The sequence below is a fragment of the Arthrobacter sp. 10N410 genome (assembly GCF_056394945.1).
Genome location: NZ_JBFTIP010000004.1, coordinates 227,280 through 281,625, shown reverse-complemented (window position 1 = coordinate 281,625; position 54,346 = coordinate 227,280). Strand labels below are relative to the sequence as shown.

At 68.3% G+C, this 54,346-nt stretch carries 60 protein-coding genes and 1 tRNA gene (2 of these 61 only partly in view); 44 read left to right on the top strand and 17 right to left on the bottom strand.

Annotated features, from left to right (window positions below; translation table 11 throughout):
- Together AC1DB8_RS12350 and AC1DB8_RS12345 are read left to right on the top strand one after the other, a co-directional pair.
- Positions 1-147, top strand: the final stretch of a protein-coding gene (locus AC1DB8_RS12350; protein ID WP_476893183.1) for a glycoside hydrolase family 13 protein. The gene continues 1,728 nt to the left of window position 1, outside the view; 147 of the gene's 1,875 nt are visible here — the last part of the coding sequence; its start codon lies beyond the left edge, outside the window; its stop codon occupies positions 145-147.
- Between the two features lie 49 nt (positions 148-196).
- Entirely contained in the window at positions 197-1,567 is a 1,371-nt protein-coding gene (locus AC1DB8_RS12345) for an FAD-binding oxidoreductase (RefSeq protein ID WP_476893182.1), read from the top strand.
- 106 nt (positions 1,568-1,673) lie between these two features.
- On the opposite strand, the gene AC1DB8_RS12340 is transcribed toward AC1DB8_RS12345, so the two are convergent.
- Together AC1DB8_RS12340 and AC1DB8_RS12335 are read right to left on the bottom strand one after the other, a co-directional pair.
- A complete protein-coding gene (locus AC1DB8_RS12340; protein WP_441418391.1) occupies positions 1,674-3,083 on the bottom strand; it encodes a DUF4032 domain-containing protein in 1,410 nt (469 codons plus the stop codon).
- A gap of 237 nt (positions 3,084-3,320) precedes the next feature.
- Entirely contained in the window at positions 3,321-4,403 is a 1,083-nt protein-coding gene (locus AC1DB8_RS12335) for an ABC transporter ATP-binding protein (RefSeq protein WP_476893181.1), read from the bottom strand.
- Positions 4,404-4,661: 258 nt separating this feature from the next.
- On the opposite strand from AC1DB8_RS12335, the gene AC1DB8_RS12330 reads away from it, so the two are divergent.
- The gene (locus tag AC1DB8_RS12330) at positions 4,662-5,072 is read left to right on the top strand and encodes a VOC family protein (RefSeq protein ID WP_476893180.1); all 411 of its coding nucleotides are present in this window, start codon (positions 4,662-4,664) and stop codon (positions 5,070-5,072) included.
- A gap of 25 nt (positions 5,073-5,097) precedes the next feature.
- Here AC1DB8_RS12330 and AC1DB8_RS12325 read toward each other — a convergent pair whose 3' ends face one another.
- The 3 genes from AC1DB8_RS12325 to AC1DB8_RS12315 form a co-directional block, all read right to left on the bottom strand.
- Complete coding sequence (locus tag AC1DB8_RS12325; RefSeq protein ID WP_476893179.1) at positions 5,098-5,502, bottom strand: hypothetical protein; 405 nt, start codon at positions 5,500-5,502, stop codon at positions 5,098-5,100.
- Between the two features lie 130 nt (positions 5,503-5,632).
- A complete protein-coding gene (gene otsB / locus AC1DB8_RS12320) occupies positions 5,633-6,445 on the bottom strand; it encodes a trehalose-phosphatase (RefSeq protein ID WP_476893178.1) in 813 nt (270 codons plus the stop codon).
- Positions 6,435-7,886 carry an alpha,alpha-trehalose-phosphate synthase (UDP-forming) gene (locus AC1DB8_RS12315; protein ID WP_476893196.1) on the bottom strand — a complete coding sequence of 484 codons (1,452 nt, stop codon included), beginning with the start codon at positions 7,884-7,886 and terminating at the stop codon, positions 6,435-6,437. The genes otsB and AC1DB8_RS12315 overlap by 11 nt, the downstream gene beginning before the upstream one ends.
- Positions 7,887-8,156: 270 nt before the next feature.
- Between AC1DB8_RS12315 and AC1DB8_RS12310 the strand changes: the two genes are divergently transcribed.
- Positions 8,157-9,047, top strand: coding sequence for a DsbA family protein (locus tag AC1DB8_RS12310; protein WP_441418196.1), 891 nt, complete (start codon positions 8,157-8,159; stop codon positions 9,045-9,047).
- A gap of 149 nt (positions 9,048-9,196) precedes the next feature.
- A tRNA-Thr gene (locus tag AC1DB8_RS12305) sits at positions 9,197-9,273 on the top strand.
- Between the two features lie 343 nt (positions 9,274-9,616).
- Here the strand turns inward: AC1DB8_RS12305 and AC1DB8_RS12300 are convergent.
- The 4 genes from AC1DB8_RS12300 to AC1DB8_RS12285 form a co-directional block, all read right to left on the bottom strand.
- The gene (locus tag AC1DB8_RS12300) at positions 9,617-10,159 is read right to left on the bottom strand and encodes a hypothetical protein (protein ID WP_476893177.1); all 543 of its coding nucleotides are present in this window, start codon (positions 10,157-10,159) and stop codon (positions 9,617-9,619) included.
- Positions 10,160-10,278: 119 nt separating this feature from the next.
- On the bottom strand, positions 10,279-13,131 hold the full coding sequence (locus tag AC1DB8_RS12295) for an FAD-binding and (Fe-S)-binding domain-containing protein (RefSeq protein WP_476893176.1): 2,853 nt from the start codon (positions 13,129-13,131) through the stop codon (positions 10,279-10,281).
- A gap of 16 nt (positions 13,132-13,147) precedes the next feature.
- Positions 13,148-13,900, bottom strand: a complete 753-nt coding sequence (locus AC1DB8_RS12290; RefSeq protein ID WP_476893175.1) for a FadR/GntR family transcriptional regulator — start codon at positions 13,898-13,900, stop codon at positions 13,148-13,150.
- Positions 13,901-13,972: 72 nt separating this feature from the next.
- Positions 13,973-15,718, bottom strand: coding sequence for an L-lactate permease (locus tag AC1DB8_RS12285; protein WP_476893174.1), 1,746 nt, complete (start codon positions 15,716-15,718; stop codon positions 13,973-13,975).
- A 188-nt stretch (positions 15,719-15,906) separates the two neighbouring features.
- Here AC1DB8_RS12285 and AC1DB8_RS12280 point away from each other — a divergent pair, with 188 nt between their 5' ends.
- The 5 genes from AC1DB8_RS12280 to AC1DB8_RS12260 all read left to right on the top strand — a co-directional run bounded on the left by AC1DB8_RS12280 (position 15,907) and on the right by AC1DB8_RS12260 (position 19,833).
- Positions 15,907-16,710, top strand: coding sequence for a (Fe-S)-binding protein (locus tag AC1DB8_RS12280; RefSeq protein WP_476893173.1), 804 nt, complete (start codon positions 15,907-15,909; stop codon positions 16,708-16,710).
- Positions 16,707-18,257 carry a LutB/LldF family L-lactate oxidation iron-sulfur protein gene (locus tag AC1DB8_RS12275; protein ID WP_476893172.1) on the top strand — a complete coding sequence of 517 codons (1,551 nt, stop codon included), beginning with the start codon at positions 16,707-16,709 and terminating at the stop codon, positions 18,255-18,257. The genes AC1DB8_RS12280 and AC1DB8_RS12275 overlap by 4 nt, the downstream gene beginning before the upstream one ends.
- Positions 18,254-18,889: a LutC/YkgG family protein gene (locus tag AC1DB8_RS12270; protein WP_476893171.1), complete on the top strand. Its 636-nt coding sequence runs from the start codon at positions 18,254-18,256 to the stop codon at positions 18,887-18,889. The genes AC1DB8_RS12275 and AC1DB8_RS12270 overlap by 4 nt, the downstream gene beginning before the upstream one ends.
- Before the next feature lie 40 nt (positions 18,890-18,929).
- Positions 18,930-19,220 carry a hypothetical protein gene (locus AC1DB8_RS12265; protein WP_476893170.1) on the top strand — a complete coding sequence of 97 codons (291 nt, stop codon included), beginning with the start codon at positions 18,930-18,932 and terminating at the stop codon, positions 19,218-19,220.
- Between the two features lie 112 nt (positions 19,221-19,332).
- Positions 19,333-19,833, top strand: coding sequence for a GyrI-like domain-containing protein (locus tag AC1DB8_RS12260; protein ID WP_476893169.1), 501 nt, complete (start codon positions 19,333-19,335; stop codon positions 19,831-19,833).
- Between the two features lie 19 nt (positions 19,834-19,852).
- Here the strand turns inward: AC1DB8_RS12260 and AC1DB8_RS12255 are convergent, their stop codons facing one another.
- Complete coding sequence (locus tag AC1DB8_RS12255) at positions 19,853-20,200, bottom strand: hypothetical protein (protein ID WP_476893195.1); 348 nt, start codon at positions 20,198-20,200, stop codon at positions 19,853-19,855.
- A 141-nt stretch (positions 20,201-20,341) separates the two neighbouring features.
- Here AC1DB8_RS12255 and AC1DB8_RS12250 point away from each other — a divergent pair, with 141 nt between their 5' ends.
- Entirely contained in the window at positions 20,342-20,644 is a 303-nt protein-coding gene (locus AC1DB8_RS12250; RefSeq protein ID WP_056741192.1) for a DUF4193 domain-containing protein, read from the top strand.
- Positions 20,645-20,913: 269 nt separating this feature from the next.
- Positions 20,914-21,474: an AMIN-like domain-containing (lipo)protein gene (locus AC1DB8_RS12245; RefSeq protein WP_476893168.1), complete on the top strand. Its 561-nt coding sequence runs from the start codon at positions 20,914-20,916 to the stop codon at positions 21,472-21,474.
- 41 nt (positions 21,475-21,515) lie between these two features.
- On the opposite strand, the gene AC1DB8_RS12240 is transcribed toward AC1DB8_RS12245, so the two are convergent.
- From AC1DB8_RS12240 to AC1DB8_RS12225, 4 genes are read right to left on the bottom strand one after another with little or no spacing between them, the layout of a single operon-like run.
- Positions 21,516-21,905: a flagellar assembly protein FliW gene (locus tag AC1DB8_RS12240; RefSeq protein ID WP_476893167.1), complete on the bottom strand. Its 390-nt coding sequence runs from the start codon at positions 21,903-21,905 to the stop codon at positions 21,516-21,518.
- Positions 21,902-22,825, bottom strand: a complete 924-nt coding sequence (gene flgL, locus AC1DB8_RS12235; RefSeq protein ID WP_476893166.1) for a flagellar hook-associated protein FlgL — start codon at positions 22,823-22,825, stop codon at positions 21,902-21,904. The genes AC1DB8_RS12240 and flgL overlap by 4 nt, the downstream gene beginning before the upstream one ends.
- Before the next feature lie 2 nt (positions 22,826-22,827).
- On the bottom strand, positions 22,828-24,258 hold the full coding sequence (flgK, locus tag AC1DB8_RS12230; RefSeq protein ID WP_476893165.1) for a flagellar hook-associated protein FlgK: 1,431 nt from the start codon (positions 24,256-24,258) through the stop codon (positions 22,828-22,830).
- 10 nt (positions 24,259-24,268) lie between these two features.
- A complete protein-coding gene (locus AC1DB8_RS12225; protein ID WP_441418211.1) occupies positions 24,269-24,754 on the bottom strand; it encodes a flagellar protein FlgN in 486 nt (161 codons plus the stop codon).
- Between the two features lie 295 nt (positions 24,755-25,049).
- Here AC1DB8_RS12225 and AC1DB8_RS12220 point away from each other — a divergent pair, with 295 nt between their 5' ends.
- The 29 genes from AC1DB8_RS12220 (at position 25,050) to AC1DB8_RS12080 (ending at position 49,702) form a co-directional block, all read left to right on the top strand.
- Entirely contained in the window at positions 25,050-25,934 is an 885-nt protein-coding gene (locus tag AC1DB8_RS12220; protein ID WP_476893164.1) for a flagellin N-terminal helical domain-containing protein, read from the top strand.
- A gap of 180 nt (positions 25,935-26,114) precedes the next feature.
- The gene (fliD, locus tag AC1DB8_RS12215) at positions 26,115-27,443 is read left to right on the top strand and encodes a flagellar filament capping protein FliD (RefSeq protein WP_476893163.1); all 1,329 of its coding nucleotides are present in this window, start codon (positions 26,115-26,117) and stop codon (positions 27,441-27,443) included.
- Entirely contained in the window at positions 27,443-27,952 is a 510-nt protein-coding gene (gene fliS, locus AC1DB8_RS12210; RefSeq protein ID WP_441418214.1) for a flagellar export chaperone FliS, read from the top strand. The genes fliD and fliS overlap by 1 nt, the downstream gene beginning before the upstream one ends.
- The gene (locus AC1DB8_RS12205; protein ID WP_441418215.1) at positions 27,945-28,346 is read left to right on the top strand and encodes a hypothetical protein; all 402 of its coding nucleotides are present in this window, start codon (positions 27,945-27,947) and stop codon (positions 28,344-28,346) included. Before fliS ends, AC1DB8_RS12205 begins: the two co-directional genes overlap by 8 nt.
- A 167-nt stretch (positions 28,347-28,513) precedes the next feature.
- Positions 28,514-28,855: a flagellar basal body rod protein FlgB gene (locus tag AC1DB8_RS12200; RefSeq protein WP_441418216.1), complete on the top strand. Its 342-nt coding sequence runs from the start codon at positions 28,514-28,516 to the stop codon at positions 28,853-28,855.
- A complete protein-coding gene (locus AC1DB8_RS12195; protein ID WP_441418217.1) occupies positions 28,855-29,247 on the top strand; it encodes a flagellar basal body rod protein FlgC in 393 nt (130 codons plus the stop codon). Before AC1DB8_RS12200 ends, AC1DB8_RS12195 begins: the two co-directional genes overlap by 1 nt.
- Positions 29,247-29,552, top strand: coding sequence for a flagellar hook-basal body complex protein FliE (gene fliE, locus AC1DB8_RS12190; protein ID WP_441418218.1), 306 nt, complete (start codon positions 29,247-29,249; stop codon positions 29,550-29,552). Before AC1DB8_RS12195 ends, fliE begins: the two co-directional genes overlap by 1 nt.
- Entirely contained in the window at positions 29,552-31,162 is a 1,611-nt protein-coding gene (fliF, locus tag AC1DB8_RS12185) for a flagellar basal-body MS-ring/collar protein FliF (RefSeq protein WP_441418219.1), read from the top strand. The genes fliE and fliF overlap by 1 nt, the downstream gene beginning before the upstream one ends.
- Positions 31,159-32,175 (top strand): flagellar motor switch protein FliG, encoded by a 1,017-nt coding sequence (gene fliG / locus AC1DB8_RS12180; RefSeq protein WP_441418220.1) that lies wholly within the window; start codon positions 31,159-31,161, stop codon positions 32,173-32,175. Before fliF ends, fliG begins: the two co-directional genes overlap by 4 nt.
- Positions 32,165-32,845, top strand: coding sequence for a FliH/SctL family protein (locus AC1DB8_RS12175; RefSeq protein ID WP_441418221.1), 681 nt, complete (start codon positions 32,165-32,167; stop codon positions 32,843-32,845). The genes fliG and AC1DB8_RS12175 overlap by 11 nt, the downstream gene beginning before the upstream one ends.
- Positions 32,842-34,170 carry a FliI/YscN family ATPase gene (locus AC1DB8_RS12170; protein ID WP_441418222.1) on the top strand — a complete coding sequence of 443 codons (1,329 nt, stop codon included), beginning with the start codon at positions 32,842-32,844 and terminating at the stop codon, positions 34,168-34,170. The genes AC1DB8_RS12175 and AC1DB8_RS12170 overlap by 4 nt, the downstream gene beginning before the upstream one ends.
- The gene (locus tag AC1DB8_RS12165) at positions 34,167-34,601 is read left to right on the top strand and encodes a flagellar FliJ family protein (RefSeq protein ID WP_441418223.1); all 435 of its coding nucleotides are present in this window, start codon (positions 34,167-34,169) and stop codon (positions 34,599-34,601) included. The genes AC1DB8_RS12170 and AC1DB8_RS12165 overlap by 4 nt, the downstream gene beginning before the upstream one ends.
- The gene (locus AC1DB8_RS12160; RefSeq protein WP_476893162.1) at positions 34,598-35,290 is read left to right on the top strand and encodes a C40 family peptidase; all 693 of its coding nucleotides are present in this window, start codon (positions 34,598-34,600) and stop codon (positions 35,288-35,290) included. Before AC1DB8_RS12165 ends, AC1DB8_RS12160 begins: the two co-directional genes overlap by 4 nt.
- A 5-nt stretch (positions 35,291-35,295) precedes the next feature.
- Positions 35,296-36,927, top strand: coding sequence for a flagellar hook-length control protein FliK (locus AC1DB8_RS12155; protein ID WP_476893161.1), 1,632 nt, complete (start codon positions 35,296-35,298; stop codon positions 36,925-36,927).
- Between the two features lie 18 nt (positions 36,928-36,945).
- Positions 36,946-37,380, top strand: coding sequence for a flagellar hook assembly protein FlgD (locus AC1DB8_RS12150; protein ID WP_441418226.1), 435 nt, complete (start codon positions 36,946-36,948; stop codon positions 37,378-37,380).
- A 30-nt stretch (positions 37,381-37,410) separates the two neighbouring features.
- On the top strand, positions 37,411-38,571 hold the full coding sequence (locus AC1DB8_RS12145; protein WP_476893160.1) for a flagellar hook protein FlgE: 1,161 nt from the start codon (positions 37,411-37,413) through the stop codon (positions 38,569-38,571).
- A gap of 414 nt (positions 38,572-38,985) precedes the next feature.
- A complete protein-coding gene (locus AC1DB8_RS12140) occupies positions 38,986-39,273 on the top strand; it encodes a flagellar FlbD family protein (RefSeq protein ID WP_441418228.1) in 288 nt (95 codons plus the stop codon).
- A gap of 3 nt (positions 39,274-39,276) precedes the next feature.
- Positions 39,277-40,098: a motility protein A gene (locus tag AC1DB8_RS12135; protein ID WP_441418229.1), complete on the top strand. Its 822-nt coding sequence runs from the start codon at positions 39,277-39,279 to the stop codon at positions 40,096-40,098.
- Positions 40,095-40,922 (top strand): OmpA/MotB family protein, encoded by an 828-nt coding sequence (locus AC1DB8_RS12130; protein ID WP_441418230.1) that lies wholly within the window; start codon positions 40,095-40,097, stop codon positions 40,920-40,922. Before AC1DB8_RS12135 ends, AC1DB8_RS12130 begins: the two co-directional genes overlap by 4 nt.
- An 87-nt stretch (positions 40,923-41,009) precedes the next feature.
- On the top strand, positions 41,010-41,906 hold the full coding sequence (locus AC1DB8_RS12125; protein WP_476893159.1) for a flagellar motor switch protein FliM: 897 nt from the start codon (positions 41,010-41,012) through the stop codon (positions 41,904-41,906).
- The gene (gene fliN, locus AC1DB8_RS12120; protein WP_441418232.1) at positions 41,903-42,631 is read left to right on the top strand and encodes a flagellar motor switch protein FliN; all 729 of its coding nucleotides are present in this window, start codon (positions 41,903-41,905) and stop codon (positions 42,629-42,631) included. The genes AC1DB8_RS12125 and fliN overlap by 4 nt, the downstream gene beginning before the upstream one ends.
- Complete coding sequence (gene fliO, locus AC1DB8_RS12115; RefSeq protein WP_476893158.1) at positions 42,632-43,231, top strand: flagellar biosynthetic protein FliO; 600 nt, start codon at positions 42,632-42,634, stop codon at positions 43,229-43,231.
- Positions 43,232-43,290: 59 nt separating this feature from the next.
- Positions 43,291-44,106: a flagellar type III secretion system pore protein FliP gene (fliP, locus tag AC1DB8_RS12110; RefSeq protein ID WP_476893194.1), complete on the top strand. Its 816-nt coding sequence runs from the start codon at positions 43,291-43,293 to the stop codon at positions 44,104-44,106.
- The gene (gene fliQ, locus AC1DB8_RS12105; protein ID WP_175321994.1) at positions 44,103-44,378 is read left to right on the top strand and encodes a flagellar biosynthesis protein FliQ; all 276 of its coding nucleotides are present in this window, start codon (positions 44,103-44,105) and stop codon (positions 44,376-44,378) included. Before fliP ends, fliQ begins: the two co-directional genes overlap by 4 nt.
- Position 44,379: 1 nt before the next feature.
- Positions 44,380-45,138, top strand: coding sequence for a flagellar biosynthetic protein FliR (locus AC1DB8_RS12100; RefSeq protein ID WP_476893157.1), 759 nt, complete (start codon positions 44,380-44,382; stop codon positions 45,136-45,138).
- Positions 45,138-46,220 carry an EscU/YscU/HrcU family type III secretion system export apparatus switch protein gene (locus tag AC1DB8_RS12095; protein ID WP_441418235.1) on the top strand — a complete coding sequence of 361 codons (1,083 nt, stop codon included), beginning with the start codon at positions 45,138-45,140 and terminating at the stop codon, positions 46,218-46,220. Before AC1DB8_RS12100 ends, AC1DB8_RS12095 begins: the two co-directional genes overlap by 1 nt.
- A gap of 49 nt (positions 46,221-46,269) precedes the next feature.
- Positions 46,270-48,318: a flagellar biosynthesis protein FlhA gene (locus AC1DB8_RS12090; RefSeq protein ID WP_441418236.1), complete on the top strand. Its 2,049-nt coding sequence runs from the start codon at positions 46,270-46,272 to the stop codon at positions 48,316-48,318.
- Positions 48,296-49,438 carry a hypothetical protein gene (locus AC1DB8_RS12085; RefSeq protein ID WP_476893156.1) on the top strand — a complete coding sequence of 381 codons (1,143 nt, stop codon included), beginning with the start codon at positions 48,296-48,298 and terminating at the stop codon, positions 49,436-49,438. Before AC1DB8_RS12090 ends, AC1DB8_RS12085 begins: the two co-directional genes overlap by 23 nt.
- Positions 49,439-49,447: 9 nt before the next feature.
- A complete protein-coding gene (locus AC1DB8_RS12080) occupies positions 49,448-49,702 on the top strand; it encodes a carbon storage regulator (protein ID WP_441418238.1) in 255 nt (84 codons plus the stop codon).
- Between the two features lie 6 nt (positions 49,703-49,708).
- Here AC1DB8_RS12080 and flgN read toward each other — a convergent pair whose 3' ends face one another.
- Complete coding sequence (flgN, locus tag AC1DB8_RS12075) at positions 49,709-50,245, bottom strand: flagellar export chaperone FlgN (protein WP_476893155.1); 537 nt, start codon at positions 50,243-50,245, stop codon at positions 49,709-49,711.
- A 204-nt stretch (positions 50,246-50,449) separates the two neighbouring features.
- Between flgN and AC1DB8_RS12070 the strand changes: the two genes are divergently transcribed.
- Together AC1DB8_RS12070 and AC1DB8_RS12065 are read left to right on the top strand one after the other, a co-directional pair.
- Entirely contained in the window at positions 50,450-51,268 is an 819-nt protein-coding gene (locus tag AC1DB8_RS12070) for a sigma-70 family RNA polymerase sigma factor (RefSeq protein ID WP_441418240.1), read from the top strand.
- Between the two features lie 133 nt (positions 51,269-51,401).
- Positions 51,402-51,884 (top strand): Dps family protein, encoded by a 483-nt coding sequence (locus AC1DB8_RS12065; RefSeq protein ID WP_441418241.1) that lies wholly within the window; start codon positions 51,402-51,404, stop codon positions 51,882-51,884.
- 124 nt (positions 51,885-52,008) lie between these two features.
- Here AC1DB8_RS12065 and AC1DB8_RS12060 read toward each other — a convergent pair whose 3' ends face one another.
- Positions 52,009-53,577 carry an MFS transporter gene (locus AC1DB8_RS12060; RefSeq protein WP_476893154.1) on the bottom strand — a complete coding sequence of 523 codons (1,569 nt, stop codon included), beginning with the start codon at positions 53,575-53,577 and terminating at the stop codon, positions 52,009-52,011.
- 68 nt (positions 53,578-53,645) lie between these two features.
- Here AC1DB8_RS12060 and AC1DB8_RS12055 point away from each other — a divergent pair, with 68 nt between their 5' ends.
- A complete protein-coding gene (locus AC1DB8_RS12055; RefSeq protein ID WP_441418243.1) occupies positions 53,646-54,185 on the top strand; it encodes a TetR/AcrR family transcriptional regulator in 540 nt (179 codons plus the stop codon).
- Positions 54,186-54,210: 25 nt separating this feature from the next.
- Here the strand turns inward: AC1DB8_RS12055 and AC1DB8_RS12050 are convergent, their stop codons facing one another.
- Positions 54,211-54,346: the 3' portion of an aldo/keto reductase gene (locus AC1DB8_RS12050; RefSeq protein ID WP_441418244.1), read on the bottom strand. It continues 710 nt past the right edge of the window; 136 of the gene's 846 nt are visible here — the last part of the coding sequence; its start codon lies off the right edge, out of view; its stop codon occupies positions 54,211-54,213.

Below are 54,346 nucleotides of genomic sequence, written 5' to 3'. Positions count from 1 at the left end.
GGGCAGCTCGCCGCGCTGGCGCAACCGCATGTCTTTGCTGCCGGCGACATCGTGGCGGAGCCGGGGGCCGCAGGCGCGCTCTTCCGCAGTGGCGGCCCAGCGGCCGCCCTCTGGGTGCTGCCGGGCGTGGTGCTGCCGGCACCCTAGACTGAAGGCCGAGACTGACGGCCGGATTCGACGGAGAACTGGAGAGCGCATGCGCGGCATTGTTGAGGAGTTGACGTCCGCCCTGGGCGGGGCGAAGGTCACCGTGGATGAGGCGGCCCTGGCGGCGTACGCCGTGGACCAGGCGCCTGTACTGGACTACCAGCTCCCGCAGGCCGTGGTCCTGGCCGAATCGGTGGCGGACGTCCAGGCCGCCGTCCGTGCCTGTGCCGCCCACCGGATTCCACTGGTGCCCCGCGGCGCGGGCACCGGGGTCTCCGGGGGCGCCCACGCCAGCGAAGGCTGCGTGGTCCTCAGCCTGGAACGGATGAACCGCATCCTGGACCTCAACCCGGACGACGAGACCGCCGTCGTCGAACCCGGCGTCATCAACGCCGCACTGAACGACGCCGCTGCGATGCACGGCCTGATGTACGCGCCGGACCCGGCCAGCTACCGGATCTCCACCATCGGTGGGAACGTCGCCACGAACGCCGGCGGCCTGCGCTGCGCGAAGTACGGGGTAACGCGGGACTCCGTGCTGGCGCTCGACGTCGTGCTGGCGGACGGCACGCTGATCCATACCGGGCACCAGACCTTCAAAGGTGTGGCCGGCTACGACCTCACGGGCTTGTTCGTGGGCTCCGAGGGCACCCTCGGGATCGTCGTCGGGATCACGGTGCGGCTGAAGTACCTGCCCCGGGAAGTCCACACCATCGCCGCGTTCTATCCCGACTTCCGCAGCGCCGCGGCGGGCGTCCTCGCGGTGGGCAAGGCGCGCGTGCAGCCGGCCATCATGGAACTGCTCGACGGCGGCTCGCTCGCCCAGCTCGACGACGCCCACGGCTCGGACCTGGCCTCGCGGGGCGCCTCGCTGCTGCTGATCCAGACCGACGGTTTCGGCGCCGCCGCGGAGGCCGCCGCGATCCGGCCGCTGCTGGCCGCCGGCGGAGCGGTGGTGACCATGGAAGCCAGTGCCGAGGCCGAACAGCTGGTGGAACTCCGCCGCAACAGCCGCGGCGTCGAGGTCGACGACGAATACCGGGTGGGCGAGGACGTCGCCGTGCCGCGGTCCCGGCTGGTGGACTACGTTGCGGAGCTGGAGGCGATGGCCGTGCGGCACCAGGTCAAGCTCAAGGTGGTGGCCCACGCCGGTGACGGCAACCTGCACCCCACCTTCTGGGTGGACCGGGCCGGCGATGCGGTGGACGCCGCGGCCATGGAACGGCTGGGAGCGGCCCTGGACAACTCGGTCACCGTGGCCCTCGCGATGGGCGGCACCATCACGGGGGAGCACGGCATCGGCCAGTACAAGCTGCGCTGGCTGGGCCTGGAGCAGACGGAACCGGTGCGCGAACTGCAGCGCCGGATCAAGGAGCTCTTCGACCCGGCCGGGATCCTTAACCCCGGCAAGGCGATTTAGACCGGCTGTGCCGGAACCGGTTCCACCCAACTAGCTCGCAATAGTTGTCGTTTTGAACTCTCAAAGCGACAACTAATGCGAGCTAGTTGGGCCGGGAAGCGGGTGTTCAGTCGTCGGAGTCCGGGTATTCGTCGATCGCCTCGTCGTCGCCGTACCGGGACTCCTCGGTTTCGACTTCCAGGATCTTGAGCAGTTCGGTGTCCGGGTTCAGCATGATCGCGGCCTCGTCCCGGCGGTGCCGGAGCTCGGAATCGATGTAGGACTGCACAGCCTCGGCCAGCGGAATGTGCCGGTTCTCCTTCTCGGACATGTACCAGCGGTGCTCCAGGATCTCGTGCACGGCCTCCGCCGGTTCGAGCTTCCCGGAGAGGTCGCGCGGGATCGAGCGGACGATCGGCTCGAAGATCTGGCTTACCCACAGGTGCGCGCTGTATTCCTCGTCCATGCCGGGGTTGTTGTCCGCCCGGAAGGAGTCCATGTCGTTCAGCAGCCGCCGGGCCTGGTTTTCCTGCGCATCGAGGCCGGTCAGGCGCAGCAGCCGGCGCTGATGGTGCCCGGCGTCCACCACCTTGGGCTGAAGCTGGATCGTGGAGCCGTTCTGCGTGGTCTTGATGGCGTATTCCTCGACGTCGAAGCCCAGTTCGTTGAGCCGGCGGATGCGTGCGGCCACCCGCCAGCGCTCACCGATTTCGAAGGATTCCTTTTCCGTCAGCTCGGTCCAGAGCCGCCGGTAGCTCTCCATGATGAGCTCGCTGGTGGCGACCGGATCGACCTTTTCCTCGATCAGGCCGCCGTCGAGCAGGTCCATCAGTTCTCCGGCGATGTTGACCCGGGCGATTTCCAGGTCGTACTCGCGCTGTCCGGTGGACAGGTCCGGGTACAGCTCGCCGGTTTCGGCGTCCACGAGGTAGGCCGCGAAGGCGCCGGCGTCGCGGCGGAAGAGCGTGTTGGAGAGCGAGACGTCGCCCCAGTAGAAGCCGATCAGGTGCAGCCGGACCAGCAGCAGGGCCTGGGCGTCGATCAGGCGGGTCAGGGTGTCTTTGCGCAGCATCTGCGAGAACAGCGCGCGGTACGGCATGGAGAACTTCAGGTGCCGGGTGACCAGCACGGGATTCAGCGGCCGGCCCTCCGGGGTGGTGCGGCCGGTGATGACAGCGACCGGCTCCACGCAGGGGACATCCAGCCGGGCGAGCTTGCGGAGCATGTGGTACTCGTGCCGGGCGATGTGCTCCGAGGTTTCCTTGATGGCGATCACCGAGCCGCCCAGGTGGGCAAACCGCACGATGTGCCGGGAGATGCCGCGGGGGAGGGCGGCGAGGTATTCCGCCGGCCAGTCCTCCAGGGCGATGTGCCAGGGCAGGTCCAGCAGTTCGGGCTCCGTGGCCGCGGCGGTGATGCTCAGCGAACTGGAGACGGCCTTGTCGTTGGCGCTGGCGGCCTCGTACCGGGGCAGCTTGCCGATCTGGCCGTAGTCAGTGGGTTCGTCGTGCCACTGGGCACCGTTGTCCTCGGTCATGCGGTTTTCCTCGGTCATAACGCAATTCTCCCGTACGAGGGCGGGCCTCGCCTAAAATCTGCCGGTTAACGGCCGACGGCGGCCCTCCCGGAGGAGGACCGCCGTCGGATGCTGACGTGGGCCCACGCCGGCAGGGATCCCTAACCGAAGCGAAGCGAGGTTAGGGGGCCGGTGGGTGGGCCCACGCCGGCAGGGATCCCTAACCGAAGCGAAGCGAGGTTAGGGGGCCGGTGGGGACTAGTCGCCCAGGCGCAGGCCGGTCTTGGTGTCGAACAGGTGCACGTGGCCCGACTGCGGGCGGACCCAGACGGTCTCGCCCTTCATCGGGGGACGGCGGCCGTCGACGCGGGCCACGATGTCGTGGTCCTTGCCGTCCAGCGTGGTGTGGCCGTAGACGTAGGCGTCGGCGCCGAGTTCTTCGACGACGTCGACCTCGACCTGGAGGCCCTCGCCCTGCGGCGCGGTCTCGAGGTCTTCCGGACGGGTGCCCAGCGTGACGGTGGAGCCGGAAACGTCCTCAAGGACATCGCGCGGGACCGGGTAGACGGTGCCCCCGAACTGCACGCCGCCGTCGACAACGGGGAGTTCGAGCAGGTTCATTGCGGGGGAGCCGATGAAGCCGGCGACAAAGACGTTCTTCGGCTTGTCGTAGAGGTTGCGCGGGGTGTCCACCTGCATCAGCAGGCCGTCCTTGAGCACAGCGACGCGGTCGCCCATGGTCATGGCCTCGACCTGGTCGTGGGTGACGTAGACGGTGGTGACGCCGAGGCGGCGGGTCAGCGACGCGATCTGCGTGCGGGTCTGCACGCGGAGCTTGGCATCCAGGTTGGACAGCGGCTCGTCCATCAGGAACACCTGCGGGTTACGCACGATTGCGCGGCCCATGGCGACACGCTGGCGCTGGCCGCCGGAGAGGGCCTTCGGCTTGCGGTCCAGGTACGGCTCGAGGTCCAGGAGCTTGGCGGCTTCACGGACACGCTCGGCGCGTTCTTCCTTGCTGACGCCGGCAATCTTCAGCGCGAAGCCCATGTTGTCCGCGACCGTCATGTGCGGGTACAGGGCGTAGTTCTGGAAGACCATGGCGATGTCGCGGTCCTTCGGCGGGACGTCCGTGACGTCGCGGTCACCGATCAGGATCCGGCCGGAGTTCACGTCCTCAAGGCCTGCGAGCATGCGCAGCGAGGTGGACTTTCCGCAGCCGGAGGGTCCAACGAGGACCAGGAACTCGCCATCGGCGATTTCAATGTTGAGCTTGTCAACAGCGGGCTTCTCTGTGCCCGGGTACAGACGCGTAGCGTTATCAAAAGTAACTGTAGCCACAGTTATCAATCCCTTCACCGGCAGGTACGTGCCGGACGATCCGTAGTGAATGGTTCTTCATATTCAGTTGTGGCATCCGGAGGTGGATGCGCATGCTCCCCGGCCAAGGCCGAGGAGCATCCAATGACGCCGCACGGTAGTTGTGCGCCACATCACATACAGAGTATGTCAGATTTTTGGCTTTTGGGCTAAAAAGTTACGGATGTCACAGGTGAGGTTGCCCACTCAGGCTCTCCGGGCGGTCTGTATGCTGTGCCCATGACGGCCTTGCAGATCTATGTCAGCTTCCCCGGCACGGCGCGGGAGGCGCTTGGCTTCTACGCGGACGTTTTCGGCGGGGGCTTGTCCCTGTTTACGTATCAGGAGTTCAACCGCACCGACGGCCCGCCGGATGCCATCGCGCACGGGCAGCTTAACGGCCCTGTAGCCCTGGCGGGATCGGATGTGGCGGCGGGCCACCAGGGTGTCCGGTGCGAAGGCCTGATGCTGTCACTCTTGGGGACCGCCTCGCCGGCCGTCCTGCACGAGTGGTTCGACAAGCTCTCGGCCGGCGGCCGGGTGGTGGACCCCCTGGGCCCGAAGCCGTGGGGCGCCTCAGACGGCCAGGTCGTCGACCGCCACGGACTTCACTGGCTGATTGGTTACGAACCGGAGTCCGCATCCAGCTAATGGGCGTTGAGGCCTTGATCGTCAGCTAATGGGAGTCAGTTTGGTTCGGTTCCGACTCTTTTCGCGGGCGGGCTTTGCGCGTGGGGTCCACCGTGCCATCGGTCCCGTAGTTGCCCTCGGAATACCGTCCGACTTCCGAGTCCGCGGTGCGCGCCGGCGCAGATCCGGCCCCGCCGTAGTCCGCCCTGACGTAGCGTCCCGATTCCCGGGCCTTGTCGCCTAGCGGTTCGGGCAGTCCACCTTCGGATCCCGCCGCGCCGTAGTTGCCTTCAATGTACTGGCCTTCCTCGTCGTCCGCGTGCCGGCCGGACTGTGCGCCGGACTTGCCGAAGTCGCCTTCGACGTACCGGCCCCGGAGGTCTTTTTCCTCGGGGTTCGTCCCGGAACCGGCTGCATCCGAGGTGTTTTCCTTGCCGCTGTTCTTAGTCATGATCGTTCCTTCCCGAAACGAAATCTGCGTCTTGTGCGGCGCAATTTAAGTCTAGCGAGGGCAGGCGGTCACCAACAGGATGTGCCGGGAGCGGCGTGGTGAAGGCGTCCAGGAGCGTAGCGGCGACTGCCTAGGCGCCGACGGCCTTTCGCCGTTCCCGCAGCAGCGCTTCCAGAAACTCGGAGACATGCACAGGCGCCTCCACCCGGAACTCAGCCTGGGTGAAGTCCAATCCGACCTTGACGCCCAGGTCCCCGCGGATGAGGCTGCCCAGGGCGTCCTCGTCCGTGGTGTCATCGCCGGCGAAGACGACTGCGGTGGCCCCGGTGGCCTGGCGGAGGAATGAGATCCCCTCGCCTTTGGAGGCGTGCACGACGGCGGTTTCCAGCACACGGTTTCCAGTCTTGAGGAAGACTCCCGCGCGGTCCTGCAGGGCGGCCTTGGCGGCCGCCACGGCATCCTCGGCGACGTCGTCGGCGGCCAGGCGGGTATGCAGCACGACGCCGGCGGGCTTGTCTTCGAGCAGGGTGCCGGGCGCGACGTCCACGATCTCGGCCAGGATCCGCCGCACGTCCGCGAGCAGTTCCCGCTGCGCGTCGTCGAGCTGGAGTTCGGTGGAACCGGGGCCCATCCAGACTTCCGCGCCGTGGCTGCCGATCAGCAGGGTGTTCTCCGGCGGCGAGGCGACCGCCCGCAGGCTGTCCAGGGCCCGGCCGGAGATGAGCGCCGTCGTCGTCCGCGGCAGCTCCGCGAGGGCGGCGAAGGCGGCGGCCGAGCGGGGCAGTGCCCGGGCGTCCCCCGCATGGTCCACCAGCGGGGCCATGGTGCCGTCGAAGTCCATGGCCACCAACAGCTGTTCCGTGCCGGCGACGCGGTGCACGGCCGCCAGCAGTTCGGGGGAGAGGGAGAGGCTGGTCCGGGCTGGGTTGGGCTCAGGAGTCATCGCGGACCACCTTTTCCTTGAGCGCGCTGAGGAAGTCCGCGGACCAGAGGTCGACGTCGTGGGTGAGGATCTGCTTGCGCATCGCGCGCATCCGGCGAGCGGCCTCGGCGGGCTGCATGTTGACCGCCTTCATGATGGTGTCCTTGAGGCCGTCGATGTCGTGCGGGTTCATCAGGAGCGCCTGTTTGAGCTGGTCCGCGGCGCCGGCGAATTCGCTGAGCACCAGGGCGCCGTCGTTGTTGGTCCGGGCCGTGACGTATTCCTTGGCGACCAGGTTCATGCCGTCGCGCAGGGCGGTGACGAGCATGACGTCGGCGGCCAGGTACAGGGCCACCATTTCCTCGATCGGGTAGCTGTGGTGCAGGTACCGGACGGCGGTGTTCTGCATCGTGTCGTAGGTGCCGTTGATGTGGCCGACGGTGCCTTCCACTTCTTCGCGCAGCAGTCGGTACTGTTCGACGCGTTCGCGGCTGGGGCTGGCAACCTGGATCAGGGAGGCGTCCTCCACCGTGACCTTTCCGTCCTGCAGGAGTTCCTCGTAGGCCTTGAGCCGGTGCCGGATGCCCTTGGTGTAGTCCAGTCGGTCGACGCCCAGCAGGATGGTCTTGGGGTTGCCGAGGTCGCGGCGGATCTGCTTGGCGCGCTCGATGATCTCCGGCTTCCGCGCCAGTTCACTGATCTGCTTCACGTCGATGGAGATCGGGAAGGCCTGCGCGCGGGCAATGTGCGTGGTTTCGCCGTCGGCGCCCTTCACGTGGACCTGCTGCTGTTTGACGCTGGCCCCGAGGAAGCGGCGGGCGGAGCGCATGAAGTTCCCGGCGTCGCTGCTGCGCTGGAAGCCCACCAGGTCCGCGCCCAGGAGCCCGTCGATGATTGCGCGGCGCCACGGCAGCTGCGCGAAAATCTCCGGCGGCGGGAACGGGATGTGGTTGAAGAAGCCGATCTTGAGGTCCGGGCGCGCCTCGCGGAGCATCTTGGGGACCAGCTGCAGCTGATAGTCCTGCACCCAGACAGTGGCGCCCATGGCGGCATGGCGGACGACGGCGTCGGCGAACCGTTTGTTGACCTTGCGGTACGAGTCCCACCAGGCGCGGTGGAACTCGGGAGGGGCGATCACGTCGTGGTAGAGCGGCCAGAGCGTGGCGTTGGAGAAGCCCTCATAGAAGAGCTCGATATCCCGCGTGCTGAGCTGGACCGGGATGAGGTCGATGCCGCCGTGGCTGAACGGCTCGAGGTGCTCGTCGGGGGCGCCGTGCCAGCCCACCCAGGCGCCGTCGGTCTTGGTCATCATCGGCGCCAGCGCGGTCACCAGGCCGCCGGGGGAACGGCGCCAGCCGTCCTCGCAGCCGGGCTCATCCGGGGAGCACCGGTCGACCGGCATGCGGTTGGACACCACCATGAAATCGAAGGTGGCGCCTGGCTCCGACGCGTTGGCGTGCATTTCGGTGGCGGGCTCGGTGTGTTGCCCCCCGTCGGCTGTCTGTGCAGTCTCCTGCTCGGCGCGCTGCTCAACGCTCTCGGTTGCTTGCATTGGTGCCCCCTGGGGTCGCTTGTGGCTCTCATCCACCCTAGCCGGGCGGAATCTTCTGTGCTATTCGTCCGTTGGGCACACGGAAGGAAACTTGAAAGCGCAAGCTCCTCAGGTTTCTCACCTAAAATGATGAAGTTGCCACCCAGTGGACCATCCCAGGCCGATCGACACGAGGAACCAATGAGCGCCGCAAACGAACCCCGTCAGTCCAAAGCGGAGCGCACCGCCGCGGCCCGCGAGAAAGCCCGTGAGATCCGCGAGGCGCAGCTGAAGAAGGAAAAGCGCAACAAGCTGCTCATCGGCTGGGGCATCGTGGCCGCCGTCGTCGCCATCATCGTGATTGTGGCCCTGGTGGTCACCTCGAACATCAAGAACAACGCCCCGGTAGCCGACTCCGGCCCGACGCCGGCCAACGGCAACGTCCACGGCGGCGTCACCCTGCTGGCCAACACCGCAGTGGCGAAGACCGAACCGGCCACCGTCAATGTCGCGGATCTGCCCTCGCCCGCCGCGACGCCTCCCGCCGACATCAAGGCACCCGGCGCCGAGGCCGAGGCCGGCAAACCGGTCAAGGTGGTCCTCTACATCGACTTCATCTGCCCGGTTTGCAAGAACTTCGAGGCGCAGTACAACCCCACCCTCACCAAGCTGCGCAACGAGGGCAAGATTACGGTCGAGTACCGTCCGCTGGGCTTCCTGGACAGCCGCTCCAGCACCAATTACTCCTCGCGGGCCGCCAATGCCGCGGCCTGCGTCGTGAACGAATCCCCGGAAAAGTACTCGGACTTCGTTGACGCCCTGTTCGCCAAGCAGCCGGCCGAGGGCACTGCGGGCCTCTCCGACGCGGAGCTCAAGACGATGGCGACCGACGTCGGGGCCAAGAGCATCGACAAGTGCGTGGATGACAAGACGTACCGCCCGTACGTGAAGTACACCACCCAGGAGGCGGCGGCCATCGGTGTCACGGGTACGCCGACGGTCTTCGTCGAGGGCAAGCAGTGGGGCAAGGGCGCCAGCGCGCAGACCCCGTTCGAGCAGTTCCTGCAGGCCGCGGTGGACGCCAAGAAGTAACCGCCGCACGAAACAGCAGCCCGGCCCCGGATCCGTCCGGGGCCGGGCTGTCTCGTTTCCGGCATTTTTCTCCGGCGGGGGTCCGTGGGCTACCCTTATCTAGCAGTCAGCGTCGGGCCGGAATTTCGGTCAGGCGACGACGGCGGATTGCCTCCTTAGCTCAGTTGGCCAGAGCACCGCTCTTGTAAAGCGGGGGTCGTCGGTTCGAATCCGACAGGGGGCCCCACGAACCCCTCCATTCCGGCGATTTTGCCGGGATGGAGGGGTTTTTTGTGCGCTTGGAGCCTGCCTGCGCCGCCGTTTCGACGGTTCCCTGCGCACTCGATGCTTCTCAACGTCGAGTGCGCAGGGAACCGTCGAAACGGGTCCCTGGGGAAGGCCGGGTTGACTTGCCAGGGCTGCTGACCGAGCAGGCAAGCCTCAGGGAGGGGGTGCCCCGGAGCCGCCGCCACTGCTTCGCCGCCGGAGCAGCCGCACTGCCCACGCGACAAGCAACGTCACGCCCTGCACCACAACGGCTGCAGCCACCAGGAGTAGCAGGAAGACCGTGATGTTCCAGCCCTCGAGTCTCATGGAGCGGTGATCCTGATCCCGGCAACCGACCCGGTCCAGGCGCCGTCCGGGTGGACGCGGGTGAGCTGGGCGCCGACGGGCCCTTCCGCCAGCTGAACTACCTGCGCCTGGGTCCGTGAGCAGTCAACCTCGAATACCGTATGCTCGGTTCCGCTGTCCGTGTCCTGGGAGAGGTAGATCTGGGCATGCGGAATGCCGACGCAGGCCATGGTGACAGTATGCTGACCGGCCGCCGGGACGGCCGCAGCCTTGCTGAACCCCACTCCCGGACCGTCGGCGGGGCCCGAGTCGGCCAGGATCACAGACCCGAAAGCCTTCGCTAAGCGCCGCTCCAGTTCCGCGTAGTTGCGCGCCTCCACCGCCAGGACATCGGGATCCGTCGTCGCAGTGCTGGGCGCCGCCGCGTGGCTTTGGCTAGCCGTGCGTTGCGGATCGCCTGGATCCTCGTAAGTGCAGCCGCCCAGGCCCGCGGCCAGCAGCAGGCTGATGGTGAATGCCGCAATGGAGCGGACTGCCTTCGTTCCCCCAAAACCAGACATGCGCCGAGTCTACGGCCCCATTCCGCCACTTCGACGGTTCCCTGCGGATTCGACGCCTTGAAACGTCGAATTTGCACGGAACCGTCGAACCGGCCACTCACCCGCTCCTCACCCGCCCCTCACCCCTCCGGACGGGTGGCCTCTTCCAGGATTTCCAGCAGGTGCCGGTAGGAGTGGCCGGTGGCTTTGGACATGCCCAGTTCGCAGGTGCGGTTCGTTGAGGCGTAGGCGTCGAATTCGCGTTCGTTGATTTCCCGGGCCTGCTTGTCCGTGGCGGAGTCGGTCAGTTCCGGGTGCAGCAGGCCGCGGTCGCCGGCGAAGGCGCAGCAGCCCCAGTTCAGCGGCACAAACACTTCCCCGGTCACGGCCCGGGCGATGTCCATCAGCGCACCGTTGGTCCCAAGCTGGGTGGAAGAACAGGTCGGGTGCAGGGCCATGGATCCCACCGGCGCGGTGACGGTCAGCTGCCCGAGCACGTGCTGGTGCACGAACTCCACCGAGTCCACGAACCGCAGCCCGGCGTACCGTTCCCCGCCCTCGGCCGCGAGCCGCTTCATGGTCTCCAGGCCCTCGGTGCAGGAGGCGGCGTCGCACACCACCGGCAGCCGGCCCTGGCCGCTGGCCTCGTAAAGGCCGTCCAGGACCTTCGCGGACATCGCCGCGTAGCCCTGCGCGAAGCCCTTGGATTTCCACGGGGTGCCGCAGCACAGGCTGCCGATGTCGTCCGGAACGGTCAGCCCCACGCCGGCGCGCTCGCAGAGCTCGAGGAACGCCTGGGCCGAGCCCTTGGCGGGGCCGCCCGCACCGCCCTCAGCGCCACCGGGCTTGTCGGCGGGGCCGAACATGGTGCCGATGCAGGCGGGGAAAAACACGGCGACGCTGTCCGGGTCGCGCCGCGGCCGGCGCCTGGAGCCGCCGCCGGGCAGCACTGCGTCGTAGGCGGGAACGGTCTCCGCGCCAAGCAACGCACGGCCAACGGCGGTCGCTGCCTTGGCCAGCGGCGCGGGCATCGCCTTCGCCACGGTCAGGGCCACGCCGCCGCCGGACGTGACCGCGCCCCAGTGGTCCGCCGCGGCGCTCCAGCCGGCTTCCGCGACGGCGTTCGCGTTTTCCTTCCGCAGCCGCCGGACCAGGTCCCCGGTATTGATCAGCACCGGGCAGGCGGTGACGCACATTCCGTCGGCCGCGCAGGTCTGCACGCCGTCGTACTCGTAGTCCTTGCGCAGCCGGGCGGCCAAGGCGTCGTCGCCGCGCAGTTCCGCGGCGGCCATTTCGCGCCGCAGCACGATGCGCTGACGGGGCGTGAGGGTGATGTCCTTGCTCGGGCAGACCGGTTCGCAGTAGCCGCACTCGACGCAGCGGTCCACCTCTTCCTCCACCGTCGGCGCCACCTTGAGGTTCTGAACGTAGGAAAGCGGCTCCTCCGCGAGCAGCACGCCGGGGTTGAGGAGATTGGCGGGGTCGATCAGCCGTTTGATCTCCTGCATGACTTCATAGAGCTCGTCGCCGTACTGGCGGCGCACGAACGGGGCCATGATGCGCCCGGTGCCGTGCTCGGCCTTGAGTGAGCCGCCGGCGCCGAGGACCAGGTCCACCATGTCGTCGGTAAACGCCTGGTAGCGCAGCAGCTGGGCGGGGTCGTCGAAGCGCTCGTTGAGCATGAAGTGGACGTTGCCGTCCTTCGCGTGGCCAAAGATCACCGAGTCCTCGTAGCGGTGTTCGGCGAAGAGCCGGGTCAGTTCGCCGCAGGTATCCGCCAGGGCCGGAACCGGAACCACGATGTCTTCCAGCAGCGCGTTGGTACCGGAGGGGCGGGCGCCGGCCACCGTCGTGTAGAGGCCCTTGCGCACGTGCCAGAGTGCCGCGCGGTCTTTCGGGTCCGTGGTCAGCGCGAACGGCGAGGCCAGGTCCAGGGACGCGAAGAGCGGCTGCGAGTTGTGACGCTTGCCGGTCAGTTCCGCGGCGTCGGCGCCCTGGTGTTCCACCAGCAGCGCGGTGTGTCCCTCGACCGGGAGCGAACGGATGGCCGCGGGCGCGTCGGCAGCGAGCTGCGCGACCTTCAACGCGGCGGCGTCCATCAGTTCGATGGTCGCCAGGCCGGATGCCACCAGCTCGGGCAGGGCGGCCGTGGCTGCGGCGAGCGTGTTGAAGACCAGCAGCCCGGTGGCGACGGCGGGCTTGACCTCGACGGTGCGGAAGACCGCTTCCGCCACGAAGCCGAGGGTGCCTTCGCTGCCGATCATCAGGTGCATCAGGATGTCGACGGCGCGTTCGTAGTCCAGGAACGAGTTCACCCCGTAGCCCATCGTGTTCTTCATCGAGAACAGCGAGGTGATGGTGCGCACCGACTCCGCGTTTCCGGCCACCCGGCGGCGCAGCCGCAGCAGGCCCTCGTGGAGTTCCGGCTCCAGTTCGCGCAGGCGCGCGTCGGCGTCGGCGTCGGCGGTATCGATGACCGTGCCCGAGGGCAGCACCAAGACCATGGATTCCAGGGTGCGGTAGGTGTTGAACTCCGTGCCACAGGCCATCCCGGAAGAATTGTTGGCGATCACGCCGCCCACGGTGCAGGCGATTTCGCTCGCCGGATCGGGTCCGAGTTTGCGGCCGAACGCGGCCAGCCGGGCGTTGACACTGCGGATGGTGGCGCCGGGCTGGACGCGGACGCGGGCGCCGCCGTCGAGGACCTCGATGCCGCGGAAATGCTGGCGGGTGTTGATCAGCAGGCTGTCGCTGAGCGCCTGGCCGGAGAGGCTCGTGCCGCCGGAACGGAAAGTGGCGGGCAGGTTGAGCTCGCGGCTGCGGCGCAGCAGCTGCCCGACGTCGTCGGCGTTGCGCGGGGTGGCGACGCCTTGGGGGATCAGCAGGTAGTGGGACGCGTCGTGCGCCATGGCCCGGCGGTCCAGGTCCCGTGTGCTGACCGTGTCGAGGTTCAGCTGGTCGATCAGGGGTGCGGCGGCGGCCGTGGCGGTCATGCGGTGCTCCAAGGTGTTACGGGGTGGGAGGGGATTGCGGCGGGGTGGCTTCCTGCGCCCGAAGGTAGAACCACTCGATGTGTTCGCGCAGCAGGCGGCCCGCAAGCTCGCCCTCGCGCGCCCGGACGGCATCGAAGATGCCGTGGTGCTGGCTCCGTAGCTCGCAGAGGACATCCGGCCAGGACTCCATCGCGTCCATGGCGCCCTTGACGTAGCCGACGATGGAGCCGCTGAGGGAGTCCATCATCGTGGCGACGACGGCGTTCCCGGCGAGCGAGCTCAGCGCGACATGGAACCGCGCATCGAGTTCGTGGAAGGTCGCCCGGTCAATCCCTGGATTGTCCATGGCGTCCAGCAGCGCGGCAGCCTGCTCCAGCTCTTCCTCCGTGCCGCCGCGGGCAGCCCCGGCCTGGGCCGACCAGGTCTCGAGCAGGATGCGGGTCTGCACAATGTCCTCGACGGGCAGCCGGTTGCTGGCCACATGCAGGCGCAGGGCGGAGGACAGGCCCGCGGACGGATCGGAGATAACGATGGCCCCGGAGGTTGGCCCGGAGCCGACGGAGCTGCGCAGCACGCCCATGGCGTCCAGGATCCGGATGGCTTCGCGGACCGAGGCCCGGGAGATCCCGTAGCTTTCCGCCAGGGTCCGCTCGCCCGGAAGGCGGTCGCCGAGCTTGATCTTGCCGGAGCGCAGATCGGCCTCGATGTCCTGCAGGAGCGCGTCATAGGTACGACGGCGGGGGGCTGCTCCTGCTTCGGCGGCTGTCACGGGCTTTTCCTTCCGGGCGGGAGTGCGGGCCGTGGCGCGGCCCGCACTCTTGAGTTCGTGGGGGGCTGGCGGCTAAGGCAGCATCCAGCCCAGGACGGGGGTGGACTGCAGGAAGGCAAGGGTGCACAGGACCAGCAGGAGAGCCACGCTCCACCCGACCACCTTACGCAGGATCACCGACTCCTGGCCGTCAAGGTTGACGGCTGTCGCCGCGATGGCGAGGTTTTGCGGACTGATCAGCTTGCCCACGACGCCGCCGGAGGTGTTGGCGGCCACCAGCAGGTTCGGATCGATGCCGGCCTTCAGGCCCGCCGTCTGCTGCAGCTTGGCGAACAGCGCGTTGGCGGAGGTGTCCGAGCCGGTCACGGCGGTGCCCAGCCAGCCGAGCACGGGCGAGAGGAAGGCGAAGAAGCTGCCGGTGCCGGCCAGCCAGGTTCCGATCGAGACCGTCTGGCCGGAGTTGTTCATGACGTACGCCAGGGCGAGCACCGTGATGATGGTCAGCCCTGCCCAGCGCATCTTGAAGATGGTCCGTCCGATCTCCCGGACCGCGTCGCCGACCGAAAGGCGGAAGCGGCCGCCGTCGTCGTACTTGGAGTAAACCAGCGCCACCAGCAGCCCGGTGATCAGCAGCAGCGTGCCCGGGCTGGACAGCCACTGGAAGGTGTACACGGTGGAGGAGACCGGCTTGCCCTCGGCGTTGACCAGGGCGTCGTGCAGGATCGGCCAGGGAATCTTGATGTCCGTGGCGGCGAGGAACGCGGGCAGGTCGACCCCGAGCTTCCAGAGCTTGGCGATGCCGAACACGACGATCACGAGGAAGTACGGAAAGAGGGCCAGCCACGTGCGCGTCGGGGTAAGGCCGCCGTCCGTGGCCTTTTCGGCGGTCACGACGCCGGCCTTGCCGGCATCCTGCGAGCCGCTGCTCCGGGCGGCGGTGCCGCGGGCAACAGCGTCGGCGGCAACGCCAAGGCGCTCGCGGGCGGCCGCGCTGCCCTTCGGCTTCCACATCCGGAAGAACACCACGGCGGCGCCGAGGCCGACCAGCGAGGCCAGGATGTCGGTGAGTTCGTAGGAGAAGAAGTTGGAGCACAGGAACTGGGCGACGGCGAAGGAGCCGCCGACCACCAGCGCGGCGGGCCAGCAGTCCTTCAGACCGCGGCGGCCGTCGATGATGAAGAGCAGGATCAGCGGCACGAAGGTGGCCAGCAGGGGAGCCTGGCGGCCCACGATGGAGGCGATGTCGGTCGCGTGCAGGCCGGTCAGTCCGGCGGCGGTCGTAATCGGGATGGCCATCGCGCCGAACGCGACCGGTGCGGTGTTTGCCACCAGCACGGCGGCGGCAGCACGCAGCGGCGGGAGACCCAGGGCCAGCAGCATGGTGGCGGTGATCGCCACCGGGGCGCCGAAGCCGGCGAGGGCCTCAAGCAGGCCGCCGAAGCAGAAGGCCACCAGAACGGCCTGCAGGCGCACGTCGCCGCCGCCGATCACGTCGAAGACGCGGCGCAGGTCCTCGAACCGGCCGCTGAGGACGGTCACCTGGTAAAGCCAGACGGCCATAACGACGATCCAGAGCACCGGGAAGGCGCCGAAGACCCCGCCCTGGGTGGCCGAAAGGATCGCCAGGCCGGCCGGCATGTGGAAGGCGGCGATGCCGACCACGAGGGCGGCCAGCAGGGCGAAGGCACCGGCCACGTGGGCCTTGGTCTTCACAACGGCCAGCAGGATGAAGAAGGTGAGCAGCGGCAGTAAGCCAACGATGGCCGACCAGGCCACGCTGTTCAGCACCGGGTCGGTGGTGGGGGTGAAGTGGTCCACGGAAGTTCCTCTGCGTTGAGAGACGACGAGTTCTTTGGTCAGACCACTGTGGTCGGACCATGAGAGTGTAGCGCAGATCTCATTCGGCGTGTGAGGGGGTTCACTTCCCCGTTCTGGTTGGGAGTGGCGGGCATCACGTGCTTTACTATGGTCAGACCACACACGTCGGCGCTGCTCGAAAGGCTGTCATGAGAATCGCTTTGTTCGCCACCTGCATCGTCGATGCGATGTATCCGCGCACCGCGCAGGCCACCGTGAGCATCCTGGAACGGCTGGGGCACGAGGTCGTGTTCCCGTCCGGCCAGGCCTGCTGCGGGCAGATGCACGTCAACAGCGGCTACCTCCAGGAAGCCGTCCCGGTCGTCGCCAACCACGTGCGCGCCTTCGACACCGGGGACTACGACGTCGCCGTCGCGCCGTCCGGGTCGTGCGTCGCCTCGGTCAAGCACCAGCACCCGATGGTGGCCCGCTCCTGCGGCGACAGCGCGCTGGAAGCCAGGGCTGCCGCCGTCGGCGCCAGGACCTACGAGCTCTCCGAGCTGCTGGTGGACGTGCTGGGCGTGACCGACGCCGGCGCCCAGCTGGGCTCCTACTTCCCGCACCGGGTCACCTACCACCCCAGCTGCCACGGCATGCGCCTGCTCCGCCTCGGCGACCGCCAGGCCCGGCTGCTGCGCAGCGTCCAGGGAATCGAGCTGGCCGAGCTGCCCGAAGCCGACCAGTGCTGCGGCTTCGGCGGCACCTTCTCGATGAAGAACGCCGACGTGTCCTCGGCCATGCTCGAGGACAAGACCGCCAACGTCCGCTCCACCGGCGCCGAGCTGTGCACGGGCGGGGACGCCTCCTGCCTGATGCACATCGGCGGCGGCCTGTCCCGGCAGGGCAGCGACGTGACCACCCTGCACCTGGCCGAAATCCTCGCCAGCACCGCGGAAGCGCCGGCGTCCGTCACCGGCGAGGTACGCGTTTCCACCGGAAAGGCAACACGATGAGCACCTTCCTGGGCATGCCCTCCCTTCCCGTCTTCGGCACGGGTAACCTGCATGCCGCCGAATCGTTCCCGACGGCGGCGCACCGCGAGCTGGGCAACGCCCAGCTGCGCGCCAACCTCGGCCACGCCACCCACACCATTCGCGACAAGCGTCTCCAGGTCGTCTCCGAACTGCCCGACTGGGAACAGCTGCGCGACGCCGGATCCGCCATCAAGGAATCCGTGATGGCCCGGCTCCCCGAACTCCTCGAACAGTTCGAGCAGCATTTCACCGCCCGGGGCGGAGTCATCCACTGGGCGCGCGACGCCGACGAGGCTAACGAAATCGTCGCGGGACTGATCCGGGACACCGGCGAAACAGAAGTGGTCAAGGTCAAGTCCATGGCCACCCAGGAGATCGGGCTCAACGAATACCTCGAACAGCAGGGGATCACGGCGTTCGAAACGGACCTGGCCGAGCTGATCGTGCAGCTGGACCACGACAAGCCCAGCCACATCCTGGTCCCCGCCATCCACAAGAACCGCACCGAAATCCGCGACATCTTCCTGCGCGAAATGCCCGGCGCGGACCCGGAGCTGACCGATAACCCCGCGGTGCTGGCCATGGCGGCCCGTGCGCACCTGCGCCGCAAGTTCCTCACGGCCAAGGTGGCCGTGTCCGGGGCCAACTTCGCGCTCGCCGATTCCGGCACCCTGGCCGTCGTTGAATCCGAGGGCAACGGCCGGATGTGCCTGACGCTGCCGGAGACCCTGATCACCGTGATGGGCGTGGAAAAACTGCTGCCGAGCTGGCAGGACCTCGAGGTGTTCATGCAGCTGCTCCCGCGCTCCTCCACCGGGGAACGGATGAACCCCTACACCTCGTTGTGGACCGGTGTCACCGAGGGGGACGGGCCGCAAAACGTGCACCTGGTGCTGCTCGACAACGGACGCAGCGCCGCGCTCGCGGACGAGCTTGGCCGCTCCGCACTGCACTGCATCCGTTGCAGCGCGTGCATGAACGTCTGCCCGGTGTACGAGCGGACCGGCGGCCACGCCTACGGCTCCACCTACCCCGGTCCGATCGGCGCCATCCTTTCCCCGCTGCTGACCGGCATCGAGTCGGAGGAAAACAGCTCCCTGCCCTACGCTTCCTCACTGTGCGGCGCCTGCTACGACGCCTGCCCGGTGAAGATCAACATTCCGGACATCCTGGTGCACCTGCGCAGCGTGGACGTGGACAGCAAGCGCGGAAAGAAGAAGCTGCCCAGCCAGATGGACGTCGGCATGAAGGCCGCATCCTGGGCGCTGTCCTCGGGGAAGCGGCTCGGGCTGCTCGAAAAGGGCCTTCCCGTGGGCCGCCTGGTGGCCGGTCCGGACAAAAAGATCACCAAGCTGCCCGGCATCGCCGCCGGCTGGACCCAAAGCCGCGACATCCCGGCGCCGCCGCAGAGATCCTTCCGCGACTGGTGGGCCAAGGAACACCACGGCCCGGAATCCGGCGGCACCCCCGCGGATACCCACAACAACGCCCAGGACAACGCCCAGGACAAGGAAGACGGAGCATGAGCGCGCGCGAAGATATCCTCGGCCGGATCCGTTCCGCGCTGCGGGACGCACCCCTAGCACCGCAGATTCCGCGGGAATACCGCGCATCATCCGAGCTGGACCAGGATGCGCTGATCCATCTGCTGGTGGACCGTTTGGTCGACTATAAAGCCCGGGTCTGCGTGGTGGACGCGGCCGAGGTGCCCGTGCGGATCGCCGAACTGCTCGCGGACGCCCGCAGCTACGTCGTGCCGGCGGGGCTCGACGCCGGCTGGACCGCCGGCATCGGCTCCGCCCGGGGCGGCGATCGCCGCCGCGTGGATTCCGTCTCTGAGCCGCTGACCGTTGCCGAGCTGGACGCCACCGACGCCGTCGTGACTGCCAGCGCCGTCGCCGTCGCCGAAACTGGGACGATCATCCTGGACGGGAGTCCCAACCAGGGCCGCCGCGCCATCAGCCTCGTCCCGGACCACCACATCTGCGTCGTGAACGCCGCCGACATCGCCGGCATCCTCCCCGAGGCGCTGCGGCGGATCGACGGCACCCGGCCGCTCACCATGATCAGTGGACCGAGCGCCACCAGCGACATCGAACTTGAACGCGTCGAAGGGGTCCACGGTCCGCGCACCCTCGACGTGATCATCGCGCGGTAGTCGCGGCGGTCCTGACCAACGCCGCAGGAAGGAAGCGTCCGTGGCCTATTACTGCCATCACGTCTGGCACGACCTGGTCGGCCTCGTCGTGGAGGTCCGCAGGGAAGGCGCGGTGGTCCGCGAAGGACTCGTCGACGCCGCCATGGCGGATTCCTCCGCCCTCTGGATCGCCGCCGACGGATTCCAGGACCGGGTACTGATCGAAGCCGCAGAGGGCTATGAGGTGTGGCTTGAACCCCGTCGGCTGGACGGCAAGTCCGCTTATCGGCTGGCTCAGAGCTGGCGGGCTCCCCGGAGGCCCGGAATGGCATCTTCCTTGGTGGGGAAGTAGCCGAAGAGGACCTGCCGGGGCTGCCCTCGAATCCACTTTCTGCCAAACGCGACGACCGCCGGCGGGACGTTCGGCCCTTGACCGTCCCAAGGTCGCGGCGAAGTGTAGGCCTATGACTGATTCACATCCGGAACTGACGCCGGACATCAAGTCCACCGACCTCGAGGAAAAGCCGACGGCGGTGCTGCGCGAGACCGTGCCCATGAATGCGCTGCGCGAATTCTTCGACCGCGCCTACCGTTCCGTGATGACGGCCGTGCAGCAGCAAAACGTCCAGCTGGCCGGGCCGCCGTTTGCCCTGTATCGCGGCATGCCCACGGACGTCGTCGACGTCGAGGCAGGCTTTCCGCTGGCCGCGCCGTATCCGGGCGGGGGAGCCCAAGCGGAAGAATCCGGCGTGACGGCGGGCACGCTGCCTGCCGGGCGGGCGCTCGAGGCGATGCACGTGGGGCCATACGAGACCTTGCCGGAGACCTACAATGCCGTGATGGCCAGGATGCAGGCGGAAGGCCTCACTCCGGGCGACGCCATGTGGGAGTACTACCTCAGCGACCCCGCCACGGAACCGGATCCGGCGGTTTGGAAAACCCTCATCGTCTGGCCGGTGGCCTGAGCCTGGACGCAAACCGGCGCTAATCGGCGTCGATCTCTTCGAGGAGCTTCCGGGCTGCTTCGGCGATATCGTCGTGGCCGTGTTGCGCGGCCCGGCTCTCCAACGAAATGACGGCGCAGCGGTGGACTTTCTTGAAGTCGCCGAAGGGAAAGGTCACGCTGCCCTTGGTTCCCTCGGAAGCGTCCGGGTCCACCCCCAGATGCCAGTGGGAGAACTCCGCGAATCCGTTCTTTTCAATGAACTTGTTCTCCTGCTCGGCTGACGGTGAGTGCTCGCTCCAGTCGTCCCGGGTGTCCCGCTGGACCTTCCCGTCTTTGACCAGTCGGCGGGCGAGGGAGAGCGCTTGTTTGTTCAGTTTCGTAGCCATCATTGCCTCCAGATTGACCCTGTCCGGCGACGCTTAATGTCGCTTTCACCACACTATTCTTCATCTCCAAGGATGATGCCCTAAACTGCTTCACTGAGGTGCCTGAAATGGCGCTGCGCAGCAACGAAAGTGAACCCCGCTATGGCTACCGATTACGACGCCCCACGCAAGACAGAAGAAGAGTCTCCCGCTGAATCGCTGGAGGCCCTTCAGGCATCCCGTGGCGGCGGTGCCCAGACTGCTGTTATCGACGTCGACGAGAACGACACCGCTGAAGGCATCGACCTTCCCGGCGCCGACCTCTCCGGCGAAGAACTGACCGTCATTGTTGTTCCCGAGCAGTCCGACGAATTCACCTGTTCCTCCTGCTTCCTGGTCCGCCATCGGTCCCAGGTGGCCAAGGAAAAGAACGGCCTGAAGTACTGCCGCGACTGCGAAGGCTAAAGCCCTCCCGCCCGGACCCCCGGGCTCGTTTCGAGAATTTTGATTTACCCAAAGCAAAGCGCCGGACGCCCGCCAGGGCCCGGCGCTTTGCCGTACCCGCCCGCTGCCGAACCCAACTGACTCGCAGCAGGTGTCGTTTTGAACCCTCAAAACGACACCTGCTGCCAGTTAGTTGGGGCTAACGACCTCTCGTCAACCCAGACGGGCGGTTCTACTCTTGAGGTATCCGGGTGAGGTGGATGTCCGGATGATTCGAGGGGGCGGCTGTCGTGACAAAATCCCGAGCGAACAGGCTCACCGTCTGGCTGGTGGCCTTGCTGACGGCGGCCGGGCTGGGGCTCCTGGCGCCCGGGCCGGCCGCGGCGTCACCCTATTGCGGACTCGTGTGGGGATCGCTCGCCAAGGCCGACGCCGCCATGAGCCAGGCGAAGGTGGTCAACGTCCGGACTGGCCAGCACTACTGCTTCGACCGCCTCGTCATCGACCTCAACGGACCGGCGGCCGGCTACTCGGTGCGGTATGTGCCCCAGGTGGTGCAGGACGGTTCCGGCCTGCCGATCCAGCTGCGCGGCCAGGCCTTCATCCAGCTCACCGCCAACGCGCCGGCCTACGACGGGGGCGGGAAGTCCACCTACAACCCGGCCAACAAGGCCGAGCTGAGCAATGTTGCCGGGTACCAGACCTTCCGGCAGGTGGCCTGGGCAGGAAGCTTCGAGGGATATACCAGCCTGGGACTGGGGGTCCGCGCGCGGTTGCCCTTCCGGGTCTTCACCTTGGCCGGGCCTGGCTCGGGCTCCCGCTTGGTCATCGACGTGGCGCACTTCTGGTGACCAGGCTCTGCTGAGCCTGTGGCGCCCGACGGCGGTATCGGCTACAGCGCGCCGAGCTCCGCCCGAAGCGGGTACTCCTTGCCGTCCAGCACGAGCTGGGTGCAACGCCCGCTGGCCGGGTTGAACACGATCGGTGCCATCAGGTTCACCGTGGTGGACGCGGGGGAGTGGTTGACCACCACCAGCACCCGGGGCGAATCGCCGTCGGCAAGCTCCAGGGCTTCCAGCGCGGCGGCCGGAAGCGGCGGCGTATAGCCGGGGACGAAGACTGCGGCGTCCGCAAGGAACAGCCGCACCGGCGTGGAGCCGGATTCGAGGGCGAACAGGCCAGGGGCGCTGTCGATGTTCCGCAGGGCGAAGTCGTGTACCTTCTCCAACCCCGGCATCGGGGCAGTGAAGGTCACCGGGGTGCTGCTGAGGACGGAGTTCATCGCAGGAAGTCCATCAAGGTGGGCTGCAGGACCTTCGCCGTGGCGGCCAAGGCCACCTGGTAGTTGGTCTCCTGTAGCTTCAGGTCCATGATCACGCTGCCGAGGTCAGCTTTTTCGATGCCGGTCCGCTGGGCGTCCAAGGAAGCCTCCAATTCGGTGTTGACGTTTCCGGCACGTTCCAGCTGTGCCTGCCGTGTTCCAATTTCAGCACGGCCGTTGACGATGTTCTTGAAGGCGGTGTCGACGGCGGCCACCCGCGGGTCGATATCGGTGCCGGTCCGCAGGTCGGCCGCCAGCTTGCCCACGATGTCGAAGACGGAACCGGTGCCGTTGCCGAAGATCGTGGCGCCGTCGGCGTCAACCCGGACGGTCTGGGTGGCGCTGATCCGCCGCTCCACCGCGCTGGCACCCGTGCCGTTAAAAGTCGGCGGCGTGCCGGTGTCACTGGGAATACTGGGGTTGCGTGGCGTTCCGGTGGTGAAGGCGCCAGCGGCGTCCGAGTTGCCGGCGAAGATGTTCCGGCCCAGATGCTGGGAGTTGGCGATCGAAATCAGGTCCGTCTTCAGCGACTCCAGCTCGGCGGCGATCGCGTCCTTGCCGGACTGGTTCAGGGAGCCGTTGCCGGCCATCACGGTGAGGTCCTTGACCCGGCGCATCACGTTGGTGGCCTGCTCCAGCGCAGAATCCGCAGCGGTCAGCCAGGTGTTGCCGTCGTCAATGTTCCGGCCGTACTGGGCATTGGCCGCCTGAAGGGACCGCGTCGCCAAAGCCTGGGCCGTAGCGGCAGGGTCATCCGAGGGGCGGGAGATTTTGTTCAGCGAGGTGGCTTTTTCCTGCAGCTCGGCCAGCTTTGCCTGCTGGAACTGCAGCGTCCGCTGGGCGCTCGCATTCATGGTCAGGTTTGTTACCCGGTTCAGCATGATTACCTTCCTACCAGTCCGGTGCGGTTGATCAGGACGTCCAGGGCTTCGTCGACGGCGGTCATCACGCGGGCCGCCGCCTGATAGGCGTGCTGGTTGGAGAGCAGGTTGACGTTTTCTTCGTCCAGGCTCACCGACGCCTGCGAGGCGCGGCTGGTCGCCGCGGACGCCTGGGCCGCGGTGGTCAGGGACTCGCGCTGCTGTGCGCCGCGGGACTCGACGCCGATCCCCGTAACGATGCCGGACCACACTTTGTCCGGTGAGGCTGCTCCGGTACCAAGCTGCGAAATCTGGTCTGCGATGCTCGTGTCGAGGGCACCCGAGTCCGGCGCCCTGAGAGCAATGCCGGCGGTGCTGGCCGGACCTTTGATGCTGAGGGCGGCTGGGCCCGTGCCGCTGAGGGCGAAGAAGTCCTGCTTCGTTGCACCCGGATTCCCGGCGGAATCGTTCGGCAGCTGGCCTAGCTTATGAACGTCGTTGACCGACTTTGCCAACTCCTGGGCGAAGCCGTTGTACTTTTCGGCGGCCTCGGCAATAGCACCGCCGTTGCCCCCGGCAGCAGGAGCCAGCACGGAGAGGGCGCCAGCGATTTCACCGCCGTCGGAGGAAGCCACTCCCGCCGGGTTCTTCCAGAGCAGTTGCACGGTGGATCCGAGGGCATCCCCGGCCTGGCTGCCGGAGAGTTCCAGTTCCCGCACGGAGGTGCCCATTACGAGGGCATTGCCGCCGACATGGACGTCCACTGTGCCATCCGGCTGTTCGCGCACGGTGCCGCCGGCAAGCCGGGAAATGGTTTCGGTGAGTTTGGCGCGGGCGTCGATGAGTTCGTTCGCGGATCCGCCAGACGCCAGGGTGGAGCGGATGGTGGCGTTGTAGGCGGCCACCTGGTTGGCGGCGGCATTGACGACGCTGACGGCGTCGGCAGCCTGCGCGCGGACACTGCTCCACTGCCCTTGAAGGGCCTGGTAGGCGGAGGAAATCTTGGTCGTGAGGGAGTTGGCGGCGTTCAGCAGCAGACCCTTGGGGCCGTCCTCGCCAGGCTGGTTCGCGGCACCCTGCCACGCGGACCAGAACCCCTGGAGGGCGGCGGAGATGCCGTTGTCGCCGGGTTCCTGCAGGGTGGCCTCGATGCCTTGCAGGGCCGAGGAACGTATCCCGGCGTAGCCAGCCTGCGCACTGGCGGAGCGGACGCCGGCATCGAGGACGCTGCTGCCAAGCCGCGCGATGGCGTCAACCGAAACGCCCTGGCCCACCTGGACCGTGCCGCCGCTGAAGAGTCCGCGGGCCGGCGCGGCCAGAGCGGACTGCTCGACGCGCTGGCGGGTGTATCCCTCGGTGGCGGCGTTGGCGATGTTCTGGCCGGCAACGTTCATGCCCTGCTGGGCAGCAGTCAGCCCGCGGTAGGCGGTATTCAGGGCGCCGAAGGTGCTCATGGTCGCTTCCTTAGAATTGCTTGTCGAAGATGCGGGAGCCGGCGGATTCCCCGGTCTTGCCGTGGGCGTCGTACGTGCCGGGAGTGGCTGGCCGCAGATCGGCGAGGGACTCCTGGGTGGAGCGGACCGCGGTGCGCAAGTACTGCTCATTCGCATCGCGCAGTTCCTTGATCAGGGCAGTCTGGCGGGTCAGGGCTGCGAGATGCGCACTGAGCACCTCGGCCCAGGCGCCCTCCGGGGCCGCCTCAGCAAGCTCGCCGAGCGTGGCGTCGGTGGGCAGTCCCCACATTTCGGCGACGACGGCGGCTTCGATGGTGCGCGCGAGGCTTGCCTGGGAGAGGTGCCCCAGGACCTGCTCCACTTCCCGGGTGCCGTGGGGCAGCCAGCGGGACTTGCCGGAGGTGAGCAGCAGCTGCTCCTCTTCCAGCTTGAAAGTCAGAACGTCCAGAAGTTCACGCTCCCGCCACAGCAGGGCAGAAAGTTCGTGGATGGCCATGGTCCGGACGGCTCCCTCAGGTGTGTGGATAATACGGGCGAGTAACGCATTGGTGCAGAGGCGTTGTTGCATCGTGCGGACGGTGCAGTCTGCAGCAGGGTTCGTACAAACTATCGGCAGGGTTTCCGGACCCGTTAGCAGGAATAAGGCTGATGCCACGTGGATTAGGACAGGCGGGAAATTCCGAAAAGAATTTTGGATTTCTCCTTACCTGTGCAACACAAGTGGCGATAGCTACTGCTGAAGGCCCACGGATGGGCCATCGCTTACAGTCCCAAATCACGGAGGAAATACCATGGGCTTCGTTATTAACAACAACCTCGCGGCGAACAACTCGTACCGCAACCTCAACGCCACGCAGAACGACCTCTCCAAGTCCTTGGAGAAGCTGTCCACCGGCCTGCGCATCAACCGCGCCGGCGATGACGCAGCAGGCCTGTCCATCTCCGAGGGCCTGAAGGCACAGGTCACCGGTTCGGCCCAGGCCGCCCGCAACGCCCAGGACGGCATCTCTGTCATCCAGACGACTGAAGGCGCCCTGACCGAGGTTCACTCCATCCTGCAGCGCATGCGCGACCTCGCTGTCCAGGGTGCGAACGATACGAACAACGACAAGGCCCGTGACGCGATCAAGGCCGAAGGCGACGCTCTCGGCAAGGAACTGAACCGCCTCACCGAAGCTACCAACTTCAACGGCATCGACCTGCTGAAGGGTGCCTCCGGCACGGGAGTTACCGCAGACGCTACCGTCGCCACTGACGGCATTCTGAACATTCAGGTTGGCACGGGCAAGACGGCTGGAACCGATAGCATCGCTGTCAAGATTGGCGACGTCAGTACTGCTGTTGGTTCACTCTCAGGCACGGCTGATGCAGCCGACTTCCTGGTCGACAGCAGCACCAACGCCCAGACGACGATCGGTAAGATCGATGCCGCAATCGAGAACATTTCCAAGCAGCGTTCGGATCTGRGCGCTTCGMAGAACCGCCTCGAGCACACGATCAAGTCGCTGAACGTTGCCGGTGAGAACCTGCAGGCCGCTCAGTCCCGGATCGCCGACGTCGACATGGCTCAGGAAATGGTCAAGTTCACCAAGGCGAACATCCTGTCCCAGGCCGGCACCGCAATGCTGGCCCAGGCCAACCAGTCCAGCCAGGGCGTTCTTTCGCTCCTGCGCTAGGCCGGATCCGGTAGTCCAGCAGTGCGGCTGCCACTCTGATCGGACGAAAAGACACCCCCGATCATCAAGCTGCGGAGGGGCCGGACGATGGCAAAACCATCGTCCGGCCCTTACGTGCAACACCGATACTTCGGACTCAGCACCACCAACGAACGTTCTTGACAGCAAGGAGAGGCAGCGATGGGAATCTCACTCGACGGACTGGCCAGCGGGCTCGACACCACCGCCCTCATCAGCTCCATCATGCAGTCGGAGGCCCTCCCGCAAACGCTGCTCAAAAACAAGTCCTACGACATCCAGTCCATGGTGTCCGCCCTCCAGGGGCTCAACGGCAAGGTTGCCGCGCTGGCAACCCAGGCCACGGCCGCGGCCAAGCCCTTCGCCCTGGACCTCTATGCCGCGACCACGAGCAGCGACAAGGTCGTCGCCACCACTACCGCGGCTGCCAAAGCGGGCTCCCTCGACTTCCAGGTCACCAAGCTGGCCCAGACCCAGGTCACCGTGACACCCAAGGTCAACGCTGTTACCGGCTGGCCGTACACCACCATGACCATCAACAGCGGCGGCAAGGATTTCACGATCACCCCTGCGTCCAACAACCTGGACGACGTCGTGACCGCTGTCAACGCCGCCGGTGCCGGCGTCACCGCCAGCAAGGTCGACGTCGGCGGCGGAGACTTCCGGATCCAGTTCACCGCGACGAAGTCCGGCGCAGCCGGTGCGTTCACCATCACGGACCCTGGAACCACCTTCACCAACGTCAAGACCGCCCAGGACGCAGAAATTTCGCTCTGGCCGGGCACGACGGCAGCGCAGACCGTGACGTCGTCCAGCAACACCTTCACCAATCTTCTGCCGGGCGTCTCCATCACCGCCAAAGACGTCACCACCACGCCCGTGACCCTCACGGTGTCCCGCGACAACGCCGGCATCACGAAGCTGGCCTCCGACCTGGTTGACGGAGTGAACGGCATTTTCTCACTGGTTGCCAGCAAGACCGCGGTCAGCACCACCACAAACACCAGCGGCACTAGCGTCTCCGCCGGAGTCTTCGCCGGCGACAGCACCGTGCGTTCCGTGAACCAGAGCATCCTCTCCGCCGCCTCGCTGCCCGTCGGCACCCCGCCGCGGTCGCCGTCGGAGATCGGCATCAGCATCACCAAGACAGGTTCGATGGAGTTCGACGCCACCAAGTTCGGCGCCGCCCTGGCCGCCGACCCGGCCGGCACCGCCGCCAAGGTGCAGGAACTTGCCGGCCGCATCGCGACCGCGGCTACCAACGCCTCGGACAAGTACACGGGCACGCTGACCACCAAGATCACCGGCCAGCAGTCCGAGGTCCGGGATCTGGCTGACCGGATCAGCGACTGGGATATGCGGCTCGCCTCCCGCAAGGCCACCCTGCAGCGCACCTACTCCGGCTTGGAAACCGCGCTGAGCAACATGAAGGCGCAGCAGTCCTGGCTCACCTCCCAGCTCGCGGGCCTCTCCGGCGGGAGCGCCCAGTAATGACCAGCACGCCCTTCGGCGGCGGCTTCGGCGGCGCCGCCCAGCGCAACCAGTACCTCGCGGACTCGGTCCTCTCCGCCCCGCCGGCACGCCTCCTCACCATGCTCTACGACCGGCTCCTGCTGGACCTCGGCCGCGCCGAGAGCGCCCAGCAGGCCGCCAACTGGCCGGTCGCCTCGGAGAACCTGCTGCACGGCCAGGCGATCATCGCTGAGCTGATTTCCTCGCTCAAGACCGATGCCTGGGACGGCGCGGACGGCCTGCTGGGCCTCTACAACTATGCCTTCACGGCTCTCGTCAACGCCAACATCCAGCGGGACGCGGCACTGACGCGTGAAGCGATTGATTTGCTCGAGCCCCTGCGCCAGGCCTGGCACGAGGCCGCCGCGGCGATCCCGGCAGCCCAGCCGGCGTCTTCGGCCGCAGCCCCGGCAATCAAGCCGTTTGCAGCAGCCGGCGCCTGGGCCACGCAGCCGGGCTCCGGAGGCGGGAGCCTTGGGTTTGGCTGAGCCAGCCTTTCGGGGGGAATACGCGGCGGAATTCCCGCCCGCGGCGGAGCTTGCAGAAGATCCTGCCCTCGCCGCGTGGATGCTGGTGCTGGACGTGCTGGAGATGGCCGTGGTCGCTGCGGAGAAGACGCTGAAAGATCCGCTGGGACCACTCTCCTCGCCAGAGCAGCCGGTAGCGGCACTGCCGGCCGAGCGCTGGTCTCCGCCAACACTGAGCACGCCTTTGCCGCCGGAGGCGCGGCGCCGCGCCATGGCGCTCTCGGCGGCCCAGGAGCGCGTCGCCCGGCGACTGGAGGCAGCGAAGCACGACGTCGGCAGGCAGTTGCAGGCAGTCAGTTCGGTGCCCGGCATCGGCGACCCGGCGGGGGCAATTTACCTCGACGTCAACAGCTGAGCCTGCTGCAAAAACCGCCGTCGAACGGTTCATTGAAAAAACCCGAATAAACCTTTCACATTTTCTCTAACGCGGCGCTGAACAGTGCCGATAACCACAGTAAGAGCACGGATCGCTCGTTTACCGGCCACGGATCGGCCACCCCACAATTCCCCAGGCAGGACTCTGTGCTCGAATCCGTGACTTCCGCAGCCCTGGCCAGCGCCATGGACGGGCTGGCTTTGCGCCAACGCGCCATCGCGAACAACATCGCGAACGTCAACACACCGAACTACCACGCCAAGCGCGTCAGCTTTGAAGCTGCCCTTGCCGCGTCCGTGCAGTCCGGGGACGGCCACGCCGAGGCCACGACGGCGACCTCGCTCGAGCCCACCCAGCTCAACGGCAACAACGTCAATCTGGACACGGAAACCCTTTCCAACATCGACACGGTGCTGCGCTTCCAGTTCGCCGCCCGCGCCATCGGTGGGGAATTCAGCGCCGTCCGCGCCGCTATGAGGACCAACTAATGACCTTCGACGCAATCGGCATCGCCGGCTCCGCCCTCACCGTGCACCGCAAGTGGCTCGACGCGGTTTCGGACAACCTGGCCAACATGAACGACGCCTCCGCCACGTCCGGACCGGCGTTCCGCGCCAAGTACGTTGAAGCAGCCGAAGGCGCCGACGGCACCGGCGTGTACGTCAAAAGCACCCAGCTGGGCGACGGCGCGGGCCGCATCGTCTACCAGCCGGACCACCCGCTCGCCGACGCCAACGGCAACGTGAAGTACCCGGACATCGACATGGCCGAGCAGATGGGCGCCCTGATCATCGCCCAGCGCGGCTACCAGGCCAACGCCCAGGTCGTGGACCGCGCCCGCGAGACCTATCTCGCCGCACTTGAGATTGGAAGATCCTGATGCCTGTTTCGCCCATCGCGCCGGTCCAGGGCGTACTGCCCACGGACTACCTCTCCGGTGCCGCCTCGGTGCCTGCAACGGACGGTTCCGGTTTTGCCTCTTCCCTCACCGGCGCCGTTGACAACCTCCAGCAGCTGCAGTCGACGTCGAAAGAGCTCGCCGTCTCCGCCGTGACCGGCAACCTCGACGACATCCACAACGCCACCATCGCCGCCAGCCGGGCACAGATCACCCTTGAACTCGTGGCCACGGTCCGGAACAAGGGCGTTGACGCGTTCAACGAGATCATGAGGATGCAGGCCTGATGCCTCCGCAGATCACCGTCTTCTTCCAGCGCTTCGGCGCCGGCCTCAAGAGCTTCACCACCGGCCAGCGCACGCTAGCCGTCATCGGCGCCGCACTGCTGATTGTTGGCGTTGTCGCGCTCTCCGCCTGGCTCACCCGGCCCACCCTGGCGCCGCTGTTCTCCGGCCTCAAGGACACGGATGCGAACGGCATCGTGGAGCAGCTGCGCAAGGACAACGTCCCCTACGAGCTCAGCGACGGCGGCTCCACCATCCTCGTGCCGCAGGACAAGGTCTACGACGAGCGCCTCAAAGCCGCCGCCGCCGGCCTTCCGACCGCCGCGGCCACCGGCTACTCGCTGCTGGACAAGATGGGCGTCACGTCCTCCGAGTTCCAGCAGTCCGTGACCTACAAGCGCGCCCTCGAAGGCGAACTGGCCAGCACCATCTCCGCCATGGACGGCGTGAAGACTGCCGCGGTCCGGCTCGCCATCCCGGAAAAGACCGTCTTCGTCTCGAAGACCCCGGACACCACGGCCTCGGTCTTCGTCGAGACCGCGCCCGGCGTGACCCTCTCCGGCGACAAGGTCCAGGCCATCGTGCACCTGACCTCCGCCGCGATCGAGAACCTCAAACCTGCCAACGTCTCCGTGGTGGACTCGCAGGGCAACGTCCTCTCCACGGTGGGCGGCGGGGCAGCGGGATCCTCCTCCAAGCAGGCCGCCGACTATCAGCAGCGCACCGGCGACGCCGTCCGCGCCGTCCTGGACCGCGTAGTGGGTCCCGGCAACTCCACCGTGGCGGTCGCGGCAGATGTCACCGGAGAATCCGCCCAGCAAAAGAGCGAAACCTTCTCCAACACCCCCGGCGCGCTGCCGCTGAGCGAATCCTCCAAGACGGAAAAGTACAGCGGAGGCGCGGGCGGTGCCGCCGGCGTCCTCGGACCGGACAACATCGCGGTCCCCGGCGGAACCAGCGGCAACGGCAGCTTCGACTCCACGACCGCGACCAAGAACAACGCCGTCAACAAGGTCACCGAGGACCGGGTCATCCCGCCGGGCGCCGTGAAGCGCCAGACCATTTCGGTGGCTGTCAGCCAGTCCGCCGCGGGCGGGCTGAACATCGGCTCACTCACCGCGCTGGTGACCTCCGCCGCCGGCGTCGACAAGGCCCGGGGCGACACCGTCACCGTCGAGGTGATCCCGTTCAGCACCGCGGCCGCGGATGCGGCCAACGCCTCCCTCGACGCGGCCAAGGCTGACCTCGAGGCCCAGAAGCAGCAGGCGTTCTTCGCAACCCTGGTCACGGCCGGCAGCATCCTGCTCGGACTGCTGATCCTGGCCCTGGTCGTCACCATCATCCTGCGCCGCCGCCAGAAGCGTGAGCCGGTGGACCTGGGCGAGCGCCTGGACCTGCTGCCGGCGATCCCCGCTGTGACGGCCATCGATCCGGCCCCCGCGACGTCGGCCATCCCGCTGACGGCCCTGCCGCTGCAGCCGCTGCCGGCGCCGCCCATGGAGGTGCTGGAAGCCGAACGCCGCATGCAGGAGATCGACAACATGGTCGCCGCCAACCCGGAGAAGGCAGCCGACTACCTCCGCAGCCTCATGGATGACAGGCAGCCCGCATGAAACTCGCCGAATCGACCCTCACCGGCACCCAGCGCGCCGCCGTCGTCCTGATGCAGATGAGTCCGCCCAACGCGGCCCGGGTGATGGCACAGTTGACGGACTCCGAGGCGGAGGAAATCGCCGCCGAGATTGTCCGCCTCCGCAAGGTGGATCCGGAGGTCGCCGAGCAGATCATGAAGGACTTCCACGAGGCTGCCCTGAGCAGCCCGCGGCAGGCCCGCGGCGGCCGTGAGCTCGCCGAAGGCCTGCTCGAGGCCTCCTTCGGCTCGGAAAAGGCCGCCGGCCTGATCAACCGGCTGACCGTCAACATGGCCGGCAAATCGTTTGAGTTCCTCGAAGACATCGAACCGGTGCAGATCCTCGCGCTGATCGACGGCGAACTTCCGCAGACCATCGCGCTGGTCCTGGCCCACCTGAGCCCGCGCAAGGCCTCGGCCGTGATGTCCGGGCTGCCCGGCTCGCTGCGGGCCGACGTCGCGCTCAGCATCGCCACCATGGGCTCGGGCGCGCCGGAAGCCATCGGCATCGTCGCGGACACCCTGAAGCTGCGCGGCGGCGCGGCCGTCTCGCAGCAGGCCTCCAAAGTGGTCGGCGGCATCCAGCCGCTGCTGGAAATCATCAACCGGACCGACGCCGGCACCGAACGCTCCGTCCTGGACGGGCTCGACCTGCTGGATCCGGACCTCGCCGTGGAAATCCGCGCCCAGATGGTGACCTTCGACGACATCGTCAAGCTGGAACGCCGCGACGTGCAGCTGGTGCTCCGCGGCCTGGACGCCTCCGTGCTCGCCGTGGCCATGAAGGGCGCCACCGAACCGGTGCTGGAAACCATCACCACCAACGTCTCCGGCCGCAACCTCGAAATCCTCGAATCCGAGATGGCGGCACTGGGACCGCTGCGCGCCTCGCAGATCGAGGAGGCGCGGGCCGCCGTCGTCCGCTCCATCCGCGAGCTCGAAGCCGAAGGCCAGATCACCATCCAGCGCGGGGACGAAGAAGACTATGTTTACTGACGGGTCGTTTACGGACGCCGGCTCCGCCGAAAGCGCCCCGGCCCGCATCGTCTTCCCCTCGCTGCGGTCCAGCGGACCGGCCAACGAGCAGGCCGGCTACACCGAGGGCCACGCCGCGGGCTACGCCGCGGGTGTCCGCGCCGCCGCCAAGGAACAGCGCCGCTGGCGCGACCGGATGGCTGCCGAGCAGGCCGCCTCGCTCGCCGCCGGGCAGCAGGACCTGGACCGTGCCGTCCGCGCCCTCGCCGTGGCCCGCACCGACTTCGCGCACCGCAACGTCCAGGCCCTGTACGACGCCGAAGAGGTCCTGGCCCGTACCGCGCTGGAACTGGCCGAGGCCATCCTCGGCTACGAACTTGCCGAGGGCACCCGGACGGCCCGCGCCGCCCTGGACCGCGCCCTGTCCGGAAACGACGCCGCCACCGTGCTGGCCATCCGGCTGCACCCGGCCGACATCGAGGTGCTCGCCAAGGAAGGCCAGGACCTGCCGGCCGGCCTTCCGCTGCTCGCCGACGCGTCCCTGCAGCGCGGCGACGCGAAGGTGGAATACCAGCAGGGCTGGCTGGACGCCAGCCTGGGCAGCGCCCTGGCCCGCGCCAAGGCGGCCCTGATGGGGGACCAGCAGTGGCCCGCCGATGCCCCGGATTCGCTCTCCGGCGGGCAGCCATGATCGCCCAGTGGCGCCCCAAGGGCGACGACTTCGCGGCTGCCCTCGCCGCGGCCGCGCCGCAGCGCGTCGGCACCGTCACCTCCGTGATGGGCCTGGGCCTGGAAGTGTCCGGCCTGGACTGCGCCCTCGGTGACCTGGTCACCGTGGGGGAGAACCCCGGACTCGACGCCGAGGTCGTGGCGGCCCTGGACGGCTCCGTGCGCTGCATGCCGCTCGGGCGCCTCGCCGGCGTCGCCGCCGGAGACCCGGTCCGCGCCAAGGGCGGCACCGTGCTGGTCCCCACCGGTGCGGGGCTCTTCGGCCGCGTCATCGACGGCCTCGGCCGCCCGATCGACGGCAAGGGCCCGCTGCTCAGCGGACCGCGCGTGCCGATCGACAACGAGGCGCCGAACGCCATGAAACGCGCACGGATCGACACCGCGCTGCAGACCGGCGTCCGGGTGCTGGACACCATGACCACCCTGGGCAAGGGCCAGCGCATGGGCCTCTTCGCCGGCTCCGGCGTCGGCAAGTCTTCACTGCTGTCCATGATCGCCCGCGGCACCGACGCCGAAGTATCCGTGATCGCCCTCGTGGGGGAGCGCGGCCGCGAAGTCCGCGAATTCCTGGAGGACGACCTTGGCCCCGCCGGGCTGGCCCGCTCGGTCGTCGTCGTCGCCACCTCCGATGAGCCGGCGCTGATGCGCATGCGCGCCGCGTTCACGGCCACCCGGATCGCCGAGTCGTTCCGGGACCAGGGCCAGGATGTTGTGCTCATGATGGATTCGCTGACCCGCGTGGCCATGGCCCAGCGCGAGATCGGCCTCTCCGCCGGCGAGCCCCCCGCTACCCGCGGCTACCCGCCGTCGACGTTCTCCGTCCTGGCCCGGCTGCTGGAGCGGGCCGGCACCGCCGAGGCCGGCTCAGTGACCGGCATCTACACCGTGCTGGTGGACGGCGACGACCACAATGAACCCATCGCCGATGCCGCCCGGTCCATCCTCGACGGCCACGTGGTGCTGGACCGGAAGCTCGCCGTGACGGGACACTTCCCCTCGGTGGACGTGCTGGGTTCGGTCTCGCGCGTCGCCTCCAAGGTCAACGCCCGTCACCACCTCGACGCGGCCTCCACGCTGCGCAGGGTCCTCGCGGCCCGCAAGGCAGCCCAGGACCTGATCGACGTCGGCGCCTACCAGGCCGGGACCAACCCGCTGGTGGATGCCGCCCTGGCGCATGAGGACTCCGTCAGCGGCTTCCTGCAGCAGCCGATGGACGAGTCCACCCCCCACCCCGAGTCCTGGCGTCAGCTGGACCACCTCACTTCGATCCTGGGAGCCGCGGCATGAACCGGCAATTCTCGCTCGCGGGGCTGTTGCGCCTCCGCCAGATCCAGCAGGACCAGGCGGCGTCCGGGCTGGCCCGCGCCCGTTCCCGGTCCACTTCGGTCCGGGCCCGGGAAGCCTCGGCCCGCCGGCAGCTGTCCGCCACCGACGAGGACATCGTCAGCTCCGCGTCGCTGCGCGCCGTCGCGGCGTCCCGCGCGGCGTCCCACAGCATGCTGGCGGACCTGGAGAACCTGGCCCGCGCAGCCGAGACGGACGAGGCCGCGGCGCGCGAGGAATTCATCGCCGCCCGCACCCGGTCCGTCGGCCTGGAAAAGCTGCAGGCCCGCCACCACGCCGAAGTGAACACCGCGGAGCTGCGCGCCGAACAGTCCACCCTGGACGAGATTTCCTCGACGATCTGGCACCGGGACGAACAGCAGGTGCGCTCATGAGCATGACCGAGGCGCTGGGCCGCATGCAGGGCATCCAGTCGATGATCGCTGAGCTCACCCGTCCCACCCAGACCGAAAGCGCCGCCGCGGCGCTGAAGTCCGCCGCAGCCACGTCCCTCGCGACCGGGACCGGCACCGGCGACGCCGGCTCCTTCACGGAGGCGCTGACCGCGGCCCTCGGCGGAAGCGCAAGCGCCTCCGGAACGGATCGCTCATCCCTGGCCGGCGGCCTGGGCCTGGGCGGCACCGCGGGCATCGGCGCCTTCAAGGGGCTCACCGCACCGGCACCCGCTGTGCCGGTAGCTGCAGGCAGCGCGACCGGCACGGACGTGGTGGCCATGGCCAAGAAGTACATCGGGGTGCCCTACGTCTGGGGCGGCACCAACCCGGCCACCGGGATGGACTGCTCTGGCTTCACGCAGCGGGTCTTCAAGGACCTCGGCGTCGAGCTTCCGCGGGTCGTAAGCGACCAGATGAAGCAGGGAACCCCGGTGGCGTCCCTGGCCGAGGCCAAGCCCGGCGACCTGCTGATCAGTTTCGGCGGGAATCACATCTCCATCTACCTCGGCAACGGCAAAGCCATCGACGCGCCCGTGCCAGGCAAGACCATCCAGATCCGCGACGCCTGGGAGCAACAGTCCAACCTGACCTCCATCCGGCGGATCGTCCCGGCGGGAGGCGCCGCATGAAGGGCATGACTTCGATAGACCTGGCGACTGCGCTCGCCGGGTCTCCGGTGCAGGCCCGCGGCGCCCAGCAAGGGAGCCGCGCGCGCACAGACAGTGGGGCGCCCGACGCCGGCGGATTCGGGTCCGTGCTGAGCGACGCGGTGAGCCACGAGGCAGCTTCCGCTGCCCCGTCGTCCGTCGCGGCTGCCCCCTCGTCCACCGCTACGGCGCCCGGCGAGGCCACCGCTACGGCGCCCGGGACCGCCGCGGCGCCCGGCGAGGCCGAGACATCGAAAGACGGGGCCCCGGCGGACGCCCCCGCCCAGGACGCAACTGCTGCCACTGAGGGCTCCGCCGCTGCGTCAGCGGCCGATGCCGGCATCCTGGCCGCTTCGGCCCAGTTCGCCGCAGCGATCCAGCCCGCCGCGGCCGCGGGGGAGACTACGGCCGCGACGGCGGAACCCGGCGGCATCGCCCCGCCGTCTGTGAGCCCAGCAGCAGCTTCCGGTCAGGTCTTTGTGGACCCGCGGCTGGCGCCCTCGACCGGCGCTGTGACAGCCCCGTCCGCGGGGGAGATTGCGGCCGCGCCCGCTCCGGTCGCGGCGTCCGTTGCCGGCGGTGTCGCCCTGCGCCACGAACCGGCGAGCAACCCAGCAGCGGGCCCCGCAGCAGCCGGCCTCGCCACAACACCGCAAGCCGGTGCGGCGCCTCCGGGCATCGTCCTTCCGGCCGCCGCGGCTCAGGCTGCCCTCCGCCCGGCGGGCGTCCCGGCGGGTGGCAAGCCGGCCGCTGGCACGGCTGCCGGCGTCGTTCCCGCCCAGGCTGTTGCCGCGGCTGGAGCCACGACCGCCCCCGCCGCGCCCGCGGATCCCGCTGCGGCGCTGCCCCCGGCAGCCGCTCCGGCGACGGGAGTTCCGCCGACGGCGGCGCAGACCGCAGCGGCGCCCACCGCTGCCGGCACGGCGGCACCGGGCCTGCCCGGCGTCGTCGTCGGGACCGGAGGGAGGTTCCCCGGCGGGGCCCCCGACGCTCCCGCCGAGAGCCGTCCGGCTGCTCCCGCAGCGACGGACAGCGTGGCCGCTGCCGGAGCCGCGGCGGTGGCCCCGCCCGCGCCGGGCCCGGCCCGCAGCACGGCACTACCGGCGGCCGCGACTCCGGCTCCGGCCCAGCAGCCCGCCCTCACCCCGCAGCTGGCAAAGCCGCTGTTCACGCTCGCTGCGGCCCCGCACGGCCAGCACATCATGACCCTGAAAGTTACCCCCGAGGACCTCGGTCCGCTGACCGTGCGCGCCCACATCGACGGCGCCGGCGTTCGGATCGAACTGTTCGCTCCCGGGGACACCGGCCGGGAAGCGCTGCGCGGGATCCTGCCGGAACTGCGCAAGGAACTTGCCGACGCCGGCTTCGGTGCGACCCTCGACCTCTCGGACCACAGCGGACCGGCGGGCCGGGGCCAGGACGCAGGAGGGGACGCGGGACAGGGTGCAGCCGGCCGCGAAGCCTCCGACGCCGGCAGCGCCGGCTCGGGACCCGGCGGCCGGAACGGGCCCGGCGAACCGCGGCCCGGGCACCGGTGGGACGCCCTGGCGGACCAAGCGTCGCTGCGCAGCACCAGGATCCTGAACGGTCCCCAAACCACCCTCGACATTCTCGTCTGACACGAAGGAACCCGACCCATGACTATCCAGCCCATCGCCCCGCAGCCGGTTACGGCCGCGGGGACGACCCCGCAGGCTGCCGCCGTCCGGGCCCCCGTGCAGTCCATGGACGCCAACGTGTTCATGACCCTCCTCGTGGCCCAGCTCAAGAACCAGAACCCCAGCGCCCCCATGGATACGAACCAGATGATGGCGCAGACCATCCAGCTTTCCATGATGGAAAAGATGACCGAACTGACTTCCAACAGCAAGGAGGGATTCTCCCTCCAGATGCGCTCGGCAGCATCACAGCTGATCGGCCACTCCGTTGACTACAAACTCGCCGACGGCACCACCGGCACCGGAATCGCCAGCTCGGTTTCCTTCGCCGACGCAGTACCGACCGTCAAGGTCGGCGATCTCTCCATCCCCCTCGACTCCATCACCGGCCTTACCGCGCCGGCCGCTTCCTGACCAGTTTCCTCCCGTAGAAAGGCAGTTCCCATGCTCCGCTCGCTGTACTCCGGAATCTCCGGCCTTCGTGCCCACCAGACCATGCTGGATGTCACCGGCAACAACATCGCCAACGTCAACACGGCCGGCTTCAAGGCGTCCTCCACGCAGTTCCAGGACACCCTCTCGCAGCTGACCCAGGGCGCGTCCGCGCCGCAGGGTGAGTCCGGCGGCAGCAACCCGGCGCAGATCGGCCTCGGCGTCCGCGTCGCCGGCGTCAGCAGCAACTTCGCCCAGGGCTCCTCGCAGAGCACCGGCCGCGCCACGGACATGATGATCTCCGGCGACGGCTTCTTCGTCACCAGCAAGGGCGGCCAGCAGCTGTTCACCCGTGCGGGATCCATGACGTTCGACGCTGCCAGCCAGCTCGTCAGCCCGGACGGCGGCATCCTGCAGGGCTGGACCGCCAACAACGGCAAGGTGGACCAGGCGGGTGCCATTGGCGACATCACGCTTAACCCCAACACCATGATCGCGACCCCCACGACCTCCATGACGCTGGACGGCAACCTGCCCGCGGACGCCGGTTCGGCGTCGTTCGACCGCGTGGTCAAGGTCTACGACTCCGTCGGCGCCGCCAGCAACCTCACCCTCACCTTTGTCCAGCAGCCTGGCGGCTGGGGTGTGTCCACCGACGGCGGCGCCACCATCGCGGACCGGATGAGCTTCACCGACGGCCGGCTGACCTCTCCGGGCAAGCTCAACGTTGCGGGCAAGACCATCGACGTAAGCCAGGTGTCCTCCTTCGCAGGCATGAGCTCGCTCACCGTCAGCGGCCAGAACGGCACCCCGGCCGGGAAGCTGGAATCCTTCACCCTCGGCAATGACGGCTCCCTGATCGGGTCCTTCAGCAACGGCACCAAGCAGGTCCTGGCCAAGATCGCGCTGGCGAAGTTCACCAACCCGGCCGGCCTGGAGAAGGCCGGCGGATCCTCCTACGTCGCCACAGCCAACTCCGGCAACGTCCAGCTGGGCGCGGCCGGCGACCCGGGCATCGGCACCCTGGCCGGCGGCTCGCTGGAGATGTCCAACGTGGACCTGTCCCAGGAATTCACCAACCTGATCGTCGCCCAGCGCGGCTTCCAGGCCAACGCCCGCATCATCACCACCTCGGACGAGGTCCTGCAGGAGCTCGGCAACCTCAAGCGCTAACCCCTGGCGCACCGCGGTCCAAGGTCGCCAGCGAGGGGCGCACGGAAGACAGCCACGGGACTCATCCAGCTCCGAGGACCCGAGCTGTCCGCCGCATGCACCCGTTCGACGGCAGACGCGGTGCCGGCCGTGCTTTTTCGCACCGGTTTTGGAAAAACGCGGCGCGGGCGGCCTGATGCGCCCCGGATCCGGGGCGCGCAGGTCCGTTTCCGCCGCGGGTGTCCGTTGCCGTAGCGAAATTCGGGCGAACGAAGGCCGTGGAACGGCGGGCCACATGGAAGGGGTCCCTTGGGGACCCCTTTCGTGTGTCCGCGGCGCCTAACGAAAGCGCGGGGGCGGCCGACAGTAAGGGGAGAACACCCCTACCCGCCGCTTGGCCGCACCGCCAGGCAGTCCCCAGAGCAGAATCGGCCCATGATCGTTGTCACACGCCTCAACGGAACGCGCTTCGCGGTCAATCCGGACCTGATTGAACGGATCCACGAGAGTCCGGACACCCACCTGGTCACGCTCGACGGCGCCGCTTATGTTGTGCTCGAAAGCCTGGCCGAGGTGGTCGAGCTGATTGCCGACTACCGCGCCTACGTCCTGAACAAGGCGCGGGATTTCCCCGCCGTCACGGGCTACCCCTTGAGCCTGGTCCCGCCTGCCGGACCGGACGACGATGCCGACGCCTCCGCACCTGAACCACCAAGGAAGTAAGCCATGGATCCCGCAACAATCATTGGACTGCTCCTCGCGTTTGGTTCCGTCGTCACCATGGTGGTCATTGAAGGTGGCAGCATCTCCGGCCTGCTGCTGCCCGGGCCCCTGGTCCTGGTCTTCGGGGCAACCCTGGCCATCGGGCTGGCCGGCAACACGCTCAAGGACGTGATCCAAGCGTTCAGGGCCGTGCCGGCAATGTTCATGGGAAAGACGTCGAAGCCCCAGGAAAGCATCGACCAGATGGTCCGCTTCGCGGAAAAGGCGCGCGCCGAGGGCCTGCTCTCCCTTGAGGAAGAGGCCGCGAGCGTCAAGGATCCGTTCCTGGCCCGAGCCCTGCAGAACATCGCAGACGGCACCGACGCCGAGGACCTCCGGCTGCAGATGGAGGACGAGATTGACACGAAGTCCCGCAGCGACCACGCGTCGTCGAAGTTCTTCGCCAGCCTCGGCGGCTACGCCCCTACCGTGGGGATCGTCGGAACTGTCGTGTCCCTCACCCACGTCCTCGAAAACCTCTCCAAGCCGGACGAACTGGGGCACATGATCGCCGCCGCCTTCGTCGCGACCCTGTGGGGCCTGCTCTCGGCCAACTTCATCTGGCTGCCGTTCAGTTCGCGACTGGCCAGGCTCTCCGAGTTGAACATCGAACGCATGACCCTCGTGATGGAGGGCATGCTCGCCGTGCAGTCCGGCGCCCAGCCCCTGCTGCTGGCCGAACGGCTCCGTTCCATGGTCCCGGAGCACCAGCTCAAGAGCGCCGACAAGGGCCGCAAGGCGCCCAGCGGTGACGGCACCGCGGAGTCGATGGACACCGCAGCGTGAGCGGACGCCGCCGGCCCCGCAAGAAACCCGAAGCGCACCACGTCGACGAACGCTGGATGGCCTCCTACATGGACATGGTCACCGTGCTCATGTGCCTCTTCATCGTCCTTTACGCCATGTCCACGGTCGACGCGAACAAGTTCGAGAAGCTGCGCAACTCGCTCGCCACCGGGTTCGGCGCGGTGGCCTCGGAAACCGTGGACACCGCCTCCGGGACCGTGGTCCCGCCCGAATTCGTCAACAAAGACCTCGAGGCCTTTGCCGCCGTCCAGTCGGACGACAAGAAAGCCCAGGACGCAGCCCTCGCCGCCGCGAAGAAAGAAGTGGACCGGCTGCGCGCCCTCGAGAAAAAAATGAAGGCCGGCCTGGCCGCCGCCGGGCTCAGCCAGAACGTGGAGTTCCAGATCGACCAGCGCGGCCTGACGGTCAAGCTCATCGGCTCCCAGGCCTTCTTCGCCCCCGACCGGCCCGAGCTCACCAACCGCGCGTCCCAGGTGCTGCACATCATCTCGCCCATCCTCGGCCCCGCGGCGCTGGAGATCATGGTGGAAGGCCACGCGGCGAAGGGCATTACCGCGTACCCGTCCACCTGGGAACTGTCCTCGGCGCGCGCGGTCAACGTGCTGCGCTACATGGTGGACCGCGGCGGGATCCCGCCGCAGCGGATCGGGGCCGTCGCCTTCGGCTCGGCCCGCCAGGTCAACGACGATTCCACGCCGGCGCTGATGGAGCGGAACCGGCGGGTGGACATCGTAGTCATCTCCGACAAGCCCGACGTCGTCCGGGCCCTCATTCCCCAGGCCTTGAAGCTGACCCAGAAATAGCGCCTCTTTCGCGTGCTGTCTAACGCCCCGTGTATTGCCTGGGGCAGACTGCTTACGACGGCGGATCCCTTGCCGATAGTGGCAACCGTGAGTGTTCTGGATGAGCGGGAAGTGGTACGGGAGCGGACCGTCAGCGTCTATGACTTCCGGCGTCCCGCGACGCTGGCGCGAGAGCACAGCCGCGTCCTGGAACTCGCCTTCGAGACGTTCGCCCGCCAGTGGGGCACCCAGCTGACCGCCAAGGTCCGCGTGAAGTCCGTGGTGCGGCTCGAGGACGTCGGCATGCAGAGCTACGACGAGTACGCCGCCTCCCTCCCGGCGGTGACCGCCATGGTGCTGTGCACCGTGGAGTCGCACGATTCCAAGCTGGTGGTGCAGTTCCCCGCTCCCTCGGCCCTGGGCTGGATCAACCGGATGCTGGGCGCCTCGAACGACACGGTGATGCCGGACCGGAAGTTCACGCAGATTGAACAGGCCCTGGTCAAGGGACTTATGGACGAGGCCCTCGAGGACCTCGGCTACTCGCTCGGGCCGCTGTTGAGCGAAACCATCCGGGTGGACACCGTCCAGTACAACTCCCAGTTCGCCCAGGCCGCAGCGCCCAGCGAACTCATGATTGTCGCCTCCTTCACGATCAACGTCGGCAACATCAGTGCCCCGGCCACCCTGGCGGTGCCGGCGGGAATCCTGCTGGGCCGGCTGAAGAAGGTCAACCCGACGGACAACCGCGGGGACGCCGCCGCCCGCATCAGCTCGCAGTTGGAGCGCGTCCCGGTGGAACTCTCGGTGCGGCTCTCGACGTCGTACGTCACCCCCAGCCAGGTGCTGGGCCTCGCGGTGGGGGACGTCCTGACCCTCCCGCACCTGGAAAACCGGCCGTTCGACCTCACCCTGGATGGCACGAGGCTGGCCACCGCCGCCCCGGCCCGCAACGGGTCCCGGGCCGCAGCCGTCATTGTCACAATCGAGGAGAATAACCAATGAGCATCACCCTGACCAAGCATGAATCGTCGGCGGAACGGCTCGTTGAGGAACTGCCGAGCCCGGTAGCCCTGAAGGTCGTCGCGCTGGTCCCGGCCCGCGCCGCAGCCCCCTACGCCCGCCAGGCCGTCACCGCGACCTTCGTCGGCTCCGTGACCGCAGACCTCGCCCTGATGCTCAGCGACCGCACGTTCCTGGACGAGGCGGCCGGCGGAATGGCCGGCGGCCAACTCGGCGTCGTCTCCGTCACCGATGTCCTCCGCCCCGCGATGGAAAGCGCAAGCTCGGTCTTCGGCGCCGGCGTGCTCTCGGACCTGCGCGAGTCCGACGCGTCCGGGCTGCTTTCGGACCCCGACACTGCCGTCTTCGAACTCTCCGACGGCACCAGCCCGGCGGCATGGTTCGCGGTCCGGCTGCGCGAACACGGCACCAGCCAGGACCGTGCCGGCGACCTCTTCGGCGGCGGCGACACGGTGGCCGGCCGGCTGGGCCGCATCAACAACATCGAGATGGCCCTGACCGTGGAGATCGGCCGCACCCGCATGTCCGTCCGCGACGTGCTCTCGCTCGAACCCGGCAAGATCATCGAACTGGACCGCTCCGCGGGCGCCCCCGCCGACGTTCTGCTCAACGGCCGGCTGATCGCCCACGGCGAGGTTGTGGTCCTGGACCAGGACTACGCCGTGCGGATCACCCGGATCCTCGACGTGGCCGAGGGGCTTAGCTGAATGGACTCGCTGATCCTCGGGCTGCGGGTAGCCGTAGCCCTGGGCGCGGTGCTTGGACTGATCTGGCTGCTGCAGCGCCGTCTCGGCAAAGGCACGGGACGACGCCGCGCTGACGCCGCCCTGAGCGTCGTCAGCCGCCAAAGCGTCGGCCAGCGTGCCTCCGTAGTGGTGGTCGACGCCGGTGGCCAGCGCTTCCTGCTCGGCGTCACCGACCACGCCGTCAACGTCCTGCACACCGGCGATATCCCGGCAGAGGCCGCAGAGGCCCTGGATCCGGAGCCCCGCCGCGCCGGCGCCGCCGGCGCCTTCGCGCAGATCCTCGCAAGCGCGGGAGCCGGAGCCGGAGCCGCTGCCTCCGCCGCACCCGTGAACGGGGCCGGGACCGCGGAACAGGGCGGCAGCCTGACGGCTGGCGAGCCCGGGGCACCGGACCGGCCGCTGTCCCGCCGCAGCTCCATCCGCCGAGAACCCCACCCCCGGACCGTCCCGGGGCGCGGGACCGCGCCCGCCGTGTCCCACCCGCCGCTGCACGGGTCAATTCTGGCCGGTTCCACCTGGAAGCAGGCCGCTGCCGCTCTCAGGAGCGGACGCCGCAATTGATCCGCCCTGCCACCGCCCACTCCGCCCGCGTCCCGTCAACCAGCAGCAGCCGAACCGGCATCAGCCGAACCACAAGGTTCCTGGCCATCGGCGTCGCCGCCGTGCTCTGCGCCGTCCTGCTGCTCTGGCTTAACGCCGCCGCCGGCCATGCGACTGCCCCCGTGCCGCCGGTTCCGCCAACCCCGCCGGCCAGCCCGGACACCGGCAGCGTCAACATCGAGATCAACGGCATGGACGGAAAGCCCTCCACAGCGGTCCTGACCCTGATCGGGATCACCCTGTTGTCCGTCGCGCCCGCGCTGCTGCTGATGATGACCTCGTTCACCAAGATCTTCGTGGTGCTCGCGATGACCCGCAACGCGCTCTCGCTCCCGTCCATACCGCCCAACCAGGTGCTGGCGGGCCTGGCCCTGTTCCTGTCGATCTTCGTCATGTGGCCGGTCATCAACGAGATGAACACCATCGGCGTGCAGCCCTACCTGAACGGCACCTTGGATTTCAACGGCGCGCTCAGCGCCGGCTCGGGCCCGCTGCAGCACTTCATGCTGGCGCACACCCGCGAGGAAGACATCGCGCTGATGACCCGCGCCGCCGGCATGGAGAACCCGGCCACGCCGGAAGCGGTGCCGCTGCAGACGCTCATCCCGGCGTTCATGATTTCCGAACTCCGGGCCGCCTTCATTATCGGCTTCGTCATCTTCATCCCGTTCCTCGTGATCGACCTCGTCGTCTCCGCGGCCCTGATGTCGATGGGCATGATGATGCTTCCGCCGGTGATGATCTCGCTGCCGTTCAAGATCCTGCTCTTTGTCCTCGTGGACGGCTGGGGCCTGATCATCACCTCGCTGATCCAAAGTTATGCAGGCTCGGGATGAACGCCAACGCCGTCCTGGACATCTGCCTCCAGGCCATGATCGTGGCCGCCAAGCTCTCGGCCCCGGTGCTGGTGACCGCGCTGGTGGTGGGCCTGGCGATTTCCCTGCTTCAGTCCATCACCCAGCTCCAGGAAGCCACCCTCTCCTTCGTGCCCAAACTGGCCGCCGTGGCCGTGGCGCTGCTGATCTGCGGGCACTGGATGATCTCGGAGATGGTCGCGTTCACCAACGACCTCTTCGCCAAGATCCCCTCCCTGCTCGGAGGCTTGTGAGGTGGGCATCCCGATCGACCAGACGTGGCTGGAAGTCCTCCTGCTGGCCACCGTCCGGATGACGGCATTCCTGATCGTGGCACCGCCTTTCGCGCACCAGGCCTTCCCCGGGCGGATCAAAGCCATGCTGGGCGTCGGCCTGGGCCTGGCCGTCTCGCAGCGGCTTTCCGCCGGCTACGTCGCCCGCGACACGGCAGGCTTCCTCACCGGAGTGGTCCTGGAACTCGTCACCGGCCTGGTCCTGGGCTTTCTGGTCATGCTGGTCTTCGCGGCGATCCAGTCCGCCGGCAGCCTGATCGACCTCTTCAGCGGCTTCCAGATGGCCCAGGCCTTCGACCCGCAGATGATGGTCAACGGCGCCCAGTTCACCCGGCTGCTGCAGATGGCGGCGCTCGCCCTGCTGTTCTCCTCGGACGGCTACCAGCTCGTCATCGGCGGCCTGACCGGAAGCTTCACCGCCCTGCCGCTGGCCGGCGGCCTTGACCTGGCCCAGCCGGTCCAGGCCATGACCTCCGCCGTCACCGGCATGTTCCTCGCCGCCGTCCAGATCGCCGGCCCGCTGCTGGTGGTGCTGTTCCTCGCCGACGTCGGGCTCGGCCTGCTGACCCGGGTGGCCCCGGCACTGAATGCCTTCTCGCTGGGCTTCCCGCTCAAGATCATGCTGACCCTCTCGTTGGCAGGATTCCTCTTCCTCGCCCTGCCCAGGATCGTCTCCACCCTCGCCGGGCAGGCCGCCAAGACTGTGCTGGGGGTGGGCTGATGGCGGATTCACAGGAAAAAACCGAACAAGCCACCGACAAACGCATGCGGGAGGTCCGCTCCAAGGGCCAGCTCTCGCGCTCCCAGGACCTCACCGCCTGGCTGGCGGTCGGCGCCGCCGCCGTCATGATCCCCGCGACCGTGCAGCGCGGGGCCAACGCGGCCACGGACCAGCTCTTCAGCGTCCGGGGCGTCATGGCGCAGCCGGATCCGGCAAGGGCCGTGAAGGCCCTCGAGGACGGCCTCGGCGCGCTCGCCGGAATCCTCGGACCGTTGCTAATCGTCGTGCTCCTTGTCGTCCTGGTGGGTTCGGCGCTGCAGGGCGGCATCCACCTGAAGAAGTTCCGCCTGGACTTCGAGAACTTCAAACTGCTCAGCGGGCTGAAGCGCATCTTCGGCACCCAGGCGCTGTGGGGCGGGGTCAAGGCGCTGCTGAAGGCCAGCGTTGTCGGCCTCGTGCTCTACTCCGTCGTTCAGGGGCTCATCCCGGTGCTGCTCACCGCCGGCGGCCTTCCGGTGTCCGGCGTCGTGGCGGCGGCCGGGAGCGGCATCTCCTCCCTGGTCCAGTTCGCCGTCTTCGCCGGCATCGCGCTGGCGGCTGTGGACTTCTTCGTGGTGATGCGCCGGAACCGGAAGAAGACCCGGATGTCCAAGAAGGAAGTCCAGGACGAGAACAAGAGCAGCGAAGGCGATCCGCTGATCCGCTCCCAGCGCCGGGCCCGGCAGCTGTCCATGAGCCGGAACCGCATGATCGCGGCAATCGGGGACGCCGACGTCGTCCTCGTCAACCCCACGCACGTCGCCGTCGCGCTGAAGTACGAGCCCGGAAAGTCGGCCCCGCGGGTGGTGGCCAAGGGTGCCGGCCACGTCGCGTCGCGGATCAGGCAGGAGGCCGAGGCGAAGAACGTGCCCATGGTCCAGGACATCCCGCTCGCCCGGGCGCTGCACGGCGCCTGCGAGCTGGGGCAGGAGATCCCGGTGGATTTCTACCACGCCGTGGCCGGGGTGCTGGCCTTCGTCATGTCGCTCAAGGCCCGCGGCGCCGGAGCCGGGCTGCACCGGATGGCCGGAGCCGCGCTATGAGCATCTTCGCGAACATTTTTGGAACCAGCGTCTGTGAAAGGACCGCATCATGAACAACAGGCTCGCCCGGCTGGCGGTGCCGATCGGCATCGTGGGCATCGTGCTGCTGCTGGTGGTTCCCGTGCCCGCCCCGCTGCTGGACTTCCTCATCGTGTGCAACATCCTGCTGGCGCTGCTGGTGCTGCTGACCAGCATGTTTGTGAAGAAGCCGCTGGACTTCTCCGTGTTCCCCTCGCTGCTGCTCGTGGCCACGCTGTTCCGGCTGGGCCTCAACGTTGCCTCCACCCGGCTGGTCCTCGGCAACGGTTACGCCGGCCAGGTCATTGAGGCCTTCGGCAAGGTGACCGTGGGCGGCTCCATGATCATCGGCGCCGTCGTGTTCCTGATCCTGGTGGTTATCCAGTTCGTCGTGGTCACGAAGGGCGCCGAGCGCGTCGCCGAAGTCGGGGCGCGGTTCACCCTGGACGCCATGCCGGGCAAGCAGATGGCGATCGACGCCGACCTCAACGCCGGCCTGATTACAGACACCCAGGCCCGGGAGCGGCGCGCCGAGGTCTCGGCAGAGGCCGACTTCTACGGCGCGATGGACGGCGCCTCGAAGTTCGTCAAGGGTGACGCCATCGCCGGCATCATCATCATCATCATCAACTTCATTGGCGGCATCGCCATCGGCATGCTGCAGCGCGGCATGGAGATCGGCGACGCCCTCAACACCTACGGCCTGCTGACCATGGGTGACGGACTTGTCACCCAGATCCCGGCGCTGCTGATGGCTGTCTCCACCGGCATGATCGTGACGCGGTCCAACGCGGAGGCGGACATGGGCCGGACGGCCTCCACGCAGCTGCTGCAGTCGCCCAACGCCCTGATGATCGCGGGCGTGGCCGCCCTCGCCATGGCCCTCATCCCCGGCATGCCGCCCATTCCGTTCGTCCTGGTCGGCGCCGGCCTGATCCTGGCTTCGCGCCGCACCGCCGCCGGCCAGCAGCAGGCGGAAAAGGCCCGCGACGCCGAGGCCGCCGCGCTGAACTCCCCGCAGCTGGACCCCAACGAGAAGCTGCTGGAGGACATGCGCGTCCACCCCGTGGAGATCCTGCTGGCCCCCGACCTTGTCGACATGGTCTCCGGCGCCTCCGACGACCTGCTGGCCCGGGTCCGATCGCTGCGGCACAAGATCGCAATGGAACTGGGCCTGGTCATCCCGCCGGTCCGCACCCGGGACAGTGTGGATCTCCCGCCGGCCACCTACGCCATTCGGATCGCCGGGGTGGAGGCCGGCCGCGGCACCGCCCCGGGCGGCCAGATGCTGGCCCTCGGCGACTCACTGGACTCGCTCCCGGGCGTCGCCATGATTGAGCCGGTCTTCGGGCTCGCCGGGAAGTGGATTCCTGCCGAGATGCGGCACAACGCCGAGATGACCGGGGCCACCGTGATCGACCGCGTCTCGGTGCTGGTCACGCACCTGTCCTCCATCGTCACGGGCAATGCTGCCCGGCTGCTCTCCCGCGAGGATGTCCGGGTGCTGACCGAGGGCGTCCGCAAGCAGAGCCCCTCCGCCGTGGACGAACTGACTCCCGCGCTGCTCTCGCTCGCCGAGCTGCAGCGGGTGCTCCAAGGCCTGCTCGACGAGCAGGTCCCCATCAACGACCTGGCCCGCATCTACGAGGCGCTTACCCTCCGGGCCAAGGTTTCCACCGACCCGGAGTCGCTGGTGGAGGCGGCCCGCCAGGCACTCGGTCCGGCGCTGACCGCCAAGTTCATGGAGGGCCCGGTGCTCAACGTGATCATGATCGACCCGCTCCTGGAACAGTCCATGCTGGAGGATATGCGGCCGGCCGAGGGCGGCAGCCAGATCGTGATGGGACAGGACCGGCTCGACGCCGTGCTCCGCTCGGTGCGCAACGCGGTGGACTCCGCGGCCGCCGCCAACCGGCAGGCCGTCCTGGTCTGCGCCCCGGCGCTGCGTCCGGCCATCCACCGGCTTATCGGAGCCCAGCCCGGGTCCGTCCCGGTGCTGTCGTACCGCGAAGTCACTTCCGCCAATGTCCGGATCGAAACTGTAGGAGTCGTGCGCCATGCCGAACCGCTATCGGCTTAAGGGAGCCTCGCTGGAGGAAATCCGCAGCAAGGCCGAGGCCCAGTACGGCCCGTCGGCCCGCATCGTTTCCGCCGAGCGCGTGATCAGTCCCGGCATCGCCGGGCTGTTCGCGGCGAACCGCTACGAGGCCATCGTCGAGGTCCAGCCCAAGCACGACGTCGTCACCGGCGAGGTCGTGCCGGATGCGGACATCCTGTCCGAGGGTGAGATCGTGGAGCGGGCCGCCGCCACATCGGCAGAGGCCCCGCGGGATACCGTCCGGGAAGCGCCGCGGCGGACGGAGACGCCGCCCGGCACGCGGATCGCCGCGGCCCCCGCTCACCAGCTGCAGGGCGACGCGATCGCCGCCCTGCTGGCCGAAGCCGACGCCGCCGAACTGACCCTGCACCGGACCGGCACCCCAGGGGTCTCGACCGAGTCGCCGGACTTCGCCGAACTGCTGGACCAGCTCGGATCCGGGCTGCGGCCGACGTCGGCCGGAGCGGGACAGCCCGACCCGGACCGGGCGGCACGCCCGGGGAACGGCGCGGGGGAGCGCACCGCACCGGCCCCCGACCGCGTGGCGCCGTCGCCGTCCGTGCGAAATGCCGCGCCGGCGCGCGAGCCGGTGCCGGTCCCGCTGAGCGGCACCGGGGACCTGGTGGTGCTGGTCGGCCTCGGCGACGACGCGATGGACACCGCCCTGGCCATGTCCATCGCCGCTGGCGGCGCGGACGTGCGCACCGCCGGAGAATTGAGCGCTTACGGCCACCTGCACCTGGACGGACGCCAGAGCGCGACGGCGGCCCGCGCCCACGCCGTGGAGACCGAGCAGACGGTGCTGGCCGCCTTCGGGCTCGGCAAGGCCCGCAATACCCTGGCGCGGCTGCAGGCGATCTCGGCGCTTTCCCCGGACCAGCTCTGGGTTGTGGTCGACGCCGGGCGCAAGCACGAGGACACCGCCCGCTGGGTGAGCCTGCTGCGGGCCCGGCTCGAGGTGGCCGCGGTGGCCGTGGTGGGCGCAGCGGACACCGGGACGCCCGAAAGCGTGGACGCCCTCGGCCTGCCGGTGGGCTGGATCGATGGCCGGCCGGCGACCCGGCCGGCGCCGTGGGCCGCAGCGTCCGGCCGCGAAGGGTAGATTGAGAGAATGCTGGTACTAACACGCAAGCCGGGCGAACAGATCATGATCGGCGACGGCATCGTCATCACTGTTCTGGAAGGGCGCGGCGACGGCGTCCGGATCGGCATCGAGGCGCCCCGCGGCGTTCCGATCCAGCGGCGGGAAGTAATCGAGGCCATTGCTGCGGCGAACCTGGCGGCAGCTGAAGCAGGCGCCGAATCCGGTCCCGGCACCGAGGACGCGCTGCGCGGCCTGCTGCCCCCGGCGGCCGCCCGCGACTAAAGGCCGTCAGTGCGAGTTCGCGTCGTCGCCTAGGTACTGGGCCATGAGCGGCTGGGTCGCGCGGCGCGTAATGGCAAGGGCACGCTCAATGTTTCCGGCAACCGTCAGCTGTTCGAGGATTCCGGCAGGATCGTTCGGGCCCGCGGGCCGTTGCAGGCTTCGAAGCAGCTCCTCGTTGGCGCGGGCGGCCTCGCCAAGCCGGCCCATCAAGCCGCGCAATCCGTCCAGGTGCTCCTGCAGGACGGTGGGCCAGGACCCCTGCGGCGCGCCGGCAATCAGTTCAACCAGCGTTGCCTGCGCCGGCAGGCCCCATTCGGCCGCCACCGCCGCGGACTCGACATTGCGGGCCAGCGCTTCGAAGCGCAGCCGGTCCAGAACGGCTTCCACCTCGGAAGCGGTGAAGGTCAGCCAGTGGGTGTTGCCGGCGGCCACGTGCAGGCGCTGGGTTTCCAACCTGAACAGGAGCAGTTCCAACTGCCGCCGTTCCTGCCACAGCGCCGCCGAAAGATCCCCTGCACCCATGGGCCCCATTTCCCCTGCCATCACGGCCAAATTACGGCTTTCCGCATTTTCCGCCAAGCTTTTCCCTGAGGGTACACGCAGATGCCGGATCAGGTGATAGGTTTCGTTCTGGGTGCTGCGCCCGAGCTTCGAACACCGCCTCCCATGGGGGGAGCGCTGGACCGTTTGTGGGTGCGGCTCTCAGGGTTTTAAAGCTCCTGATCCGTCTCATGGGGGGACACACTATTGAATCGCGTGGAACGCAACGAGATGGTCACCCAGCACCTTCCGCTGGTCGGCTATCTCGTCTCAGATTTGTGCTCGAAGGCGTCCCACCTCTCGCGCGATGACCTGGCATCGGCTGGCGCCGTGGCCTTGATTACCTCGGCCGATTCCTTCGACCCTGACCTTGGCGTGCCCTTCGGCGCCTTCGCGCGCCGCCGCATCCTTGGCGCGTTCGCCGATGAGATGCGCGCCAGCGACTGGGCCACGCGCTCGGCACGCCGCCGGATCAAAGAGACCATGTCCGTCCAGGAAACCTTGGCGGCGGCTCTCGGACGCACGCCCTCGGTTGACGAGATCGCCTCCGCGCTCGGCGTCCAGCAAAGCGTCGTCGAAGCCGCCCTCGCGGACGCGTCGCGCACCCTCACACCGCTCGACGACGCCGTCGTTGACACCCTCGCCGCGGAGACCCTGTCCCCGGAAAGCTCGGTGCTCGCGGACGAACGGCTGCAGTACCTCCGTGCCGCCGTGAAGTCGCTGCCGGAACGGATGCGCTACGTCGTCGAGGAGATCTACTTCGGCGACCGGACGGTCAAGGACCTGGCAGCCGAACTGGGCTCCACGCACGCCGCCGTGTCGCAGCAGCGCGCCGAGGCGATCCGCCTCATGCGTGATGGCCTCACCGCCCACTACGCGGACGACCCGGACCAGGGTTTCGAACCGCAGTCCCGGATCACGCCGCGCCGCCGGAACGACTACCTCGCCCAGCTTTCCGAAGCCACCGCCGGGGGGATCACCCGGGCCATCTTCCCGCAGGGGCCGATGCTGAACCAGGCCGTCTGAGCCGGTCCCGGGAGGCTTACTAAGCTTACTTAGTAAGCTGATCGTGAAATTGCGCCGCGACCATCGCGTGCCGTCTGCTCGGTGGGGTAGCGTCTGAGGCATAACGCCAAGCCGTTCCTATCAAGGAGGATGCATGAAAGCAACGCCCACCCTGACGAGCAACCTGCAGGCCGTTCTCGTGGACCTGATCGAACTCCATGTGCAGGGCAAGCAGGCGCACTGGAACATTGTGGGGACGAACTTCCGCGACCTTCACCTGCAGCTTGACGAGATCATCGAGGCCGCCCGCGGCTTTGCCGACGACCTGGCCGAGCGTATGCGCGCCCTCCACGCCCTGCCGGACGGCCGCAGCTCCACCGTTTCCAAAACCACCGCACTCGCAGAATTCCCGACCGGCCTGATCAACACCAAGGACGCGATCGACAAGATCGTCGCCGCCCTTGAGGCTGCCGTCGGTACGATGCGCAAGGTGCACGATGAGGTGGACGAGGAAGACCCCACGACCGCCGACCTGCTGCACGCGTTCATTGCCAAGCTCGAGCAGTACGCCTGGATGGTCAACGCCGAAACCATGCGTGCCACCGCCAGCGTCACCACGCCGGACACCAAGAAGTAGCCGCTTCCTTCTACGCGCTTACTTCCACGCGTCCGACGCCGGGTTCCGTCCCGGCGTCGGACGCTTGCCATTTAACGCCGTGCCGGCCGCTGCCATCTGAACAGAGGTGCCCTGCACCTGACGCCTAGTTCGCCGTCGGTACCTTGCGCAGCACGACGGCGGCGAGGGCCGCGGCGCCGGCCATCAGCACCAGCGCGATGGCGGCCGTGATGTGAACGCCGGAGTCGAATGCGGCCCGGGCGGCAGCCATCACGGCCTCGGCCAGCGGAGCCGGGAGGGTATGCGCCAGTTCGGCGGCCCCGGCGAGGGTCTCGCCGGCCTGGGCCGCGGTTTCCGCCGGTGCCGTCCCGGCGACGCCGGCGGGCAGCTGCAGGTTGCGCTGGTAGGAGGCGGTCAGGATGGAACCGAGGATGGCGGTGCCGAGCAGGGAGCCCACCTCGTAGCCGGTTTCCGAGATGGCGGACGCTGCGCCCGATTTCGCCGCCGGCGCCGCCCCAAGGATCAGGTCGTTGGAGATGGTCTCGGCCGCGCCGACCCCCAGGCACAGCACCAGCAGGGCGGCCAGCAGCACGCCGGGCCCGGCGCCGTGGTCTCCGAAGGCCACAAGACCGTAACCCGCAGCGCTAAGGAGCAGGCCGCCCGCCACCACGAACCCCGGACGGACCTTGCGGACCAGCGGGACCACGAGCAGCCCGGCGACGACGGTGGCGACGAGCGCCGGGATCATCGCCATGCCGGATTCCGACGGCGACTGCCCCTCGAGCAGCTGCAAATGCTGGGCGAGGAACAAGATGAAACCGTTGTACGAAAACAGGGCCAGGACGTTGGCGGTGATCGCGGTGCTGAAGACCGGGTTGGCGAAGAGGCTGAGGTCCAGCAGCGGAGCAGAGGATGCCGAGGCCGCCAGCCGGCGCTGCCGCCGGACGAAGGCGTACCCCATCAGCAGCCCGATCCCGAGGGCCGCGAGCGGCTCCGGCGCCACGCCGTCGGTCGCCAGGATCTTGATGCCGTAGACCGCCGGACCCATGGCCAGCAGGGACAAGACGATGCTGGGCGCGTCCACCCTGCCCGGGTTGGGGTCCCGCGATTCCGGAATCAGTGCGGGGCCCAGGACCAGCAGGGGCAGGATGATCGGCACGGCGACCAGCAGGACCGCACCCCACCAGAGGTGCTCCACCAGCCAGCCGCCGAAGATCGGGCCCAGCGCGGCGCCGCCGGAGAAGCCCGCGGCCCAGATCGCCACCGCGAGCCGCCGCCGGTTGGGCTCCGGGAAGATATTGCGGATCAGGGACAGCGTGGACGGCATCAGCATGGCGCCGAAGAAGCCCAGGCCGGCCCGTCCCGCGATCAGCCATTCCGCGCTGGGCGCGAAAGCCGTCACCGCGGAAACCAGGGCGAAACCGGTGCTGCCGATGAACAGCAGCCGGCGCCGGCCGATCCTGTCACCGAGGCTGCCCATCGCCACGAGCAGGCCGGCCAGCACCAGCGGATACGCATCGACGATCCACAGCAGCTGCACCCCGGTGGCGTCCAGGCTGCGGGCGATCGCCGGCAGGGCAAAGGTCAGCGCGGTGTTGTCCACGGCTACGAGCAGGACCGGGAACATCAGCAGCGACAAGGCCAGCCAGTCGCGCCAAGGCGCGCGCGGGGCCTGTTCGGTGCGGGTGGCTGCGGACAGGGATGCGGTGCTCATGACGGTTAACTGTACCGTCCAGACGGTACAGTTAAGAAATTCGCGTCACGGCAGGCATGATGGGAGCCATGGCCAGAAAACCCGTAGCCCGCGAAGCCGTCCTCGACGCCTTCGAATCCCTCCTCATTGCGGAGGGGGAGCGCGCCGCGACACTGGACGCGGTCGCCCGGCGGGCCGGCGTCTCCAAAGGCGGACTGCTGTACCACTTCCCAAACAAGGAGGCCATGATCTCGGTGCTGCTGGAGCGCCTGGACCGGCTCCTCGCCGCGGACCTGGCGGCCATGGCCGCGGCACCGGAAGGAGCGGCGGCGTACTTCATCAGATCCTCCGTATGGGCCGATACCCCGCTGGACCGGGTCTTCGTGGCCGCCACCCGGTTGGCCGAGGTGGCCCACGCCGAGACCCTGCGGCGGATGGCAGGAGTCCAGGCGAGCTGGCTGGCGCTCCTTGCCGCTGATGTGGGCCCCGCCATGGCCAAGCCCGTGCTGTACATGGGGGACGGGCTGTACTTCAACGCCATGCTGGCGCGGGGACCCGGCGAGGCGCCGGCCGAGGTGGCCGGCGACGTCGAGAGCCTGCTGGCCGCCGTCGAACGCCTGCGCAGCTAAGGGCGGCTTTAGGCTTGCCGGGCCGTCAGGTCGAGGCCGGCCAGCCGGAGCCCACAGCGTGCCAGGCGCGGTCGATGCCTTCCAGTGCAGAAGCCGGAAGAGGGCCCCGTCCGGCGGCGGTGATATTGGCGCGCAGGTTGGCCAGCTTGGCCGTGCCGGCA

Excerpts from the sequence above, each read along its gene's own strand:
- otsB (WP_476893178.1), bottom strand. The coding sequence starts at position 6,445 with ATGACTCCTGAGCCCAACCCAGCCCGGACCAGCCTCTCCCTCTCCCCC.
- AC1DB8_RS12155 (WP_476893161.1), top strand. The coding sequence starts at position 35,296 with ATGACTTCGATAGACCTGGCGACTGCGCTCGCCGGGTCTCCGGTGCAG.
- AC1DB8_RS12330 (WP_476893180.1), top strand. The coding sequence starts at position 4,662 with ATGACGGCCTTGCAGATCTATGTCAGCTTCCCCGGCACGGCGCGGGAG.
- AC1DB8_RS12345 (WP_476893182.1), top strand. The coding sequence starts at position 197 with ATGCGCGGCATTGTTGAGGAGTTGACGTCCGCCCTGGGCGGGGCGAAG.
- fliS (WP_441418214.1), top strand. The coding sequence starts at position 27,443 with ATGACCAGCACGCCCTTCGGCGGCGGCTTCGGCGGCGCCGCCCAGCGC.
- fliG (WP_441418220.1), top strand. The coding sequence starts at position 31,159 with ATGAAACTCGCCGAATCGACCCTCACCGGCACCCAGCGCGCCGCCGTC.
- AC1DB8_RS12280 (WP_476893173.1), top strand. The coding sequence starts at position 15,907 with ATGAGAATCGCTTTGTTCGCCACCTGCATCGTCGATGCGATGTATCCG.
- AC1DB8_RS12140 (WP_441418228.1), top strand. The coding sequence starts at position 38,986 with ATGATCGTTGTCACACGCCTCAACGGAACGCGCTTCGCGGTCAATCCG.
- AC1DB8_RS12145 (WP_476893160.1), top strand. The coding sequence starts at position 37,411 with ATGCTCCGCTCGCTGTACTCCGGAATCTCCGGCCTTCGTGCCCACCAG.
- fliF (WP_441418219.1), top strand. The coding sequence starts at position 29,552 with ATGCCTCCGCAGATCACCGTCTTCTTCCAGCGCTTCGGCGCCGGCCTC.
- AC1DB8_RS12340 (WP_441418391.1), bottom strand. The coding sequence starts at position 3,083 with ATGACCGAGGACAACGGTGCCCAGTGGCACGACGAACCCACTGACTAC.
- flgK (WP_476893165.1), bottom strand. The coding sequence starts at position 24,258 with ATGAGCACCTTCGGCGCCCTGAATACCGCCTACCGCGGGCTGACTGCT.
- fliN (WP_441418232.1), top strand. The coding sequence starts at position 41,903 with ATGAGCATCACCCTGACCAAGCATGAATCGTCGGCGGAACGGCTCGTT.
- AC1DB8_RS12055 (WP_441418243.1), top strand. The coding sequence starts at position 53,646 with ATGGCCAGAAAACCCGTAGCCCGCGAAGCCGTCCTCGACGCCTTCGAA.
- AC1DB8_RS12085 (WP_476893156.1), top strand. The coding sequence starts at position 48,296 with ATGCCGAACCGCTATCGGCTTAAGGGAGCCTCGCTGGAGGAAATCCGC.
- AC1DB8_RS12275 (WP_476893172.1), top strand. The coding sequence starts at position 16,707 with ATGAGCACCTTCCTGGGCATGCCCTCCCTTCCCGTCTTCGGCACGGGT.
- AC1DB8_RS12260 (WP_476893169.1), top strand. The coding sequence starts at position 19,333 with ATGACTGATTCACATCCGGAACTGACGCCGGACATCAAGTCCACCGAC.
- AC1DB8_RS12060 (WP_476893154.1), bottom strand. The coding sequence starts at position 53,577 with ATGAGCACCGCATCCCTGTCCGCAGCCACCCGCACCGAACAGGCCCCG.
- fliQ (WP_175321994.1), top strand. The coding sequence starts at position 44,103 with ATGAACGCCAACGCCGTCCTGGACATCTGCCTCCAGGCCATGATCGTG.
- AC1DB8_RS12325 (WP_476893179.1), bottom strand. The coding sequence starts at position 5,502 with ATGACTAAGAACAGCGGCAAGGAAAACACCTCGGATGCAGCCGGTTCC.
- AC1DB8_RS12170 (WP_441418222.1), top strand. The coding sequence starts at position 32,842 with ATGATCGCCCAGTGGCGCCCCAAGGGCGACGACTTCGCGGCTGCCCTC.
- AC1DB8_RS12240 (WP_476893167.1), bottom strand. The coding sequence starts at position 21,905 with ATGAACTCCGTCCTCAGCAGCACCCCGGTGACCTTCACTGCCCCGATG.
- AC1DB8_RS12165 (WP_441418223.1), top strand. The coding sequence starts at position 34,167 with ATGAACCGGCAATTCTCGCTCGCGGGGCTGTTGCGCCTCCGCCAGATC.
- AC1DB8_RS12135 (WP_441418229.1), top strand. The coding sequence starts at position 39,277 with ATGGATCCCGCAACAATCATTGGACTGCTCCTCGCGTTTGGTTCCGTC.
- AC1DB8_RS12315 (WP_476893196.1), bottom strand. The coding sequence starts at position 7,886 with ATGCACGCCAACGCGTCGGAGCCAGGCGCCACCTTCGATTTCATGGTG.
- AC1DB8_RS12080 (WP_441418238.1), top strand. The coding sequence starts at position 49,448 with ATGCTGGTACTAACACGCAAGCCGGGCGAACAGATCATGATCGGCGAC.
- AC1DB8_RS12150 (WP_441418226.1), top strand. The coding sequence starts at position 36,946 with ATGACTATCCAGCCCATCGCCCCGCAGCCGGTTACGGCCGCGGGGACG.
- AC1DB8_RS12195 (WP_441418217.1), top strand. The coding sequence starts at position 28,855 with ATGACCTTCGACGCAATCGGCATCGCCGGCTCCGCCCTCACCGTGCAC.
- AC1DB8_RS12065 (WP_441418241.1), top strand. The coding sequence starts at position 51,402 with ATGAAAGCAACGCCCACCCTGACGAGCAACCTGCAGGCCGTTCTCGTG.
- AC1DB8_RS12175 (WP_441418221.1), top strand. The coding sequence starts at position 32,165 with ATGTTTACTGACGGGTCGTTTACGGACGCCGGCTCCGCCGAAAGCGCC.
- fliD (WP_476893163.1), top strand. The coding sequence starts at position 26,115 with ATGGGAATCTCACTCGACGGACTGGCCAGCGGGCTCGACACCACCGCC.
- flgN (WP_476893155.1), bottom strand. The coding sequence starts at position 50,245 with ATGGCAGGGGAAATGGGGCCCATGGGTGCAGGGGATCTTTCGGCGGCG.
- flgL (WP_476893166.1), bottom strand. The coding sequence starts at position 22,825 with ATGCTGAACCGGGTAACAAACCTGACCATGAATGCGAGCGCCCAGCGG.
- AC1DB8_RS12160 (WP_476893162.1), top strand. The coding sequence starts at position 34,598 with ATGAGCATGACCGAGGCGCTGGGCCGCATGCAGGGCATCCAGTCGATG.
- AC1DB8_RS12295 (WP_476893176.1), bottom strand. The coding sequence starts at position 13,131 with ATGACCGCCACGGCCGCCGCCGCACCCCTGATCGACCAGCTGAACCTC.
- AC1DB8_RS12270 (WP_476893171.1), top strand. The coding sequence starts at position 18,254 with ATGAGCGCGCGCGAAGATATCCTCGGCCGGATCCGTTCCGCGCTGCGG.
- AC1DB8_RS12090 (WP_441418236.1), top strand. The coding sequence starts at position 46,270 with ATGAACAACAGGCTCGCCCGGCTGGCGGTGCCGATCGGCATCGTGGGC.
- AC1DB8_RS12225 (WP_441418211.1), bottom strand. The coding sequence starts at position 24,754 with ATGGCCATCCACGAACTTTCTGCCCTGCTGTGGCGGGAGCGTGAACTT.
- AC1DB8_RS12255 (WP_476893195.1), bottom strand. The coding sequence starts at position 20,200 with ATGGCTACGAAACTGAACAAACAAGCGCTCTCCCTCGCCCGCCGACTG.
- fliO (WP_476893158.1), top strand. The coding sequence starts at position 42,632 with ATGGACTCGCTGATCCTCGGGCTGCGGGTAGCCGTAGCCCTGGGCGCG.
- AC1DB8_RS12300 (WP_476893177.1), bottom strand. The coding sequence starts at position 10,159 with ATGTCTGGTTTTGGGGGAACGAAGGCAGTCCGCTCCATTGCGGCATTC.
- AC1DB8_RS12310 (WP_441418196.1), top strand. The coding sequence starts at position 8,157 with ATGAGCGCCGCAAACGAACCCCGTCAGTCCAAAGCGGAGCGCACCGCC.
- fliE (WP_441418218.1), top strand. The coding sequence starts at position 29,247 with ATGCCTGTTTCGCCCATCGCGCCGGTCCAGGGCGTACTGCCCACGGAC.
- AC1DB8_RS12250 (WP_056741192.1), top strand. The coding sequence starts at position 20,342 with ATGGCTACCGATTACGACGCCCCACGCAAGACAGAAGAAGAGTCTCCC.
- AC1DB8_RS12095 (WP_441418235.1), top strand. The coding sequence starts at position 45,138 with ATGGCGGATTCACAGGAAAAAACCGAACAAGCCACCGACAAACGCATG.